The sequence below is a fragment of the Streptomyces sp. NPDC058246 genome (assembly GCF_042881985.1).
In the GTDB taxonomy this organism is placed as follows: Bacteria; Actinomycetota; Actinomycetes; order Streptomycetales; family Streptomycetaceae; genus Streptomyces.
On record NZ_JBHVWZ010000044.1, the window covers coordinates 8,235 to 64,111 of the forward strand.

The following is a 55,877-nucleotide window of genomic DNA, read 5'->3' on the forward strand; positions in this document are numbered from 1 at the left end:
TATATCACCACTTGGTGGTGGGGGGGGGGGGGGGGGCCCCCTTCCGGGCCCACCCGGGGGGGGGGGGGGGGGGGGGGGGGGGGGGGGGGCGCCCCCCCCCCCCCCCCCGCCCGTCGCCGTTTGATCTACTCGTCGGTAGCATCCTGGCCATGGCAGACACCCAGCAGGTTGACGAGACCACCGGCGCCTCCCAGGACGCCAAGGCCGAGCGCAAGGCGGCCAAGCTCGCCCAGCGGATCTCCGCCTTCTCCACGGCGCACGGCGGGGCCGAGGCCCAGGTCGCGTACATCGGGCAGAAGGGCGCCCGCATCGTGCTCGTCGGCGAGGACGGCGGCTGGGGCGACCTCGTGGCGCCCACGTACGCGATCGCCGAGGAGGCCGTCAAGAAGTCCGGCATCACTGTTCACGAGGCGTTCGACGGCGAGTTCGCGGCCAAGGTGAAGACGGGCCCGTACGAGTGGAAGCGCATGGCCGGGATCCAGCTGGGTGGCCCGAGCAACGGCTGAGGGCGTCGGGGCATCGGGGATCGCGCCTCGTCGGGCGCGCTCCGTAAAGGGCGCGGGGTGGGCGCGGGGCCTTTGTCGACATGCGGCTCCGCCGCGTGGGCGCGACCGGCCGAGGACGGCCCCCGCACTCAGAACGACCCGCACCCCCCCCGCACCCCCCGAACCGCAAAAAACAGCGGGGCGTCTTCGCACGGGGTGTGCGCAAGCAACACCTGAGACCCGGTTCACCCGTTAGGACCTGTGAGCAGCGCAGCGTCTACGCGGGGAGTCCGGATGATCGAAACGCCGTCCCTCGTGGACCAGTACTGCCACGGCGTACTGAGGACGGAGCTGGGCCTCGGCACCTTCGAGGCCCACCTCGCCAGAACCGAGGGCCCACCGGCCCCCGGCACCACCTTCTTCGACACGCAGACCGGTTTCGCCGTACGCCGTTGGTGTCCGCCGCTGTTGGGTCTGGAGCCGCACTGTCCGCCCGCCCGCTATCTGGCCCGGCGGCGTGAACTCGGCGTACTGGAATCGGGCCGCAGACTGCTGCGGGGCACCGGGATCACGACGTATCTGGTCGACACCGGACTGCCCGGCGATCTGACCGGGCCCGGCGAGATGGCCTCCACGGGGGGCGCCGACGCGCACGAGATCGTCCGCCTGGAGCTGCTGGCCGAACAGGTCGCCGACACCTCCGGCACCGTCGAGTCCTTTCTCGCCAATCTCGCCGAGTCCGTCCACGGAGCGGCCGCGAACGCCGTGGCCTTCACCTCCGTGGCGGGCGTACGACACGGTCTGGCACTCGCGCCCGAGCCGCCCGGGCCGGGGGAGGTGCGCGGCGCGGCGGGCCGCTGGCTGGCGGGGCGCCGGGTGGGCGGGCCGCTCAGCGACCCCGTCCTCCTGCGGCATCTGCTGTGGATCGCGGTCGCCTCGGGGCTGCCGCTGCAACTCCACGCCGGACTCGGCGAGCCCGGCCTGCGCATCGACCGCACCGACCCGGTCCTGCTCACCGGCTTCGCCCGTGCCACGGCCGGACTCGGCACCGACCTCGTCCTGCTGTACGGCTACCCGTACCACCGGCACGTGGCCCATCTCGCCGGGGTCTTCCCGCACGTCTACGCCGACCTGGGCGCCGCCCTGGTGCGCACCGGGGCACGCGCGGCGGCCGTCCTCTCCGAGGTCCTGGAACTGGCCCCCTTCGGCAAGCTCCTCTTCTCCAGCGGGGCACATGGCCTGCCGGAACTCCATGTGGTCGGCGCACGCCTGTTCCGCGAGGCGCTGGCACGGGTGCTCGGTACCTGGGTGGCCGAGGGTGCCTGGTCGCTGGCCGACGCGCAGCGGGTGGCGGGGCTCATCGCGTCCGGGAACGCGCGCCGGGTCTACGGGGTGGAGTGAGGCCCGCTCGACCCTGTACCCAGGCCCTGGCCCGGGTACGAAGGGCTCACGCGCGCGTGAGCCGCGATTCCGTCGCGGGACCCGGCAGATCCGCCACGGCGTCCGGGCGTTCGCGCAGCGCCAGCAGGACCCGCAGGACCGCGATCCACACCAGGCAGGAGCCGAGCATGTGGAGGCCGACCAGGATCTCGGGGAGATCCGTGAAGTACTGGACGTAGCCGATGACGCCCTGGGAGAGGAGCACCAGGAAGAGGTCGCGGGTGCGGTGCAGGGGGCCCTTGGGGGCGTCGACCGCCTTGAGGACGAACCACAGGGCGAAGGTCAGCGTCACCACGATCCAGGCCAGAACGGCGTGCAGCTTGGCGACCGTCTCCCAGCTGATGGGGATCCGGTTGACCTCGCTGGAGTCGCCCGCGTGCGGGCCCGCGCCGGTGACGACCGTGCCGGCCGCGATCAGCAGGACGGCGGCGACGACCAGGAACCACACGAGCTGCTGCACCGAGGTGCCGACGAGCGGCCGCGGTGGTGCGTCGCCCTCGCGAGTGCGCTGCCACATGAGCGCCGCGACCGTGATGAGCGCCGTGGAGAGCAGGAAGTGCGCGGCGACCGTGTACGGGTTGAGGCCGACCAGGACGACGATGCCACCGAGGATCGCGTTGCTCATGACGATCCAGAACTGGGCCCAGCCCAGCCGGGTGAGGCCGCGTCGCCACGGCTTCTGCGAGCGCGCCGCGATGATCGCCCAGCCGACCGCGGCGCACAGCACGTAGGTCAGCATCCGGTTGGAGAACTCGATGACGCCATGGATGCCCATCGCGCCGGTCGTGGTGAGCGAGTCGTCGGTGCACTTGGGCCAGGTCGGGCAGCCGAGCCCCGAGCCGGTCAGGCGCACGGCTCCGCCGGTGACCACGATGACGACCGCCATGACGAGGGCGGCGAGCGCCGCGCGCCGCACCGTGCGAGGGGTCGGGGTCCAGCGTTCGGCGATGAAGGCGAGCGGGTTGCGCACCGCGCTGAGGGCGTCGGCTCGGGTCACGTTTGGCACGCGCCCCATCGTAGGGGGCCGCTTGTGCACGCCTTCACGAGGGGGAGGTCTCTACTCCCACCGGAAGAATCGGGCGGCGGCCCCGAGGCCGAGCACCGCCCACACGGCCAGGATCCCGAGGTCCGCCCACGGCATCCCGGCGCCGTGCTGGAGTACGTCCCGCAGGCCGTCGGAGAGGGCCGAGACGGGCAGCAGGCCGAGGACGTCCTGCGCGCCGGAGGGGAACTTGTCCAGCGGGACGATCACGCCGCCGCCGACCAGGAGCAGCAGGAAGACGAGATTGGCGGCGGCCAGCGTCGCCTCCGCCTTCAGGGTGCCCGCCATCAGCAGGCCGAGGCCCGAGAACGCCGCGGTCCCCAGGACCAGCAACAGCAGCACCGCCAGCGGGTTGCCGTGCGGTGACCAGCCCAGCGCGAAGGCGATCACGGTCAGCAGGATCACCTGGAGGACCTCGGTGACCAGGACCGACACCGTCTTCGCGGTCATCAGGCCCCAGCGCGGGAGCGGCGAGGCCGCCAGTCGCTTCAGGACCCCGTACCGGCGCTCGAAGCCCGTGGCGATCGCCTGGCCGGTGAACGCCGTCGACAGCACGGCGAGCGCGAGGATGCCGGGGGCCAGGAAGTCGACGGCCTTGCCCTTGCCCGTGTCGACGATGTCGACCGAGCTGAACAGCACCAGCAGCAGGGTCGGGATGACGACCGTCAGCAGGAGCTGCTCGCCGTTGCGCAGCAGCATCTTCGTCTCGAGGACGGCCTGGGCACCGATCATGCGCGGGAGCGGGGCCGCACCCGGCTTCGGGGTGTAAGTGCCGGCGATGGTGGTCACGAACGCAGCTCCTTGCCGGTCAGCTCCAGAAAGACGTCTTCGAGGGTGTGCCGTTCGACCGAGATCTTCTCCGGCATCACACCGTGCTGCGCGCACCAGGAGGTGACCGTCGCCAGCAGCTGCGGGTCGACCTTGCCGCCCACCCGGTAGGCGCCCGGCGTCAGTTCGGCCGCCGTGCAGTCGGCCGGGAGGGCCTTCAGCAGGGACCCCACGTCCAGCCCGGGGCGGCCGGTGAAGCGCAGGGTGTTCTCGGCACCGCCGCGGCACAGCTCCTCGGGCGAGCCCTGGGCGATGACCTTGCCCGCGTCGATGATCGCGACGTCGTCGGCGAGCTGCTCGGCCTCGTCCATGTAGTGCGTGGTGAGGATGACGGAGACACCGTCGGCGCGCAGATCGCGGACCAGGTCCCAGGTGGCGCGACGGGCCTGTGGGTCGAGTCCGGCGGTCGGTTCGTCGAGGAAGACCAGCTCGGGGCGGCCGACCACGGCCATCGCCAGGGCGAGCCGCTGCTGCTGGCCGCCGGACAGGCGCCGGTAGGCCGTACGGCCGCAGCTGTCTAGGCCGAGCCGTTCGATGAGCGCGTCCACGTCCAGGGGGTGGGCGTGGAGCTTCGCGACATGCCGGAGCATCTCGTCGGCGCGGGCGCCGGAGTAGACGCCTCCGGACTGGAGCATCACGCCGATCCGGGCGTGCAGTTCCCCGGACTGTCTGACCGGGTCGAGGCCCAGGACGCGCACCGTGCCGGAGTCCGGACTCCGGTACCCCTCGCAGGTCTCGACGGTGGTCGTCTTGCCCGCGCCATTGGGGCCGAGTACGGCGGTGATGCCCGCCCCGGCCACCAGGTCGAGGCCGTTCACCGCGGTCTTCGTGCCGTACCGCTTCACCAGGGCCTGGACCTGGACCACGGGCTCGCTTCGCATGAGGCGCAAGTCTAAGGACGCCGCCGCGGGCCCGGGGCGCCGGGGGCCGCATCCACGTACAGGTGCCGTGGCCGGTGCAGTGCCAGCCAGCGCTCCGCGTACGCCACCGCGTCGGCCACCGGGAACAGCCGGGCGTCGGCCGCGCCCACCGTGCCCCGTACGACGGGACGGTCCCGTTCGAAATCGGCGCCCAGCTCGTCGAAGCGCTCGGAGGTGATCGACACCTCCGGGACCAGCTCCCAGCCCGTGGGGGACGGCCGCCCGACCTCCACCACGGGTGACGGTATGCGGTATTCGGCCAGGTGGAAGCTGGTGCAGGTGGCGTAACCCGCGCCGAGCAGCAGGACCCGGGCGCCGTCGGCCTCCAGACGGGCCAGCGGGCTGCGCTCGCCGAGCCGGCAGTCGGGCGCGTGGCCCTCGACGATCGCCGCCGCGCGCGGGCCGAGCGCCGCGAACGAGGTCTCCGGGTGCGCGCTGCGCAGGGCGCCGGGCCAGCCGCGTACGGTCTCCGGGATCACGCCGACCCCGCGCGAGGGCGTCAGGCGGGGGTCGTACGGGGGCATCGTCGCCCGAATGGTCGGCCACCACTCCTCGGGCACGGGAGGCCTGCTCCACAGGGCCGGATCGGAGAGGTCGCCGGACTGGGTGGGGACCACCAGGGTGCCCTCGGGACCGAGCGCGTCCAGCAGTCCCTGGACGACGGCGACCGGGCCGCCGTTGACCCATCCGAGGGAGCTGAGCGAGGAGTGCACAAGAAGCGTCTCCCCTGGGCGTACGCCCAGCTCGAGAAGGTGCGCTGAAACGGTGCCCCTGGTGACGAGTGGGCCGGTCGGAGGGGGTGTCGGCATGGTTCGGCAGTCTCCCCGAGAGCCCGCGGGCGCGCCACCGAATTGATCGATCAAAGATCGTTTCCGCAGGTCACCTTAGGTTTGCCTAAGTGATGCACGGCACCGTCCACCCCTCAGGACGCGGCTTGTCAGGTCTTGAGGAATTACGCAACAATGGCGTTGTGAAAAACGTTCGCGAGGCTCGGGAGACCCCCACGGGGGCCCCGCAGGAGGAACTCGCGACCGGGGAGCGCTCGACACGCAACCGGGTCGCGCGGTCCATCCTGGACCACGGCCCGTCGACCGTGGCCGATCTCGCGGGCCGCCTGGGACTGACCCAGGCCGCCGTGCGCCGTCACCTCGACGCGCTCGTCGCCGACGACGTCGTGGAAGCACGCGAGCAGCGGGTCTACGGAGCGCGCACGCGCGGCCGTCCCGCGAAGGTGTTCGCCCTGACCGACTGCGGCCGCGACGCCTTCGACCAGTCCTACGACAAGCTCGCCGCGGACGCCCTGCGCTGGATCGCCGAGCGCGAGGGCGGGGAAGCGGCCGTCGTCGCCTTCGCCCGCGCCAGGATCGCCGCACAGGCCCGTGCGTACCGCGAGGCCATCGAGGCCGCCGCCCCCGAGGACCGCACCGAAGCACTGGCCAAGGCCCTGAGCGTGGACGGGTACGCTGCTACGGCGCGTAGCGCACCGGTCGGCGAGCAGCTCTGCCAGCACCACTGCCCGGTCGCCCATGTCGCCGAGCAGTTCCCGCAGCTGTGCGAGGCGGAGACCGAGATCTTCTCGCAGCTGCTCGGCACCCATGTCCAGCGGCTGGCGACCATCGCCCACGGCGACGGCGTATGCACCACGTTCATCCCCAAGATTTCCAAGACCACCGATAACGCATCTGCAAGCACCGCCGGGAGGAACCCCGCATGACGCTCCCCATCGAGGAGACTGCCCACCCCGAGCTCGAGGGTCTGGGTACGTACGAATACGGCTGGGCCGACTCCGACGTGGCTGGTGCCTCTGCCAAGCGTGGCATCAGCGAGGACGTCGTCCGCGACATCTCGGCCAAGAAGAACGAGCCGGAGTGGATGACCAAGCTCCGTCTCAAGGGCCTGCGCCTGTTCGAGAAGAAGCCCATGCCGAACTGGGGCTCGGACCTGTCGGGCATCGACTTCGACAACATCAAGTACTTCGTGCGCTCCACGGAGAAGCAGGCGGAGTCCTGGGAGGACCTGCCCGAGGACATCAAGAACACGTACGACAAGCTCGGCATCCCGGAGGCGGAGAAGCAGCGCCTCGTCGCCGGTGTCGCGGCCCAGTACGAGTCCGAGGTCGTCTACCACCAGATCCGCGAGGACCTGGAGGAGCAGGGCGTCATCTTCCTGGACACCGACACCGCTCTCAAGGAGCACCCGGAGCTCTTCAAGGAGTACTTCGGCACCGTCATCCCGGTCGGCGACAACAAGTTCGCGTCGCTGAACACGGCCGTGTGGTCCGGCGGCTCCTTCATCTACGTGCCGAAGGGCGTGCACGTCGAGATCCCGCTCCAGGCCTACTTCCGCATCAACACGGAGAACATGGGCCAGTTCGAGCGGACGCTGATCATCGTCGACGAGGACGCCTACGTCCACTACGTCGAGGGCTGTACGGCCCCGATCTACAAGTCGGACTCCCTGCACTCCGCGGTCGTCGAGATCATCGTGAAGAAGGGCGCCCGCTGCCGCTACACGACCATCCAGAACTGGTCGAACAACGTCTACAACCTGGTCACCAAGCGCGCCGTGGCGTACGAGGGCGCGACCATGGAGTGGATCGACGGCAACATCGGCTCCAAGGTCACCATGAAGTACCCGGCCGTCTACCTGATGGGCGAGCACGCCAAGGGCGAGACCCTGTCCATCGCCTTCGCGGGCGAGGGCCAGCACCAGGACGCCGGCTCCAAGATGGTCCACATGGCGCCGAACACCTCGTCGAACATCGTGTCGAAGTCCGTCGCCCGTGGTGGCGGCCGCACCTCCTACCGCGGTCTGGTCGAGATCGGCGAGGGTGCCCACGGCTCGAAGTCGAACGTGCTGTGCGACGCGCTGCTCGTCGACACCATCTCCCGCTCCGACACCTACCCGTACGTCGACGTCCGCGAGGACGACGTGTCCATGGGCCACGAGGCGACCGTCTCCAAGGTCAGCGACGACCAGCTCTTCTACCTGATGAGCCGCGGCATGACCGAGTTCGAGGCGATGGCGATGATCGTGCGCGGCTTCGTCGAGCCGATCGCCAAGGAGCTGCCCATGGAGTACGCCCTTGAGCTCAACCGGCTGATCGAGCTGCAGATGGAAGGCGCGGTCGGCTAAGACCCCGCCGTCCGGAACAGCTAGCACCGGGAATCCGGGGTCACCCCCTGATTCACCGCCTGACGTAGGAAAGAGAGCAGACCGACAGCCATGGCTGAGGCTCAGAACATTCCGGTGGGGTCCACCACCGCCGGCCAGATCGCGGTGGCCGCCGAGTCGACCGTCGCCACGCGCATGAGCGCGCCCCCGTCCTTCGACGTGGCGGACTTCCCCGTCCCCCACGGCCGAGAGGAGGAGTGGCGGTTCACCCCGCTGGAGCGCCTGCGCGGGCTGCACGACGGCACCGCGGTCGCCACCGGCGACGGCGTGAAGGTCGACATCGAGGCGCCCGAGGGCGTCCTCGTGGAGACCGTCGGCCGCGACGACGCCCGGCTCGGCAGGGCCGGCATCCCGGTGGACCGCATCGCCGCCCAGGCGTACTCGGCGTTCGAGAAGGCCGGTGTCGTCACCGTCCCCAAGGAGACGGTGCTCACCGAGCCGATCCGCATCGCCGTGCACGGCGAGGGCGGGGTCGCCTACGGCCACCAGGTCGTCGAGCTCGGAGCCTTCGCCGAGGCCGTCGTCGTCATCGACCACACCGGTGACGCCGTGCTCGCCGCCAACGTCGACTACCTCCTGGGCGACGGCGCGAAGCTCACCGTCGTCTCCGTCCAGGACTGGGACGACAAGGCCGTGCACGTCGGCCAGCACAACGCGCTGATCGGCCGCGACGCCACCTTCAAGTCGTTCGTGGTGACCTTCGGCGGCGACCTCGTGCGCCTGCACCCGCGCGTCGCCTACGCAGGGACCGGCGGCGAGGCCGAGCTCTTCGGTCTGTACTTCACGGACGCCGGTCAGCACCAGGAGCACCGCCTCCTGGTCGACCACAACACCCCGCACTGCAAGTCGAACGTCGCCTACAAGGGCGCGCTCCAGGGCGACGGCGCGCACGCGGTGTGGATCGGCGACGTGCTCATCGAGGCCAAGGCCGAGGGCACGGACACGTACGAGATGAACCGCAACCTGGTGCTGACCGACGGCGCCCGGGTCGACTCCGTGCCGAACCTGGAGATCGAGACCGGCGAGATCGTCGGCGCCGGACACGCCTCCGCGACCGGCCGCTTCGACGACGAACAGCTCTTCTACCTGATGGCCCGGGGCATCCCGGCCGACGAGGCCCGCCGTCTGGTGGTCCGCGGCTTCTTCGCCGAGCTGGTGCAGCAGATCGGTGTCGACGACATCGAAGAGCGCCTTCTCGTGAAGATCGACGAGGAGCTGGAGGCGTCGGTCTGATGGCCAGCACCTTCGACAGTGCTCAATACAAGAGGGCCTGTGGGCTGAGCGAGCTGGAGGAGGACACCCCGAAGCGGGTGGAACTCGACGGCACGCCGGTCTCCATCGTGAAGACCGAGGGGGAGGTGTTCGCGATCAACGACATCTGCTCGCACGCGAACGTCTCGCTCTCCGAGGGCGAGGTGGAGGACTGTCAGATCGAGTGCTGGCTGCACGGCTCCGCGTTCGACCTCCGCACCGGCAAGCCGTCCGGTCTTCCCGCGACGCGCCCCGTCCCCGTATACCCCGTAAAGATCGAAGGGGACGACGTGCTCGTCTCCCTCACCCAGGAGTCCTGAGGAACCCATGGCAACGCTTGAAATCCACGACCTGCACGTCACCGTCGAGGCCGACAACGCCACGAAGGAGATCCTCAAGGGCGTCGACCTCACCGTGAAGCAGGGCGAGACGCACGCCATCATGGGCCCCAACGGCTCCGGCAAGTCGACCCTCGCCTACTCGCTCGCGGGCCACCCCAAGTACACGATCACCGGCGGCACCGTCACCCTGGACGGCGAGGACGTCCTGGAGATGACCGTCGACGAGCGCGCCCGCGCGGGCCTGTTCCTGGCGATGCAGTACCCGGTCGAGGTCCCCGGCGTCTCGGTCTCCAACTTCCTGCGGACGTCCGCCATGGCCATCCGCGGCGAGGCCCCCAAGCTGCGCACCTGGGTGAAGGAGGTCAAGGAGGCCATGGAGCGCCTCAACATGGACCCCGCCTTCGCCGAGCGCAATGTGAACGAGGGCTTCTCCGGCGGCGAGAAGAAGCGCCACGAGATCCTCCAGCTGGAGCTCCTCAAGCCGAAGGTCGCGATCCTCGACGAGACCGACTCCGGCCTGGACGTCGACGCCCTGCGCATCGTCTCCGAGGGTGTCAACCGAGTCCGCGAGACCGGCGAGGTGGGCACCCTGCTCATCACGCACTACACGCGCATCCTGCGCTACATCAAGCCCGACTTCGTCCACGTCTTCTCCGCCGGCCGGATCGTGGAGTCCGGCGGCGCCGAGCTCGCCGACAAGCTCGAGAACGAGGGCTACGAGGCTTATGCGAAGCACGACGAAGTCGACACGAAGGGTGGCGTATCCGCGTGACGCAGTTGCCGGGCCTCCTCGACACCGAGGCGATCCGTAAGGACTTCCCCATCCTGGACCGCCAGGTCCACGACGGTAAGAAGCTCGTGTACCTGGACAACGCGGCGACTTCGCAGAAGCCGCGCCAGGTGCTGGACGCCCTGAACGAGTACTACGAGCGCTACAACGCCAACGTCCACCGCGGTGTGCATGTGCTCGCCGAGGAGGCTACGGCGCTGTACGAGGGCGCGCGCGACAAGGTCGCCGCGTTCATCAACGCGCCCAGCCGCGACGAGGTGATCTTCACCAAGAACGCCTCAGAGTCGCTCAACCTCGTGGCCAACATGCTCGGCTGGGCCGACGAGCCCTACCGGGTGGACCACGAGACCGAGATCGTCATCACGGAGATGGAGCACCACTCCAACATCGTCCCGTGGCAGCTGCTGTCGCAGCGCACGGGCGCGAAGCTGAAGTGGTTCGGCCTGACCGACGACGGCCGCCTCGACCTCTCCAACATCAACGAGATCATCACGGAGAAGACGAAGATCGTCTCCTTCGTGCTGGTGTCGAACATCCTGGGCACCGTCAACCCGGTCGAGGCGATAGTGCGCCGCGCCCAGGAGGTCGGCGCCCTGGTCCTGATCGACGCCTCGCAGGCGGCACCTCACATGCCCCTCGACGTCCAGGCCCTCCAGGCCGACTTCGTGGCCTTCACCGGCCACAAGATGTGCGGCCCGACGGGCATCGGCGTTCTCTGGGGCCGCCAGGAGCTCCTCGAGGACCTGCCGCCGTTCCTCGGTGGTGGCGAGATGATCGAGACAGTGTCGATGCACTCGTCGACGTACGCCCCGGCGCCCCACAAGTTCGAGGCGGGCACCCCGCCGATCGCGCAGGCGGTCGGTCTGGGCGCGGCGATCGACTATCTCTCCTCGATCGGCATGGACAAGATCCTCGCCCACGAGCACGCGCTCACCGAGTACGCGGTGAAGCGGCTCGCGGAGGTCCCCGACCTGCGGATCATCGGCCCGACGACGGCCGAGGACCGCGGCGCGGCGATCTCGTTCACGCTGGGTGACATCCACCCGCACGACGTGGGCCAGGTCCTGGACGAGCAGGGCATCGCGGTCCGGGTCGGACACCACTGCGCCCGCCCGGTCTGCCTGCGGTACGGAATTCCTGCGACCACGCGAGCGTCGTTCTATCTGTACTCCACGCCGGCCGAGATCGACGCGTTGGTCGACGGCTTGGAGCACGTCCGGAACTTCTTCGGCTGAGGGGCTGGCTGAGACGTGAAGCTTGATTCGATGTACCAGGAAGTCATCCTGGACCACTACAAGCACCCGCACGGGCGGGGCTTGCGGGATGGCGACGCCGAGGTGCACCACGTCAACCCGACGTGCGGCGACGAGATCACGCTGCGCGTGAAGTACGACGGCGAGCGGATCGCGGACATCTCGTACGAGGGCCAGGGCTGCTCGATCAGCCAGGCCTCGGCCTCCGTGCTGAACGAGCTCCTGGTCGGCAAGGACGTGTCCGAGGCGCAGAAGGTCCAGGAGACCTTCCTGGAGCTGATGCAGTCCAAGGGCAGGATCGAACCCGACGACGCCATGGAGGAGGTGCTGGAGGACGCGGTCGCGTTCGCCGGTGTCTCCAAGTACCCGGCCCGGGTCAAGTGCGCCCTCCTGAGCTGGATGGCGTGGAAGGACGCGACCGCCCAGGCCCTGGGCGAGAGCGCCGAGAGGAAGACGGCATGAGCGAGAACGAGACCTTGACGACGAAGCCGGCCTCGGAGGAAGAAGTCCGCGAGGCGCTCTACGACGTCGTCGACCCCGAGCTGGGCATCGATGTCGTCAACCTCGGCCTGATCTACGGCATCCACATCGACGACGCGAACATCGCGACGATCGACATGACCCTGACGTCCGCGGCCTGCCCGCTCACCGACGTCATCGAGGACCAGGCCAAGTCCGCCACGGACGGCCTCGTCAACGAACTGCGCATCAACTGGGTCTGGATGCCGCCGTGGGGCCCGGACAAGATCACGGACGACGGGCGCGAGCAGCTTCGGGCGCTCGGGTTCAACGTCTGAGTCCCCTGTGCACGAGTGTGGCCCCCGGCAGCGCGCCGGGGGCCACGGCTTTTCCCGGCCTCGCTCCGGTTGGTTCCTTACTTGCGCGGGGCGGGGTGGCGAGGTCCGCCTGCCGCGCCCCGACAAGTCACTCGTGGACTGAGCCTGACGCCCCCGAGGATTGCGCCGCCCGCAGCAGCACGTCCGCGAGCCCCTCTCTGCGGATGCGCTGGTCGATGTAGAGCAGGGCCGAGATCAGCGGCAGGAACACCATGGTGAACAGCTGGGTGACGAGACTTCCGGCCACCGAGAGCGCCAGATAGGCGCCCGCGTGGGGCAGGCTCTGCGCCAAGACGTCCGCCGCGTCCGGGGCCGTCGGCGACGAGGGGTCGTACGGCCGTGGGGACGGCGTCATGAACGTCAGCGGCAGCCGGATCACGAGCGACAGGACCAGCGTCGTAAGACCGCCGAGCAGGGTGATGCCGAAGGTGCGCCACCACGCGCCCCGCACCAGCCGCACCGAGCGCCGCAGCGCCTCCACGGGCCGCGCCGTCTCCAGCACCGCGGCGGCCGGCGCGAAGCCGAACAGGACCCACAGCCATGCGGCCAGCGGCAGGGCCGTCAGCATGAGCAGGAAGAAGACGCCGTACGCCAGATCGCTGCCCAGGACCATGGCCAGGAAGAGAGAGACGATCGTCGCGACGAACAGCAGCAGCGGGATCATCAGGATCAGACCGAGCAGCAGCGTCACGCAGAGCACCGACGGGGTGCGCGGCCAGGTCCGTCGCCAGATCTGCCGGAGAGTGGCCCGCCGGCCGAGCACCGCGTCGTGCAGGGTCGCCGCGCACGAGGCCTGGACGAAGGCGCTCGCGGCCGTCAGACCCACGGCCGCGAAGAGCCAGACGCCGCCGAACGCGAGCAGGACCGGCCGGAAGTCGGCCCACCGCGGGTCACGGGGCGTGTCCTGGATCGCGTGCAGATGATCGCTCACGGCGACGTACGCGACGGCAGCAGCGGCCGCCACCAGGACGGCCAGCGCGAGGTTGACCAGGAGGGCGAGCCCGAACAGGGGCTTGGCGTACCGGCGCATCGTGACGAAGGCGCCGCCGAAAACCGTGTCCACCCCCAGCGGCGCCAGGGGTATGACACCCGGCTTGGGCGGAGGTGGCGCGGGCGCCCAGCCCCAGCCGCCCGGCGGCCCGCCGTACGGCCCCGAAGATCCCCACCCCGATCTGTCCGACATCCCTCTTGCGCTCCGATGCTCCGGGAGACCGGTGACTTTGGCCTCCAACCGTGATCGCGAACGATATCCGGTGCGCCGAGCGCTGCCTACGGGTTTGCCGACGCGCTCTGTGTACGGGCGTACGCATCGATATGTACTCTCGTACGCATGGGATACGTACTGCTCGCGGGAGCCATCGCCGCGGAGGTGGCCGCCACCACCGCCATGAAGTACAGCGCCGGCTTCAGCAGGCTGTGGCCGTCCCTCGTGACCCTCCTCGGATACGTCATTGCCTTCACGCTGCTCGCCCAGACCCTGAAGACCGTCTCGGTCGGCACGGCCTACGCGATCTGGGCCGGCGTCGGCACCGCCGTCATCGCGGCGATCGGCATGGTGTTCCTCGGTGAGGGGCTCAACGTCGCGAAGGCCGCCGGGATCGCGCTGATCATCGGCGGGGTCGTGCTGCTGAACCTGGGCGGTGCCCACTGATGGCGCCGGACTCTCGCCCCGGGGGTGCGCTCTGATGGCCCGCAGGTACGACCCCGAGCGGCGGCAGCGGATCATCGACGCGGCGATCCGCGTCGTGGGCTCCAAGGGCCTCGCCGGGCTGAGCCATCGCTCCGTCGCCGCCGAGGCCGATGTGCCGCTCGGCTCCACCACGTACCACTTCAAGACACTTGACGAGCTGATGGTCGCCGCGCTGCGGCAGGCCAACGAGGGCTTCGCCAAGGTGATCGCCGCGCGCGGCGGTCTGGAGGATCCGCGGACCGGCCTGGCCGGGGAACTCGCCGGCTGGATGGGCGAGTGGCTCGCCGGCGACCGCACGGGCGTGGAGCTGGAGTACGAGCTCTACCTCGCCGCCCTGCGCCGGCCCGCCCTGCGGCCCGTCGCCGGTGAGTGGGCCGAGAATCTCGCCGAACTGCTGTCCCGCCGCACGGATCCGGTCACCGCGCGGGCGCTCGTCGCGGTCATGGACGGCATCTGTCTGCAGGTGTTGCTCACCGACGCTTCGTACGACGAGGAGTACGCGCGGGAGGTGCTGGCTCGGATGATCCCCTGAGCCCGCGCCCGGCACGTGAGACATCCGCGTACCGGTTCGCCCGGGCGGCCCCCGCCAAGTTAGGTTTTCCCCATGACCGACACGACTGCTACTCGCACCACCGGCGCCGTCGCCGCCGGGCTCGCCACCCTCACGGCCGACGGCACTGTTCTCGACACCTGGTTCCCCGCTCCCGAACTGTCCGCCGAGCCCGGCCCGGCCGGTACCGAGCGGCTGTCCGCCGAGCGGGCCGTGGAGCTGCTCGGTGCGGGCGCGGCGAAGGCCATCGGCCCGGACGCCCGCCGTGGCGTCGAAGTGGTCGCGGTCCGTACGGTCATCGCCTCCCTGGACGACAAGCCGCTCGACGCGCACGACACCTACCTGCGGCTGCACCTGCTCTCGCACCGTCTGGTCAAGCCGCACGGCCAGAGCCTGGACGGGATTTTCGGCCACCTCGCCAACGTCGCCTGGACCTCGCTCGGCCCGGTGGCGGTGGACGACGTGGAGAAGGTGCGCCTGAACGCCCGGGCGGAGGGCCTGCACCTGGCCGTGACGTCCATCGACAAGTTCCCGCGCATGACGGACTACGTCGCGCCGAAGGGCGTCCGTATCGCCGACGCCGACCGGGTCCGCCTCGGCGCGCACCTCGCCGAGGGCACGACCGTCATGCACGAGGGCTTCGTGAACTTCAACGCGGGCACCCTCGGCACCTCGATGGTCGAGGGCCGTATCTCGGCCGGCGTCGTGGTCGGCGACGGTTCCGACATCGGCGGCGGCGCCTCCACCATGGGCACCCTGTCCGGCGGCGGCAACGTCCGCATCACCATCGGCGAGCGCTGCCTCGTCGGCGCCGAGGCGGGTGTCGGTATCGCCCTCGGCGACGAGTGCGTGGTCGAGGCCGGGCTGTACGTCACCGCGGGCACCCGCGTGACCATGCCCGACGGACAGATCGTCAAGGCCCGTGAGCTGTCCGGGGCCTCGAACATCCTCTTCCGCCGTAACTCGGTCACCGGTTCCGTCGAGGCGCGGCCGAACAACGCGGTATGGGGTGGCCTCAACGAGATTCTGCACAGTCACAACTGATCTCCGGCGGCCGTGACCTGCGGCCGCCTGCTCGATCATCGTTCTGAACTGCTGCTGAGCTGTCGGCAGTTGTTGTCGGCGTCGGTCACCATCGAGCGCCCTTCCACGGCGGCCCCTGGACGGCCCGGGAGGGCGCTCGGTCGTGAGGGACGTCTCGACCGCGGCGCGGCCACGCGCTCGCGGGACGGTCCGTCACGACCGTCCCGCACTCGTTCCCTCCCGGTCGGCGACGGAGATCCTTACCCGCCGCCCGCCGGCTGTACCGCTCCTGCCATGGGCTCGCTGCCCCCCATGTCCAGCCGGAACGGCGGGTACTTGTCGGTCATGAGGTACAGGTAGACGAGCACCCGCAGCGTCCAGCGCACCAGGCCCATGAGGAAGTCGAACAGACCCCGTGGGTAGCGCCCCGTGAACATCAGGATCACCACCGCGATCAGAGAGAGCAGACCGATGAGCCCGGAGGAGAACGGACTGTAGTGATCGAGGTAGCGGTATCCGCTCCAGCCGCTCGTGATCAATATCGTGATCACCAGCAACTGCGGGATGACCAGCAGCCACTTCACCAGGACCAGCCCGCGGGACAGCCGCGTGGGATAGGTGACATCGACGCGGATCGGATAGTCGGGCACGTCTTTCAGGGTGAACGGCGGATACTTGTCGGTGCCGAGCACCGAGGAGGCGTAGTAATTGACGCGCGTACTCCAGCGCATGACGCCGACATTGAAATCGAAGAGCGGTCGGGGGTAGCTGCCGGTGATGAGGATGCTGAAGAACGCGACGATGCTCAGCAGCAGGAACGCAATCTGCAAGAAGAAGAGGACGACGTAGTGCGGGATGGCGAGGATCCACTTCACCAGCCACTTCCATCGGGTGAGCCGGGGATCCAGCGTTGCTTCGACGCATAGGGGATGAGCGGAAGTGGGAAACATTGCTGCCACATCCTTTCTTTCTCGTACAGGTAGTGGAAATGTGTCCCGGAAATCGCATCTTCAGAACTGCTCCGGACGATGCGGGCGGGCCACTCGCTCTCTGTGAGCCGTATCTCAATTAGGCCCCGGCAATGGCATCGCGTCATGCCGCTGGATTGCGTGGCAAGAAAGCACGTGACTTGACGGATGGCAGTGAGCCCGATAGGCGGTGCGGAGGGCCGGCGGTCACCAGCGTGTATGCGCGCTCGACCTGGCCAGTCACCGATGTCGAGCTGTCAAGCCACGACAATGCGTCGCATGACGTGATGCTCTCCAGCCGGTTTCCCTGGATCTGAAATTCCGCAGATTCTCGTGAGGCTCAGGACGGTGCCATTCGGTACCGCTGTTCTGGCGCAAGCCGGAAATCTCCGTGGCTGGACCCGCACCCACCCTGAGAATTCTCAGAAGCATGGCCGTCTCCTGCGCAGCAGCAATACCTCCCTGGGAACTGCTGCGCCGACGCCACAACCGCCGAGTCGGAAAGTCCGTGAACCCTGAAATCCGCACCTGACAGGCCTGCGTGAGTTACCGCTGTCGCGGGAGGGCGCTTCGCTATGGGCGCAGCGTCGCGGCGAACTCCGCCAGTGCCGTGAAGTCGGGTTCGCGCAGGCCGAGTCGGGGGCTGACGTGGTGGAGCAGCGCGGGGGCGGGGTGGTGGGTGGTGACGTACGTGTCGTCGGCCGGGCTCTGTTCGTCGTCCACCCAGGCGAAGGGGCGGCCCTGCGCGTATGCGACGATCCGCTCCGTCTTCCAGTGGACCCCGTCCGGGCGACTGGCGAACAGGGCGCCCGCGAAGTCGACGTACGGCAGGTCGGGAAGGCCGATGACCGGGGCGATCCAGCGGTTCGCCTCGTCCATCCAGGTGGTGGCCCAGCACAGGTCGTAGTCGAGGTCGAGGAGGGCGCGGCCGTGATCGGGGTGGAGCCAGACGCGTAGAGGCCTGCCGGGGGTGAAGGCCACCCGGATCGTCGTATAGCCCTCGGGCCGCCGCTCGGGCTGGGCCGCGTACGGGTTGAGGGGGCCGTCGACGTCGAGGAAGAGCAGAGGTCGGCTCACACGGCCACGGTAAGGGAGGCCGGGAGAAGAATTATTGGCCTGGGGACATAGCGGCGGGTGGCCGGGGGCGTCACCAGGAGCACAGGGGCGGGCCACCGGGGTCGCCGGGGAAGAGAAGGTGACGATGGATGCCGAAGCGCAGGAGAGCTTCCGGGAGTTCGTGGCGAACCGGTCGGCCGCGCTGCTGAAGACGGCCGCACTGCTCAGCGGCGGCGACCGGCACGCGGCCGAGGACCTGTTGCAGAACGCCTTGGTCAAGGCCGCGGGGCGGTGGCATCGCATCGACGAGCCCGAGGCGTACGTACGGCAGATCCTGTACCGGCAGCAGGTGAGCCGCTGGAGGCTGAAGTGGCCCAGGCGGGAACTGAGCGTCGCCGAGCCGCCCGAGGCGTCGGCCGGGGGGTCGCCCGGTGCGGACGCCTCCGCCGCCGCCGAGCTGCGCGTCGTGATGCGCGGGGCGCTCGCCCGGCTGACGCCGCGCCAGCGCACCGTGCTGGTACTGCGCTACTTCGAGGATCTGCCCGAGGCCGACGTGGCCCGGCTCCTCGGCTGTTCCGTCGGGACCGTGCGGTCCACGACGCACCGCTCGCTGGCCCGGCTGCGCGTGCTCGCCCCCGAGCTGGCCGCGCTCGGACCGGGCGGCGCCGGACAGCCGCCGTCCCGTGACTTCTCGCCCGTGGAGGTGCCTCAGTGAACGTCGAAGAGCTCGTCCGCGACACATTCCGCGAGCAGGCCGCCGACGGCGCGAGCGCGCCGCCCGGCTTCGCCGACCGTGTGCTCGCCGTCCGCAGGCGCCGCAGGGCCCGTACGATCGCGGGCGCCGCGGTGGCGACGGCGGCCGCCGTCGCGATGGCCGTCGCCGTGCCCTTCCTCGACACCGGCGGGGACGACGTCCGCCCGGCCACGCGGCTGAACCGGAGCGACATCATCGGCCACACCGATCAGTCGCCGCCGCGCGACATGATCGCGGCGGGCGACATCGCGCTCACCGCGTTCAGCCGCGTCCAGCGCGTGAAGCAGCCCGACAAGGACGAGATCATCACGCGGACGTACAGCCTGCTCGACCAGAGGACCGGCAAGTACCGGGAGGTTGCCCGGTGGTCCTTCGTCGACGTCTCGCCCGGCGGCCGGACGGCGGCCGTCCTGGAGCGGCAACTGCCCGCGCAGCGCGTCGGGTTGCTCAACCTGATCACCGGCAAGGTGGACCGTTGGATCCCGGTGCCGCAGGGCGTGGCCGGCCTCGACTTCTCGCCGGACGGCACGAAGCTCGTCGCGACGACGTACGCCAAGGATCCGGACCGGCTCTACTGGAGCCGCAGGATCGAGATCCATGGTGACCACGGCTCGACGTTCGAGCCGCAGCCCACCCCCAGCAGGACCGGGTTCAGCGTCATCGACCTGGCCGCCGGGACCGCGGAGTGGCACAAGGCGCCGTACTGGAAGGACTCGGCGCGACAGTCGCTCAATTCCCGCGCGGACTTCCTGTTCAACCACCGGGGCACGCTCCTCTACGAGCACACCTACGAGAAGCCCTACCGCGTCTACCGCGACCTCCTGGGCGACAAGGTGGCCGCCCCCAAGGCCGAGCGGGAGCTCGTCGGAGCGGACGCCGGTGCCTCGCCCGACGGGAAGCTCCTGGTGGATCCCTCGGGGGTCGTCGAGGTGGCGAGCGGCAAGCGGGTGCCCAAGGTGCCCGACATGGGGCTGCTCGCCTGGGCCGACAACAAGCGGCTGGTCGCCTGGCAGATCGACCAGAACACGAAGGAGCTTCCGCGCCGGCTCGTCCTCATCACCCTCGGCACCGACAGAATCGTGCCGCTCAGCGACTACGGTACACAGGACCCGTACGCCGTCGGGCACTGGAATCCCATGTTCAGCGCGCGCTGACCAACTCCTCGTACGCCGCCAGCAGTCCGTCGACCGTCCCCCGGTCGGCGGGCCGCAGCGGCGGGCGGACCGGCCCCGCGGGCAGGCCGAGCGCGCCGAGGAGAGCCTTCGCGGTGACCGTGCCGGGCAGTCCGGACGACATCATCGACTCGACGAGGAGCACGGCCCGTTGCTGGAGGTGAGCGGCTCCTGCCGTGTCGCCCGCGTCGAACGCGTCCAGGATCGCGCGGAAGTGGCGTGGCGTCACGTTCGAGACGGTGCTGACGTATCCGCTCGCGCCGCTCGCGTACAGCGCGAGGACGTACTCGTCGCAGCCCGCGTAGTACGCCAACTCGGTGCGGGCCAGCACCTTCTGGGTGCCCAGGAGGTCGTACGCGCAGTCCTTGACCGCCACGATCCTCGGGTGCTCGGCGAGCCGGATCATGGTGTCCGGCTCGATACGCGTGCCGGTGCGCCCCGGGATGTCGTACAGCGTGAGCGGCAGCCCGGACGCGTCCGCGATCTCACGGAAGTGCGCCTCGACCGCGTCCTGCGGAGGCCTGCTGTAGTACGGCGTGACCACCAACAGCCCGTCCGCGCCCGCCTTCTCGGCCTCCAGGGCCAGCTCCACGGTGTGCCGGGTATCGGCCGTGCCGACCCCCGCCACGATCGACGCCCGGCCCCCGACCGCCTCCCGCACCGCCCGCACCAGCGCGGACTTCTCCGCGTCCGTCGTGGTCGGGGACTCGCCCGTGGTGCCGGAGAGGACCAGTCCGTCGCAGCCCTGCGAGACCAGCCGCTCGGCGAGTCCCTGGGCGCCGTCGAGGTCGAGCGCGCCCTCCGCCGTGAAGGGCGTGATCATCGCGCAGAGGGAACGGCCGAAGGGGGCGGCGGTACGTGCCGAGGTCGTGGTGGTCATGGGAGCAGTGTCGGGCCGCCGACTGTGAAGCTCCACTTAATTCTTCTACGACATACCGACAACGGATGCTACGAGGTTCTGTCTGCCGGTGAGCGAGGCCCTAGTGCCAGATCGGTCCCTCATGGGTCACCATGGCGGGGACGGAAGCCGGCGGCAGATCACGGGAGGCGTCATGAGGCTCGGCAAGGCACTCGCCACCGGAGTGGCGGAGGAGCAGGTCCGCACGGAGGACGAAGAACTTCCCCAGGCGGTCGAGGAACTGGAGGCGTCCGCGCCCGAAGAGGTTCCGGTCGCCCGATGAGACTGCGGCTCCCCGAGGAAGAACCGACGGAGCCGCCGACCGGATACAAGATCGCCCACCCGGTGCTGTCCCAGGACGGCACCCGGGCCGGGTTCACCGGCGTATCGCTGGGTGGTGCGCTGCCGTACGGAGTGCTGGACGAGGCGCGCTGCGTCTACGGACGGCGGCACCGGGCACCGCACCGCCGCTGCGACTGCGGCTTCCACTGCGTGCACGACTCCGCCGCCGCCGAGGCGATGCTCTGCACCGCCGAGCACCGCGCGGCCGTCCTCCTCGAAATCTCCGTCCTCGGCAGCTACATCCGCTTCGAGCGGGGCTTCCGGTACGCCCGGCAGCGGGTGCGCACCGCGACCGTCGGCCCGTGCGCCTGCGGCGCGGTGGCCGGCGCCCTGGCCGACGCGGGCTGGGGCAGGCCGGGCTGGCGCGCACTGGCGGCGGCGTGCGCGGGTTGCGTGCGAGGTCGTACGTCCCTGTCGCTCGCCTCCTTCGCACGGCTGGCGGGCGAGGGGCTGCGGGTCCGGGCCGGCCGCGGAGCCACGGAGTCGCCCGTGGATCTCGGCGTGTCCGAACTCGTCGCCGAGGCCGCGCTGTTGCAGGCCCGGCTGGACTGGTTCCAGTCCCAGCTGGCACGCCTCGACGAACGCGGTCCGCAAGGGTAGCCCGGGCCGGTGAGGGTACCCGGACCTCCTCGAACGAGAGGAGGTGGGACACCGTGACCGGGACCACGGACCCCAGGCCCGCGCCGGACGAGCGCCCCACGGCCGAAGAACGCCCGATGGAGCGCCGCACGGCGGACCACCCGGCGGAGCGTCACTCGGTGGGCGAGCTCGTCGGGCAGGCCACCGAGCAGCTCTCACTGCTGGTGCGCCAGGAAGTGAACCTCGCCAAGGAGGAGCTGGCCGAGAAGGGCCGACGCGCGGGGCGCGGCGGCGGCCTGCTCGGCGCCGCGGGCGCCGTTGGGTACGTCGGGCTGATGGCCCTGTCCGCCGCGGGCATCGCCGCGCTCTCCCGCACGCTGCCCGTGTGGGCCGCGGCGCTCATCGTCACGGCGGTGCTTCTCGCGATCGCGGGCGTACTCGCCGCCACCGGCCGTGCGCAGCTGCGCCGCGCCGCACCGCCCACGCCCGAGCGCGCGCTCGAGAGCGTCAAGGCCGACATGGACGAGATCAAGGAAAGGGCGCACCGATGACCACGGACGACAACGCAGCCGGCGGCACGGGCAAGGGTGCCGCGAACGCCTCCGGCGCCAAAGGGCCGGACGAACTCCGGCAGCAGATCCAGCAGACGAGGAGCCAACTCGGCGACACCGTCGAGGAGTTGGCCGGAAAGGTGGATGTGAAGTCCAGGGCGCGAGCCCGCGCGGGTGAGCTCAAGGACCGGGCGGGCACGCTGACCGTCCAGCTGAAGGACACGGCCACGCAGGCCGGTCACACCGTGCAGGACAAGGCGGCACGGGCCGGTCACACCGTGCAGGACAAGGCGGCACGGGCCGGTCACACCGTGCAGGACAAGGCGGCTCAGGCAGGTCACACCGTGCAGGACAAGGCGGCGCGGGCCGGTCACACCGTGCAGGACAAGGCGGCTCAGGCTGGGCACACCGTGCAGGGCAGGGCGGCTCAGGCCGGTCACACCGTGCAGGACAACGTGCCGCGGCCTGTGCGGGCCGCGGCCACCACGGTCGTCCAGGCCGGGCTGCGCCACCGCCGACCTGTGCTGTTCGCCGGGGCCGGTGCGGTGCTCGCGGCGGGGCTGCTGTGGCGGCGGCACCACGGGAAAGGGCACCACTGACACGTCAGGGGCGCCGTGGGAGTCGCCCGCGACGTGCGAGGGCCGCCGTGCAGGGGAACGAGGGCCGACGCGCAGGCAGGGGCATGCAGGGGCGCGAAGGGGAAGGGGAACCGGGTAGACCCGGTTCCCCTTCCCCTTCGGCTCGGCGCTCACATCCGTCACGTCGGAGTGGCGCTCACATCCGTCACGGCTTCCGCTGTCCGGAGGCCGTCGGCGGCAGCACCCCTTCCGTCACCCGCTCCCGCGCCGCCCGTAGCGCCCGCAGCCGCGGCGGCCACGTGCGGATGTCGCGCGGCTCCACGTACGGCTCCTCGGTGGCCGGCCGGCCACCGGTGATGGCCCGCTGACGCGCCAGCTCCGCGTCGAACTCCAGGCCGAGCAGGATCGCCAGGTTGGTGAGCCAGAGCCACACCAGGAAGACGACGGCGCCCGCGAGCGTGCCGTACGTCTTGTTGTACGAGCCGAAGTTGGCGGCGTAGACGGCGAACCCGCCGGACGCGGCAAGCCAGATCAGCGTGGCGAGGACGCTGCCCGGGCTCACCCAACGGAACCCGCGGCCGCGGACGTTGGGGGCGGCCCAGTAGAGCAGGGCGATCATCAGGATCACCAGCACCAGCAGGACCGGCCACTTGGCGATCGCCCACACCGTGATCGCCGCGTCGCCGAGCCCGATCGCCGTGCCCGCCCGCTGGGCCAGCGGGCCGGTGAACACCACGATCAGCGCGCTCGCGGCGAGCATCAGCATGAGCGCGACGGTCAGCGCCAGCCGCAGCGGCGTGAGCTTCCAGACCGGGCGGCCCTCCGGCAGGTCGTACACCGCGTTGGACGTACGGATGAAGGCGGCGACGTATCCGGACGCGGACCACAGGGCCATGAGGAGTCCGGCGACCGCGAGTACCCCGCTCGTGCCGCCGCTGTCGCTCAGCTGGAGCACCGCGTCCCGCAGGATGTCGCGGGCCGGTCCCGGCGCCAGGTCGCCGATGCTTTTGAGGAGTCTGTCCGTGACGCCCTGCCCGGCGAGGCCCAGGAGGGACACCAGCACCAGCAGCGCGGGGAACATCGACAGCACGCCGTAGTACGTCAACGCGGCCGCGCGGTCGGAGAGTTCGTCGTCCCGGAACTCCTTCGCCGTACGCCGCACCACAGCCCACCAGGAACGCGCGGGCAACTCGGACGGGCTGTCCTTCGCGTCCAGCCCCCGCTTCTCGGGATCCGGTCTCTTCTCATCCATGACCTGGCGGGTTTCCCGAATCCGGACGGCGAAGCCTCCCCTCGACCTGAATCCGGTCGAGGTCCGCGTCCCCGCTGTTCAGCACCCGGAGGGTGGGCCCGCGAGCGGCAGCGCGCCGCGGTCGACTCGGTCGGCGCCCCCTGGGAGAGCGGGCCGTGGCCGCCGAGGGGCTGCTCGGCCACTACCCTCACCGACAACTCTGACCGTCTGGACAAAAAAAGTTTTCGGTGAGACGGTGGAGTCATGTTGGACGTGACCGTGATCGAGGACGCAGAGGCCGCCGCCGTCTCGCTGGACCCCATACGGGCCCGGCTGCTGGCCGAGCTGGCCGCAGGCCCGGCGTCGGCCGCCATGTTGGCCGGCAAGGTCGGGCTGCCCCGCCAGAAGGTGAACTATCACCTGAAGGCGCTGGAGCGGCACGGCCTGGTCGAGCTGGCGGGCGAACGCCGCAAGGGGAATGTCACCGAGCGGCTGATGCGCGCGACCGCCGCGTCGTACGTGATCTCGCCGCTCGCGCTGGCCGCCGTGCAGCCCGACCCGGATCGCTTCCGGGACCAGCTGTCCGCCCGCTGGCTGCTCGCGCTCGGCGCCCGGCTGGTCCGGGACGTCGGTTCGCTGATCACCGGCGCGGCGAAGGCCCGCAAGCGGCTGGCGACGTACGCGCTCGACGGTGAGGTGACCTTCGCCTCCGCGGCCGACCGTGCCGCGTTCATCGAGGAGTTGACGGCCGGGGTCGGCGGGCTGATCCGCAAGTACCACGACGCGGACGCGGAGGGCGGCCGCCCGCACCGGATCGTCGTCGCCGTCCACCCCACGGTCAAGGCCGTCCCTCCCACGGTCACACCGGAGACCGCCACGGCTCCGGCCCCGATCCCGCCCGCTCAGGGCTGAACCTCAGGAGCCACCACCATGTCCAAGGAATTCGAGATCGCCCGTGAATTCGAGGTCGACGCCACGCCGGAGGAGGTGTGGGACGCGATCACCAGCGGTATCGGCGGCTGGCTGTGGCCGATGGAGTTCGAGCCGCGCCAGGGCGGTGCCGGGCCCTTCGGCTCCACCCTCACCAACTGGGACCCGCCGCACCGGCTGACCAGCCTGGTCGAGGACGTCGAGGGCATCTCCCAGCAGACCCTCAACCAGATCGACGAGACCATCGAGCCGCGCGACGACGGCCGCCGCTCCTGGGTGCGGTACGTGCACAGCGGCATCTTCGTCGAGGACTGGGACAACCAGTACGACGGCGCGAGCAAGCACACGGACTTCTATCTGCACACCCTGCGTGAGTACCTGACCCACTTCGCGGGCCGTCCGGTCGCCTTCGCCACCTTCGACGGACCCGGCGCGTCCACGGCGTCCGACGCCTTCGTCACCGTCGGCCGGGCCCTCGGACTCGCGGACGACACCGCCGAGGGCGCGCGGGTCAGGGCCCAGGGACCCGGCGGCCAGGTCCTCGACGCCGTGGTGGACTACCGGAACCCGTACTTCATCGGACTGCGCACCGACCACGCCCTCATCCGCTTCTTCGGGCGCAACCACTGGGGTGCGCCGGTCGGCATCAGCGTCCACGACTTCGCGGCCGACGCCGACGCGAAGGACAACGAGTCCGCTTGGCAGGGCTGGCTGAACGGGGTGTTCAGCGCCTGAGACCCTGGTGCCCTCGGACACGGAAGAGCCCGGCCCCCCGGACGACGGGGCCGGGCTCTTCCCTGTGCGGCCTACTGCGTGAACCGTGCCACCGCTACAGGACTACGGCCGGAACCGCAGCACCTGCGGGTCGTGGTCGCTGATCTGGTCGGAGAACTCCGAGTTGATGTGCACGCTGTCGTAGTCGAAGTCGCAGTCCTTGCGAATCGACGGGCTGACCAGGATCTGGTCGAGGACCTGCTGGTTGCCCTGGTAGTCGTAGGTGTAACGCTCGCTCTTGGGCAGCGACTTGATCGCCGACCAGAGCTCGCCGTCGCCCTCGAGGATCTTGGTGGTGTCCGAGAACTCGAAGTCGTTCATGTCGCCGAGGGCGAGGACATCGGCGTTCTTCTGCGCCTTGAGGATCTCGTCGACGAAGGAGTTCACCGCCGTCGCCTGAAGGTGACGCTGGGTCTCCGAGCTGCGTGCCGGGGGCTGGTACTGCGCCGTCAGCCCCTGGTCGCCGCCCTTCGAGTTCAGGTGGTTGGCGATCACGAAGACGGTCTTGCCGCGGAAGACGAACTCGCCGGCCAACGGCTTGCGGCTGGACTTCCAGGCCGTGTTGGCCGGGTCGATCCGGCCGGGGGAGGCGGTCAGCTGCGCCTTGCCGTGCACCTTGGTGACACCGACGGCGGTCGTCGAGTCGCCGCCCGCGCGGTCGGTGAAGGAGACCCGCTCCGGGTTGAAGAGGAACACCTGGCGGATGTTGCCGCCCGGCTCGCCGCCGTCCTGGTCGTTGACGGGGTCGATGGAGCGCCATTCGTACGCCGGTCCGCCCGCGGCCACGATCGCGTCGGTCAGCTTCCGCACCGTCTGGTCGGCGGCGACCGTGCCGTCGTCCGTCGCCCCGTTGTTGTCCTGGATCTCCTCCAGGGACACGATGTCGGGCGACTGGAGGTTGTTCACGATCGCGGACGCGTGGGCAGCGAACGTGGCGTCGCCCGGGTCCAGGTTCTCGACGTTGTACGTCGCCACGGCCAGCTCGCCGCGCGACTGCTTCTTCGTCGTCTCGCGCTCCAGGCCGCCCTTCTCCAAGGTGCCCAGCTGGTTCGCGACCAGTGTGTAACCGCCGAACTGGTTGTAGTCCAGCGGGCCCGCGGTGGTGCCCGTGAGCTCGTCGCCGACGTTCGCGGCCGGGAAGGCCGCGGTCGGGCCGAGGGACTGGATCTGGAGCCGGCCGGTGTTCTGCGAGGTGTACGCGCCGTACACCGTGCCGCCGCGGGGGCCGGCGTGCTCGCGCGGCTTCACCGTGACCCACAGCTCGCTGTAGGGGTCGGTGGCGGTCACCACACGGGCGTCGGCGACCTGGACGTTCATGCCCTCGAGGGACTCGTAGTAGTCCAGGGCGTACTTCGTCGGCTCCAGGGCCAGGCCGTTGATCGAGCCGCTCGCGGCGGTGTCGCCCGCGGGGGCGTAGTCGTCCGGTACGGACTTCGCGTCCACGACCGTCGCGGCCGGGACGGCGTTGCCGCTGGAGACCACGGTCACCGTCGGCTTGGTGAGCTCCGTCACCGACTGGTTGCCGCTGGAGGCGCCGCCCGGAACGTACTCCGAGACCGTGCCCGACACCGTGACCGAGTCGCCGACGGCGACCTTCGGGGTGGAGCTGGTGAAGACGAAGACGCCCTCACTGGTGGCCGGGTTGCCGTCCGGGTCGGGGTCCTGGATCCAGAAACCCTTGGACGAACCGTAGGTGCGCACGCCGGTGACGATGCCGGCCACGTCCGTGACCTTCGTCCCCGCGAGCGGGGAGATCCGGGTGGTGCCCTGGATGTCGTGGATGTGGACGGTGTCCGCGTGGGCGGGTGTGGTGAGCACCACGGCGGAAAGGGTGGAACAGACCGCGGCGACGGTCAGCGCGCCTATGCGCGCGGTTCTCTTGCTCGGCAAGGGAATCCCTCCGGGGACGTACTGCGTGAGCGCCGGGACGAGGGTGGAGCAGTGGGGGGAGCGCGATCTGCGTGCGGGACGGTGACGCGCGTAGAGGCCGGTCGGCCGGGTGGCCGTTCGACTTCTACGCGCGTCAATCTCGTGTGTGGCTGGGGGAGTTGTCAAGGTTTCAGGGGTGTACGGCTCCTGTCAGGGACATGAACCGGGCGGCATGGGTGGAAATCCGTCTAGGCTGAGCCGTTGGCGCGGCATGGGACCACCGCTCGCGGTCGTGTGACCCCCCTTGCCGCCGCCTGCACCTGCTTGTCACTGTTTTTTACGATTGCCCTGCTTGTCCTGGTTGTTCGGAGGAGAACCCAGCCGATGTCAGACAGCTCTCCCCTGCCGCCGGTGCGGCTGCACTCCGAAGCGGAGCTCGCGCGGGACGCGCTCGCAGCGCCGCTGCTCTCCCGCGCCGCGCGGCTGGCCCGCTGGGCGGGTCCGGACACACGGGTCGGTGCGGGGGGCGAACTCGTCGACGAGCAGCTTCCACAGGCGGCTCTCGAACTCGGGCTGTCGGGGGACGACGCGGCCGCCTACGCCAGTGAGGCGTGGCGGGTGGCCGTCGACACCGGGCTCGTCGAGATCCTGGACGAGGAGGAAGGCACCGTGGGGGCGGGCGAGGAGCTCTCGCTGCTCACCTCCGGCGGGCCGCAGGACGTGCTGGGAATCTGGCTCGGCGCCCTTGACGCGGCGCTGGCCGACGCGAGCGTGCCCGACCTCGACGATCTCGTGGGCGCGATGGACGAGGGCGGCGAGATCGATCTCTCCTCCCTGGACTGGGATCCGGAGGCGGAGGCAGAGTTCCTCGACGGGGTGCTCGGCAATCTCTATCTGCTGACCGTGAGCGAGGACGGGCCCGGTGAAGGGCCGGTGCCGCTGCCCGCGCTCGCCGCGTCGATGATCGTGCCCGACGACATGGGCGAGCCCACCAACGACGTCCTGGAGCAGGTGTCGGACGCGATGATGCGGCTCGACGACCAGTTCCGGCTGCTGGAGCCCATCGGGCTCGTCGACTTCCAGCCCGTCGACGAGGCGTTGATGGCGGACGCCGACGAGGAGCCGGCGGCGGCCGTCGACGACACGGACGTCTCGCGGTACGGGATGGTGCGGCTGACTCCGCTCGGGCTGTACGGGATCCGGGCGCGGCTGCTGGAAGCGGGCCTGTCCGCTCCCGCGGTGGGCGACCTGGCGGACAAGGGGGCGGACGCGCTGCTCGACGGCACGTCCGGCTTCCCTCCGGCCGCGGCCCAGGCCGAGACCGAGCAGTGGCTCGCCGGGCGTGAACCCCTGCCCGCCGCACGGGAGTTGCTCGCGGCGGCCCGCGGTGGCGACGCCGGGGCCCCGCTGCGCCGCCTCCGTTGCCAGCAGGCGCTCTCCCTCGCCGGCATGGAGGCCGAGCCCGCGCTGCGCGAGGTCCTCGACGACCCGGAGCTGGGCGGGCTCGCCCGCGTCTGGCTCTCCGAGCACGGCGCGCCCGACGTGCCCGCGCCGTCCGAGACGATGATCTTCTGGCTCACCATCGACACCGTCGCGGCGCAGCTGGCGGCCGAGGGCAACTCCGCGGAGCTCCAGTCCCTCGTGGAGGGTCTGGCCCAGCAGCACGGCGGCTTCTTCGACACCGCCTGGCGCGTCGACCACCCGGACACACCGGACGTCCTCGAAGCAATGGGCCGCCTCCACCCCGACAAGAAGGTCGCCAAGGAGGCCCGCAAGGCGGCGTTCAAGGCGCGGTCGCAGCAAGGGGGTTGAGCCTGCGCGGGCCGGGCCGGGGCGGGGCCGGTGGCTGGTGTCCCCCCGAGGGGGAGTGATCTCCCAGGGGGCGCCACAGATGCCGGAGGTGATCTGGCCGCCGGTCACCACATGCGGGTAGGTGTGGGGGTTGCACTTCACCTCGATGGCGAACGTGATCGCCCCGTTGTGCAGTTCCAGCTTCGCGGACGTGGGGACCGCCTCGACGGAGACGTCCTGTGATGAGGCGAACGCCTCGTCCCGCGTCGTGACTTCCGCGCCCTGGGGGTTGTGGAAGCGGAGTTCGGAGCCGGCGTGGCTCTTCTGCCGCTTGGCCTGCGTGGTCCTCTTCCGTCCATGGGCTCGAGTGCGGACCGTCGCGCGGACGCGCGGGATCCGCCCGGGATCCGGGATCTGTCGGGGATCCGCCCGGGATCTGTCCGGGACCCGTCGGGCGGATTCACGGAACCGGGACCTCTGAAGTCGGGGTGTGTTCAACTCCTGTTCAGGCGTGGGCGGGACGGTGTGGCCGCAACCGAGGTCCGCCACCCCGCCCCCCACGACAGTCCCACTCGACCGTCACAGGAGACACCATGTCGCTCACCCGCAGGGACTTCGCCAGACGATCCGCGCTCACCGGCGCCGGCGTCGCCCTGGCCGGCAGCGTAGGCGCCCTCGCCACCGCTCCGAACGCCCTCGCGTCCACGGACACCGAGAGCGCCGGCGCCGGCGAGGAGTCGGCGGACGCACACGGCGGTGTCGGCTACGGGCCGCTGGTCCCCGACCCGAAGGGCCTGCTCGCGCTGCCCGCCGGATTCTCCTACCGCGTCATCACCCACAGCGGCACGACCAAGCTGGAGTCCGGCGAGTTCACGCCCTCCAACCACGACGGCACGTCCACCTTCCGCGGCCCGCACGGCGCCACCCTCCTGGTCAACAACCACGAGCTCAAGGGCCCGCGCGCCGGCTGGCCCTACCCGGTGCCGCTCACCGAGGGCCTGGTCTACGACCCGGCCGCGTCCGGCGGCTGCACGGTCGTCGAGGTGCGCGGCGACAAGGTCGCCGAGTGGGTCGGCATCGCGGGCACCTCCACCAACTGCGCCGGCGGCAACACTCCTTGGGGCACCTGGCTCACCTGCGAGGAGACCGAGGACAAGGCCGGCCAGAACGGCATGACCAAGGACCACGGCTACGTCTTCGAGGTCGATCCCGAGGACCGCCGCCGCAACAAGAACCCCAAGCCCGTCAAGGCCCTGGGCCGTTACGCCCACGAGGCTGTCGTCGTCGACCCGAAGCGCGGCCGTCTCTACCTCACCGAGGACGCCTCGGGCCCCAACGGTCTCCTCTACCGCTGGACCCCGCCGCAGGGCTTCGAGCACGGCCACGGACAGCTCGCCACACTCGCCGATGACGCGGGCGCCCTCCAGGCCTTCAAGTGCTTCGACTCCGGCGGCAAGTTCGTCGACGACCTCTCCCGCGCCACCAAGATCGGCACGGTCTACGGCGTGGACTGGGTGGACGTCCCGGACCGCGACGCGAAGACGGTCTCCGTCCGCAAGCAGTTCACCGACGGCCAGGTCACCCGCGCCCGCAAGCTCGAAGGCATGTGGTGGGGCGACGGCGGCGTGTACATCGTCTCCTCGTACGCCCGCACCGAGAGCCCCGTCCAGCACGACGGCGCCGTCTGGTTCTACGACCCCAAGCGGCGCACCCTCACGCTGAAGGTCCTGCTCGGAGTGAACCCCGACCCCTCGGTCGACGGCGCCTTCGACGGCCCGGACAACATCACCGTCTCCCCGTACGGCGGACTCGTCATCGCCGAGGACGGCGAGGGCGTCCAGCATCTCTTCGGCGCCACCGACAGCGGTCGTACGTACCCGATCGCCCGCAACGAACTGAACATCGGCACCGAAGCGCAGCCGGAATACAGCGAGTTCACCGGCGTCACCTTCTCGCCCGACGGCAAGACCCTCTTCGCCAACATCCAGGTCCCGGGCATCATGCTCGCCATCACCGGCCCCTGGAAGCGCCAGAAGCGCGGCTGATTAATTCGCTCGCTCGACTCGCGGCCGTCCTCCTAAAGTGGTGCACGTCCAGGTGCGAAGGCAGGACCTACTTCCACTGATAATGGGGCGGCCGCGGGTTCGAGTCCCGCCACCGGTACAACGCGCCGGTGTAGCTCAGGGGTTAGAGCACCTACGTCGGTTCCGCCGACCTGAACTCTGGACACCACAACTTCATGCACCTCCCGGTGCGCGGGCTGCGGCTACTTCTCTCGTAAAGAATCCACGCCGCCGCCGATCTGATCTCGGGAGGCGCAGCACATGGTGTGTGCCCGGTGCGCAGGCAACGGTTACTTCATGGGACCGGACGGTTGCGGGTTCAAATCCCGTCATCGACTTCGGGTCGGTGTAGCTCAATTCGGCAGAGCATCTGGCAAAGTCCGTCGCCGACTCCTGATCTCGGGCACGCTCCATTTGCTGCGCCTCCCTCCGAAACACGAATGCACTGTCGTGAAACACGACTGCACTGTCGTAGAAGAATTCGGGGGAATTCATCATGGCGCGATTCAACACCAAGACGGCCAAGGCGCAGCCCGCTTCGCGAGTCACCTCGACCGGCCGTGTGCTCCGTACGTACGAGGGCGGCCGCGGCGAGGAGCGTGACGCACGCTCCGAGCTCTTCCTGCTGTCGATCGCGAACTTCGTCGCGCAGCAGACCTTCTACGAGTCCGGCGCGGCCCGCGACGACCGATTCGCCGAGCTCGTGCGCGAACTCGCCGTGGCCGACCCGTCGTGGACGGCCGCCCTGCTCGGCTGGCTGCGCGGCGAGGGCAACCTGCGGACGGCCTCGATCGTGGGCGCCGCCGAGTATGTGAAGGCGCGGCTCGACGCGGGCGCCACCGACGGGCCCGCCAACCGCCAGGTCATCGCCTCGGTGCTGCGACGCCCGGACGAGCCCGGCGAGCTGCTCGCCTACTGGACCGCCCAGTACGGCCGCAACGTGCCCAAGCCCGTCAAGCGCGGCATCGCCGACGCCGTACGACGTCTCTACAACGGCAAGGCGCTGCTGAAGTACGACACCGCGTCCAAGGGCTACCGCTTCGGCGACATCCTGAACCTGGTGCACGCGGCGCCGGACCCGGACAAGCCGTGGCAGGGCGACCTGTTCCAGTACGCGCTGGACCGGCGCCACAACCCGGACACGGCGGTGGTGCCCAAGTCGCTGCCCGTGCTCGTGGCGCACCGTGACCTGATGTCGCTGCGGCCCGCCAAGCGGCGCAGGGTGGTGACCGGAGCACACGGCGCGGAGCGCCTGGCGGAGGCGGGCATGACCTGGGAGGCGCTGGCCGGCTGGCTGCAGGGCCCGATGGACAAGGCGGCCTGGGAGGCCGTCATCCCGTCCATGGGTGCGATGGCGCTGGTGCGGAACCTGCGGAACTTCGACGAGGCGGGTGTCAGCGACGAGGTGGCGGCTCAGGTCGCCGCCAGGATCAGCGACCCGGCCGAGGTCGCGCGCTCGCGCCAGTTCCCGTTCCGCTACCTCGCCGCGTACCGGCACGCGCCCTCGCTGCGCTGGTCGTACCCGCTGGAGCAGGCGCTCGGCCACTCGCTGGCCAACGTGCCGGCCCTGCGCGGGCGGACCCTCGTGCTCGTCGACCGTTCCGGTTCGATGTTCTACTCGCGGCTGTCCGACCGCTCCGAGCTCAACCGGGCCGACGCGGCGGCGATCTTCGGCGCGGCGCTCGCGCTGCGCGCGGCGGACGCGGATCTCGTCGAGTTCGGCACCAGCAGCAACCGCGTGAGGTTCCGCAAGGGCGAGTCGGTGCTCAAGGTGCTGGAGCGCTTCGGGGACCTCGGAGGCACCAACACCAGCGAGGCGGTCCGCAAGCACTACAAGAAGCACGACCGGGTGCTGATAGTCACCGACGAGCAGGCCACGTACAGCCACTACGGCGACCCGACCGAGCAGGTCCCGGCGCATGTACCGGTCTACACGTGGAACCTCGCCGGGTACCGCCCGGGCCACGGCCCGTCCGGGAAGGGCAACCGGCACACGTTCGGCGGGCTCTCGGACGCGGCTTTCCGGATGGTGCCCCTGCTGGAGCGGGCAGGGGACGCCGACTGGCCCTGGGCCTGAGCGACCGGAGCGCGGCCCGCACTTCGGTGCGGGCCGCACCCTTGTGCGGATCCGGCACTGATATCTAACATTTCAGTTGTGATACGACCCGTGCGCCGGACCCTGCTCCGGGACCGCGCGTACGAAGCGATACGGGACGCCATCGTGGCCGGCGACATCGCGCCGGGCGCGGTGGTACGCGACGCCGAGCTGGCCGAGCTGCTCGGACTGTCGCGGGCGCCGGTGCGTGAGGCCTTCTCCCGGCTGGTCGACGAGGGTCTCCTCGAGTCCAAGCCGCAGAGCTACACGCGGGTGACGCCGGTGGTGGCCGCCGATGTGCGGGACGCCGCGGCCGTTGTCGGGGCCGTGCACGAGCTGGTGACGCGGGCGGCGGTGCCCCGGCTTCTCGTGGACCACATCGGTGCCATGCGGGACGCCAACGCACGGTTCGCCGTGGCCGTACGCGACGGAGACGTGGACGCGGCCCTGCACGCCGACGACGAGCTGCACGACGTACTGGTGCGGGTGAGCGGCAATCGTGCCGCCGCCGCGACCGTCGCCCGCTACACCCCGCTGATCCGCCGTCTGGAGCGGCGCCGCTTCGGCGAGGGCGGCAACTGCCGTTCGGCGGGGCTGCACGACGCGTTGATCGACGCTTGCGCCGCGGGGGAGGTGGACACCGCCGTCCGGGTCACGGCGGAGATCTGGCGTGGCCTCGAAGGCCTCGCCGACTCCGATCGGCCCCTGGGCTCCGACCGGCTCGCCGACTTCGACTGATCCGTCATCCGTCATCCGTCATCCGGGAGGACCCATGTCCCTTTCCTCGTACGAGCGTTACCCCCTGCTCTTCGGGCCCTCACCGGTGCACCCGCTGGAGCGGCTGACCGAGCACCTCGGTGGTGCCTCGCTCTGGGCCAAGCGGGAGGACTGCAACTCCGGTGTCGCGTACGGCGGGAACAAGACCCGCAAGCTGGAGTACCTCGTCGCCGACGCGCTCGCCCAGGGCTGCGACACGCTCGTCTCGATCGGCGGGGTGCAGTCCAACCACACCCGCCAGGTCGCGGCCTGCGCCGCCCGCGCCGGGCTCAAGTGTGTTCTGGTGCAGGAGAGTTGGGTGGACTGGCCCGACTCCGTGTACGACAAGGTCGGCAACATCCTCATCAGCCGGCTCGCCGGCGCCGATGTACGGCTCGTGCGGGCCGGGTTCGGGATCGGCTTCAAGGAAAGCTGGGAGCTGGCGCTGCGGGAGGTCGAGGAGGCGGGCGGCAAGCCGTACGCCATCCCCGCGGGGGCTTCCGACCATCCGCTGGGTGGGCTGGGGTTCGCCGGCTGGGCATACGAAGTAGCCGATCAGGAGCGGGAGCTGGGGGTCTTCTTCGACACCGTCGTGGTGTGCTCCGTGACCGGGTCGACCCAGGCGGGCATGGTCGCCGGGTTCGCCGCCCTGCGGGAGGCGGGCGGGCGACCGCGGCGCGTCCTCGGGATCGACGCGTCGGCGGCGCCCGCCCGTACCCGTGAGCAGATCGCCCGGATCGCCCACGGAACGGGACAACTCATCGGCGTACAGAAGGAGTTGACGGAGGCGGACGTCGAGCTGGACGAGCGCTACCACGCGGGCACGTACGGGATTCCGGACGAGGCCACGCTGGAGGCGATGCGGCTCGCGGCACGCACCGAGGGGATGGTCACCGACCCCGTCTACGAGGGGAAGTCGATGGCTGGCATGGTGGATCTGGTGGCGCGGGGGGAGATCGGGCGGGATTCGACCGTGCTGTACGCCCATCTCGGTGGGCAGCCCGCGCTGAACGCGTACAGCGCGCTGTTCTAGGCGCTCCCTTTCGGCTTGGTGCCGGTGATCACGAACGCCGACACCAGCAGGGCGGTCAGCGCGATCAGCGAGCCGACGCCGAACGCGCGGGCCGAGCCATGTACGAGGATCTCGGAAGGGGAGCCGTGCCTGTGCCGGGTCGCCGTGCCGAAGACCGTGACCAGGATGGAGAGTCCGAGCGTGCCGCCGAGCCACTGCAAGGTCTGGAGCAGCCCGGAGGCGGCCCCCGCCTCGCGCGGCTCGATGCCCGCGAGGATCGTCGCGTTGAGCGGCATGAAACTCAGGCCCACGCCCAGCCCCATCAGCAGCAGCGGGCCGAAGAGCCCGGTCAGATAGCCGTCACCGGGCTGGAGCCGCCACAGCCACGCGGCCGCCGCGACGAGCAGGGCCATGCCGGTGAGCAGCACCGGCTTGGCGCCCAGGCGCTGGAGGAGGCGCGGCACGAAGCGCACGACCGTGAACATCGCCAGGGTCATCGGCAGGAAGGCGAATCCGGCGCGCAACGGGCTGTAATCCAGGACCTGTTGGCTGATCAGGGTGAGGAAGTAGAACGCGCCGAACATGCCCGCGGGCAGCAGCAGGACACCCGCGTAGCCGCCCGCGCGGTTGCGGTCGGCGAAGAGACGCAGCGGCATGATCGGCCGGAGCGCGCGGGACTCGATCAGTGTGAAGCCCGCCAGCAGGGCCGCCGCGCCGCTGAAGCCGAGCTGCGCCCGGGGGTCGCCCCAGCCGTCCTGCGAGACCCGGATGAACGCGTACACCAGCGAGGTCATTCCGGCCGTTCCGGTGAGTGCGCCCGCCGCGTCGAACCGGCCCGCGTGGCGCGGGGTCTCGGTGACGAAGCGGGGGAGGGCGACGGCCACCGCGACGCCGATCGGCACGTTGATCAGCAGGGACCAGCGCCAGGACGCCCAGGACGTGAGCATGCCGCCGAGGACCAGGCCTATGGAGGCGCCGATGCCCGCCATCGACGAGTAGATGCCGAGCGCGTGGTGGCGGCGCGGGCCCTCCGGGAAGGTGGTGGTGATCAGGGCGAGGGTGCTGGGCGCGATGAGGGCGGCGCCCACGCCCTGCAGCGTGCGGGCCGCGAGCAGCCAGGCGTTGTCGGTGGCGAGTCCGCCGAGCAGGGAGGAGGCGGCGAAGAGCAGGACGCCGACGGTGAGCGTTCGGCGGCGGCCCACGATGTCGCCGACCCGGCCGCCGAGGAGGAGCAGGCCGCCGAAGGCGAGCGTGTAGGCGTTGAGGACCCAGGACAGGCCGGTGGGGCTGAAGCCGAGGTCCTGTTGGATGTCGGGCAGCGCGACATTGACGACGGTGGAGTCGACGCCGACCATCAGGTAGGCGGTGACGACGACGAAGAGGACGGCGCCGAGCCTGGCGGGTGGGGGTGGTGCGGAGAGCGCGTCGGTGGTGGTGGACGGTGCGGACGGGGTGGACATGGAGTTCTCCCGGTCTGGCGTCCCCGGACGAAAGTGCACGCGGGCAGCACGGACTGCCCGCGAGATAAGCGGGGACTGTCTCCGTTTAACCCTCGCTAAGATACGGAGGGGATCCCCGGTTCGCAAGGAGTATCGGAATGACGCAGGTCAAGCCCATGCGTGCGGACGCTCGGCGCAACTATGAGCGGTTGCTGAAGGTGGCCGCCGAGGCGTTCGCCGAGCATGGCGAAGGGGCGTCGCTCGACGACATCGCCAAGCGCGCGGGGGTCGGATCGGGCACGCTGTACCGGCATTTCCCGACGCGTCAGGCGCTGCTGGAGGCGGCGTACGTCGACCGGATCGAGGCGCTCGCGGCCCGCGCCGACGAGATCGCGCGGGAGCTGCCGCCGGGCGAGGCGCTGGTGGAGTGGCTGAACGAGCTCTGCGTCGGCACGATTCAGGTGCGCGGCATGAAGGCGCTGCTGGGCTCAGCGGTCACGGACGGCAGCTCGGTCGCGGTGGCCGCCTGCGGTACCGCGGTGAAGGGGGCGGCCACCCGGCTGGTCGAGGCGGCGCAGCGGGAGGGGGCGCTGCGGGCGGACGTGGAGCCGATCGACGTGCTGCGACTGGCGCACGGGGTGGCGGGGGCGTCGGAGCTGGCGAACGGTCAGGGGACGCACATTCGACGGTACCTGTCGCTGCTGACGGAGGGGTTGCGTCCCTAGCGCGTGCGGCTTCCGCCGCTGGGCGGTTCGGGCCCGTGCCGGTACGTCGGGCCCGCCGCCGGGTCAGACGGCGGTGCGGCTTCCGCCGCTGGGCGGTTCGGGCCCGTGCCGGTACATCGAGCCCGCCGCCGGGTCAGACGGCGGCCCATGGAGAGCCCCGCTCGATCCGAACGTACGCGACGGGCTACGACGTACCGGCACGGCCGCTTCCCGCGCCGGCGGGTGCGGGGGTTGGAGGCTCCCCCCCCGCGGGGCGGGGGCGGACGCATGGGTGCCAGGCCGCCTCCGCGGGGCGAGTGCGGACGCAGGGGTGCCGTGCCCCCCCGCGGGGCGGGCGCGGACGCGGGGGTGCCGTGCCCCCTCCGCGGGGCGGGCGCGGTTGGTCAGAGGGCCTGGGCCGCGGGCTTGACCATGCCGCGGACCGTGCGGGACTTGACGAAGTCGCCCAGGGCGGTCATTTCCCATTCGCCGGAGAACTGCTTGATCAGCTTGGCCATGATGACGCCGGTCTGGGCCTCGGCGTTGGTGAGGTCGAAGCGGACGAGTTCTTCGCCGGTGGCGGCGTCGAGGAGGCGGCAGTAGGCCTTGGCGACTTCGGTGAACTTCTGGCCGGAGAAGGAGTTGACCGTGAAGACCAGGCCCGTGACGTCCTGGGGGAGGCGGCCGAGGTCCACGACGATCACCTCGTCGTCGCCTCCGCCCTCGCCCGTGAGGTTGTCGCCGGAGTGCTTGATCGCGCCGTTGACGATCGAGAGCTTGCCGAAGTAGCAGCTGTCGATGTGGTTGCGCTGCGGGCCGTAGGCGATGACCGAGGCGTCCAGGTCGATGTCCTTGCCGCGGTACGCGGGCTCCCAGCCGAGGCCCATCTTGACCTGGGAGAGGAGCGGGCGGCCGCCCTTGACCAGGGAGACGGTCTGGTTCTTCTGGAGGCTCACCCGGCCCTTGTCGAGATTGATCTTGCCCGAGGCCGCGGGGGCGGCTGCGGCGGGGGGCGCGGGCGGGACCGGCGGGGCGGTGAGACGGGGGTCCGCGGGCGGGGCCGACGGGGTGACGGGGGTCTGGACCGGGGGCGCGGCGGGTGCCGGCGTCGGCTCCTCCACCGAGACGCCGAAGTCCGTGGCGATGCCCGCCAGGCCGTTCGCGTAGCCCTGGCCGACCGCTCGGGCCTTCCACGCGCCGTTGCGGAGGTAGATCTCGACGATCACCAGGGCCGTCTCCGAGCCCAGCTGGGGTGGCGTGAAGGTCGCGAGTACCGAGTTGTCGTCCGCGTTGCGGATGGTGGCTGTGGGCTCGATGCCCTGGAAGGTCTGGGCCGCCGCGTCCGGGCTCGCGGTGACGACGATCTTCTCGATGCCCGGGGGGACCGCGCTCGTGTCGACCGTGATCGCGTCCGGGGCCGTGCCGCCGCCCGAGCGGTACGCCACGCCCGGGCCGGCGGGCTGGTTGTAGAAGATGAAGTCGTCGTCGGAGCGCACCTTGCCGTCGGCGGTGAGCAGCAGGCCCGATACGTCGAGCCGCACCGGGGCGGCGACGTCCACCGTCACTCGGGTGACGGGGAGAGGGATGTTCGAGCCGGGGGTCATAGCTGTCATGCCAGGGGTAACGAGCGGGGGCGCTTTACCGTTCCCTTACTCAAGGATCAGTCCGTCCGGCGCCCCCGCTGTCGCCTACGGCACCACGACGATCTTGCGGCCCACCCCGGACGCGAACTGCTCCAGCGCCTGCGGGTAGCGCTCCAGCGGGATGCGGTCGCTGATGAAGATCTCGGGGTCCAGGACCCCGTTCGCGAACAGTTCCGCCGCCCGTTCGAAGCTGTGCAGGACCGCCATCGAGCCGGTGATGGTGATCTCCTGGTTGTAGATCCGGTACGGGTCGATCGTGACGCGGGTCGCGTAGTCGGCGACGCCGAACTGGAGGAAGGTGCCCGCCTTGGCGACACGGCCCAGGCCGTCCTGGATCGCCGCCGCGTTGCCCGTCGCGTCGACGACCAGGTCCCAGCCCTGCGGCCGGTCCAGTTCGTCGGCGTTGGCGGCGGAGGCGGAGACGCCGAGCTGCTGGGCCGTGGTCAGCCGCTGCGGGTTGAGGTCCACGATGTCGACGCTCGCCGCACCGGTGCGCTTCGCCAGCTCCAGCATCATCAGGCCCATCGTTCCGGAGCCGTAGATCAGGACGTGCGCGCCGAGGCGGGCCTGGAGCACGTCGTAGCCCCGCACCGCGCAGGACAGCGGTTCGACCAGCGCCGCGTCCTGGGTGCGGACGTGCTCGGGCAGCTTCACGCAGTTGGCCACGGGGGCGACCGCGTACTGGGCCGCGCCTCCCGCGGTGGTGACGCCGATCGCCGCCCACCGCTCACAGAGGTTGTTGTGGCCCGTACGGCAGTACCGGCACTCGTAGCAGTAGAGGGACGGGTCCACGGCGACGCGGTCGCCGATCGAGACTTCGGTGACCTGGGTGCCGACCCCGACCACCTCGCCCGCGAACTCGTGCCCCGGCACGATCGGCAGCTTGGGCGCGAACTCGCCCTGGAGGATGTGCAGATCGGTGCCGCACAGGCCGCAGGCGGCGACCTCGACGACGACCTCGCGGGGGCCTGGCGTCGGGTCCGGGACCTCGGTGACGACGGCGCGGCCCACGGACTCGATGACGGCGGCCTTCATTTGACGGCTCCCAAGGAGAGGCCCTGGACCAGTTTGTCCTGGGCGGCGAACCCCGCGGCGAGCACCGGCAGGGAGATGACGAGCGACGCGGCGCACACCTTCGCCAGGAACAGACCCTGGCTGGTGATGAAGCCGGTCAGGAAGACGGGGGCCGTTTCGGCGACGACACCCGTCAGTACGCGGGCGAACAGCAGCTCGTTCCAGCTGAAGATGAAGCAGATCAGGGCCGTGGCCGCGATGCCCGGCAGGGCGATGGGAGCGACCACGCGGGCGAGGATCGTGGGGAGCCTGGCGCCGTCGATCTGCGCCGCCTCGATCACCGCCACGGGGACCTCGGCGAGGAAGGACTGCATCATCCACACCGCGATCGGCAGGTTCATTGAGGTGTAGAGGATGACCAGGAGCCAGATGTTGTCCAGCATTCCGGTGTTCTTCGCGAAGAGGTAGATCGGCAGGAGCCCCGCCACCACCGGCAGCATCTTCGTCGACAGGAAGAAGAACAGGACGTCCGTCCACTTCTTCACCGGGCGGATGGAGAGCGCGTACGCCGCAGGGAAGGCCAGCAGCAGGACGCAGAGGGTGGAGACGACCGACGCCACCGTGGAGTTGATCAGCGCGGGCCAGGGGCTCGCGCCGCCTCCCGTGCCGAAGAAGTCGCGGTAGCCGTCGAGGGTGAGGGCGGCGCCGAAGGACGGCGGGTTGGTCGCCGCGTCCGACTCCGAGTGGAACGACGTCAGGGCCATCCAGGCGATGGGCAGGAAGAAGACGATTCCGGCCAGCCAGGCGGCCAGGCCCAGGCCCGCTCCCCGGGTGCGGCGGGGACGGGGACGCATCGTGGTGGCGCTCATCAGCGGGACACCTCCTCACGGAACAGGGACGACACCACGCGCAGTGCGAAGGTCGCGATGATGATCGAGCCGATGACGACCAGGACGCCCGCGGCCGAGGCGAGGCCGTTCTCGTGGGCCTGGTAGAAGCTCTGGTAGACGGTGTAGGGGAGGTTGGCGGTGCCCAGGCCGCCGGAGGTGAGGGTGAAGACGGCGTCGAAGTTCTGGACGATGTAGATCGAGCCCAGCAGGGCGCCGAGTTCCAGATAGCGGCGCAGGTGCGGGAGGGTGAGGTGGCGGAAGACCTGCCAGTCGCTCGCGCCGTCCACCCGGGCCGCCTCGATCTGCTCGTGGGAGCGGCTCTGCAGGCCGGCCAGCAGGATCAGCATCATGAAGGGCGTCCACTGCCAGACGAGGGAGGCCTCGACCGCGAGCAGCGGGGTGTGGGAGATCCAGTCGGGTTGTGGTCCGCCCACATAGTGCAACAACCCATTGAGCAGGCCGTATTCAGGGTTGTAGAGCACATGCTTCCAGAGGAGTGCCGCCGCCACCGGGACCACCAGGAAGGGGGCGATGAGGAGGGTGCGGACGATGCCGCGGCCGCGGAACTTGCGGTCCAGGAGCAGGGCGAGACCCAGGCCCAGGACGAGGCTGACCAGGACCACGGTCACGGTCAGCAGGATCGTCGTCCAGACCGAGTGGCGCAGGTCCGGGTCGGTCAGCACGTTCGAGTAGTTGCCGAACCCCGTGAAGTGGCGGGCCTTCGGATACAGGGCGTTCCAGTCGAAGAACGAGATCACCAGCGTGGCCACGAACGGGAGCTGGGTCACGACGATCATGAAGACCAGGGCGGGCAGGAGCGGGGCGCGGGTGGCCCAGGCGCGCAGCCGGCCGGAGGGGCGGTGCGCGGCGCGTACGGAAGTGGTCGCCATGGGGGCTGTTGTAGTGGCGGTCATCGTCCCTCGTACTCCTTGGAGATCTTCTCGGCGAGTTTCTGGGACTTCTGGAGGGCCGAGTCGACGGACTGGCGTCCGGCGATGGCCGCGCTGATCTCCTGCGAGACCTTGGTGCCGAGATCGGTGAACTCGGGGATGCCGACGAACTGGATGCCGGGCGCGGGGCGCGGCTGCACTCCCGGGTCGCGGGGCTGGGCGCCCTCGATGGCCGCGCGGGTCATGTCCTGGAAGGACGCGGCCTCCTTGCGGTAGGCGGCGTTGGTGTACGTCGACGCGCGTTTGCCGGCCGGGACGTTGGACCAGCCGCTGGTGTCCCCGACCAGCTGCTCGTACTGCTTGCTGGAGGCCCAGGAGATGAACTTCCAGGCCTTGTCCGAGTTGTGGGAGGCCTTCTGCAGGCCCCAGGCCCAGGTGTAGAGCCAGCCTGAGGACTTGGTCTTCTCGACGGGCGCCGGTACGTAGCCGAGCTTGCCCTTGACCGGGGAGTCGGCCGCCTCCAGGAGGCCCGCGGCGGACGTCGCGTCGTACCACATGGCCGTCTTGCCCTGGGTCATGTTGTTGAGGCACTCGGCGAAGCCGGACTGGGCCGCGCCGGACTCGCCGTGCTTGCGGACGAGGTCCACGTAGAACTTCGTCGCCTTCTCGAACTCGGGGGAGTCCAGGCGTGCCTTCCAGTCCTTGTCGAACCAGGTGCCCCCGAAGGTGTTCACGACGGTGGTGAGCGGCGCCATGAGCTCGCCCCAGCCCGGCAGGCCGCGCAGACAGATGCCCTTCATCCCGGACTGGGCGCCGTCGACCTCGGCGGCGAGCTTGCCCACCTGCTCCCAGGTGGGATGCGCGGGCATCGTCAGGCCCTTCTGGGCGAACACGTCCTTGCGGTACATCAGGAACGACGACTCGCCGTAGAACGGCTGCCCGTAGAGCTTGCCGTCGTCGGCCGTCAGGGACTGCCGCATGGGGGCGAGGATGTCCTGCTCGTCGTATCCGCTGTCCTGGCGTACGTACGAGTCCATCTCGTGCAGCCAGCCGTTCTTGGCGTAGATCGGGATCTCGTAGTTGGACAGCGTGGCGACGTCGTACTGGCCGGCCTGGTTGGCGAAGTCCTGGCTGATCTTGTCGCGGACGTCGTTCTCCGGCAGGACGGTGAAGTTCACCTTGATGCCGGTCTCTTTGGTGAAGTGGGCCGTGGTGAGCTTCTGCAACTCCACCATCTGCGGGTTGTTGACCATCAGGACGTTGATGGAGTTGCCTCCGGAGCCCGCGCCGCCCGCTCCGGCCCAGCAGCCGGAGAGCAGCGGGGTGAGCAGCGTCCCAGCGGCGACCGCGGCGAGCAGTGCGCGCGGCCTCCGTCGGCTCGGGATTCGCATGGATCACTCCTGGACGTATGGGGAGATAAGGGGCGTTGCGGGGTGTGAGTGTGCCCTTGGGGAGAGGCAGTTGGATTTTCGAACGGCGTGAGGGGGGTGGGTTGGACTTTCGAACGCGGTGCGGGGCGGGTGCGGAGGGGTGGGTGTGGGTGAGTTGGCTTTTCAGACTCGGATGACCTGGGGACCTTGCAGTGAGTAGCGATGCGCCTCGGACGCCGGCAGCAGCGTGCTCGTGACGATCGCCTCCAAAGAGCTGATGTCGGCGAACCGGCAGAAGCTGACCATGCCGAACTTGGTGTGCACGCCGGCGAATACCGTGCGCCGGGAGGCCCGGATCGCCTGGGCCTTGACCTCACTGACCGCCGGGTCCGGTGTGGTGAGGCCGTGTTCGCGGGAGATGCCGTTGGCGCCGATGAAGGCCAGGTCGATGACGAATCCGGCGAGCATCTTCGTCGTCCAGTGGTCCACCGTCGCCAGCGTGCCGGGGCGGACCCGGCCGCCGAGCAGCAGGACGCTGGTGTTGTCGGCCTCGGCGAGCGCGCCCGCCGTGGCCAGGGAGGCGGTGACCACGGTCAGCGGCCGGTCCCGCGGCAGTGCCTCGGCGATGAGCTGCGGAGTGAATCCCTCGTCGACGAAGACCGTCTCGGCGTCGCCGAGCAGCTCGGCGGCCGCGGCCGCGATCCGGCGCTTCTCGGGCACATGACTCGTGGTGCGGAAGGCGAGCGTCGTCTCGAAGCCGGCGCTCTCCACGGGGTAGGCGCCGCCGTGCGTGCGGCGCACCAGACCGTGGTCCTCCAGGGTGCGCAGATCCCGTCGTACGGTCTCCTTGGCCACGCCCAGCTCCGCGGCGAGCGCGGCGACGTCGACCGAGCCCGTGCGGCGCGCGGCGTGGACGATCTCGCGCTGCCGTTCCTCCGCCGTCATGCTCGCCACGGCCGTCACCCGCTCCCTTGTGCTCCGTCGCACAGTGCCCGTTCGGGCCCGGTGCGCCCTTGAGGGAAGTTCTACAGCGGGTTTCGGCCACTGACCAGGCCTGTTGCGTGCCCGATGATGACCGTCTGTGCCCGTTTCGCGCTCCCGGTGCCCGCGGCGGACCTGGGAGGGAACGGGTGGGGAGGTGGGATCGGGCAGCGTTCGTGCCCGAACATGGCGGTGGACGGGCCCGTTCGGTGCCCGCCCTTGGGTTTTCGCCCCGCCGTGGCGTCAGTGTTGCCCGGCCGTGGCGTCAGTACGGCCAGATCGGCGGGTGCGTGGTGAAGTGGCCGCCGAGGTGGGCGTGGTCCGGGTTGTCCGGGTCCAGGTCGCCCTGCTCGGCGATGAGCTTCTCGGCGTACGGCTCGGAGTCGTCCCGCGGCTCGTAACCGAGGGCCCGCGCGGTCGCGAGGTCCCACCACAGGCGGGTGTTCGCGGACGAGCCGTAGACGACCGTGTGCCGGACGTCCTCGGCGGTGAGGGCGGCGTGGAAGAGACGGGCGCCGTCCTCGGGGCTCATCCAGACGGAGAGCATGCGCACGCTCGTGGGCTCGGCGAAGCAGGAGCCGATGCGGACCGAGACGGTCTCCAGGCCGTGCTTGTCCCAGTAGAACTGCGCCAGATCCTCGCCGAAGGACTTGGACAGGCCGTAGAAGGTGTCCGGGCGGCGCGGGGTGTCGATGGGGATCAAGGCGTTGTCGTCGAAGGGGGCGTCGCCGTGCGGGCGTGGGGTGAAGCCCACGGCGTGGTTGGAGGAGGCGAAGACGATCCGGCGTACGCCCTCCTCGCGTGCCGCCTCGTACAGGTTGTACGTCCCTTCGATGTTGGCCTTGAGGATCTTGTCGAAGGAGGATTCCAGGGAGATTCCGGCGAGGTGGATGATCGCGTCGACGCCCCGCACCGCCTCGCGCAGGGCCGCCTTGTCGGCGAGGTCCGCGGTGATCGCGTCCGGCTCGCCCTCGACGGGCAGCACGTCGAGGAGGCGCAGCTCGTAGCCGTACCGCGGCAGCAGCCCGCGCATCAGGGTGCCGAGTCCGCCGGCGGCGCCGGTGAGCAGAACGGTGCGGGGAGCGGGCATGCGGGTGTCTCCTCGGGGCGGGCGGTGTGCCGCGTCGTGCCGGCCGGATGCGGCCGGGTGCGGTCCGAAGCCGGCCGGGTGCCGGTTGGGGCTCAGGGTCGCGTTCTGGTCGAGCGGCCGTGTCGCGTTCTGGTCAAGCGGCCGTATGCGTGTACGAGATTCACATCCATGGACGGTCTATGGACACGCTAGGGAGCGGCGGCCCGCCGCGTCAAGTGTCGCGCGGAGGTGGCGAATCCGCTACGCATCGGCTGCGATCCGCCGTCGTGTCGCCTGCGTGCGCGCTTGACCGCCGCCGAGGTCGCGTCTTAGCGTGGGCGCGTTCAGAAATATAGACGTGGATCAGAAACGTGCACCGGTGAGCACCTGTTTAGGGAGAGCCCGTGACCTCAGCCCCTCTCGCCGCTCGACTGAGTATTCCCAGCGGGCCGTTGTTCTTCCCCGTCACCGCGTACGGCCCCGACGGTGCGCTCGACCTCGATGTCTACCGGGAGCACGTGCGGCGCGGCGTCGCGGCGGGTGCCGCGGCCGTCTTCGCGTGCTGCGGCACCGGTGAGTTCCACGCGCTCACGCCCGAGGAGTTCGAGGCGTGCGTGCGGGTTGCCGTGGAGGCGACGGCAGGGCGCGTGCCGGTGGTGGCGGGAGCGGGATACGGGACGGCGCTCGCCGTGCGGTACGCGCGGCTCGCCGAGGCCGCGGGTGCGGACGGGCTGCTCGCCATGCCGCCGTATCTCGTCGTGGCCGGGCAGGAGGGCCTGCTGCTGCACTACCGCGAGGTCGCCGCGGCCACCTCGCTGGACGTCATCGTCTATCAGCGCGACAACGCCGTCTTCACGCCCGAGAGCGTTGTCGAGCTGGCGCGCACCGACGGGATCATCGGGTTCAAGGACGGGGTCGGCGATCTCGATCTGATGCAGCGGATCGTGAGCGCGGTGCGCAGCGAAGTCCCGGGTGATTTCCTGTACTTCAACGGATTGCCGACGGCCGAGCTGACCGGGCTCGCCTACCGGGGCATCGGGATCACGCTGTACTCGTCCGCGGTGTTCTGCTTCGCGCCGGAGGTCGCGCTGGCCTTTCACACGGCGCTGAACACCGGGGACGACGAGACGGCGAACCGGCTGCTCGACGGTTTCTACCGGCCGTTCGTCGATCTGCGCGCGCTGGGACGCGGGTACGCGGTCTCGCTCGTCAAGGCGGGCGTGCGGCTGCGGGGGCTGGACGTGGGGGAGGTGCGGCCGCCGTTGCACGAGCCGGCCGAGGACCATGTCAAGCAGCTCGCCCAGTTGATCGAGCGTGGCTACGCGCTGATCGAGGAGGACATGTGACGGCGCATGTGACGGTGCGGGCGCGGCTTGTGGCGGGGTTTCTGACGGGGCTTCTCGAGGAGAGCATGTGAAGACGTCCGCGTTCCTGTACCCGTGGGACGTCAACGGGGATCCGGAGGCCGCCGCGCGGATCGCCGGGCTCGGGGTGCGACAGGTGACGCTCGCGTCCGCGTACCACTCCACGCGCGCGTTGACGCCCCGCCACCCCCGGCATCGGATCGTCACGGCCTCGCACGCCGCCGTGCTGTATCCGGTGGAGGAGGCCCGCTGGGAGGGGCGTTCGCTGCGCCCGTACGCGGCCGGGGAGTGGGCGCCGGGGGACGCGTACGGATCCGCTGCCGCGGAGCTTGCCGATGCCGGGCTGGAGGTCCACACCTGGGTGGTCCTCGCGCACAACTCCCGTATGGGGGAGGAACACCCGTCGACGTCCGTGGTCAACGCGTACGGGGACCGGTACCCCTGGGCGCCGTGCATAGCGCAGCCCGCGACGCGCGACTATCTGGTCGACCTCGCGGCGGAGGCCGCGGTGCGGCCGGGGGCCAGGGGGACGGAGCTGGAGTCGCTCGGCTGGTACGGCCTGGCCCATCTGCACGCGCACGACAAGATCGGCGGGGTGGGGCTCGGAGATGCCGGGCAGTACCTGATGGCGCTGTGTTTCTGTCCGGTGTGCCTCGACGGTTACGCGGAACAGGGCGTGGACGCAGGGGAGTTGGCGCGCGCGGTACGGGAGGCGCTGGAGCCGGTGTGGCGCGGTGCCGCGACGTCGGAAGGGGGCTGGGCAGGGGTCGAGAAGCTGCTCGGGGAGGAGCTCGCGGGGGCTTCGCGCGGGTGGCGTGACGGGGTGGCCCGTGCGCTCCAGGAGGCGGCGGTCGCCGCGGTGCGGGCGGCTGCGCCGGGCGGGTTCCAGGTGCTGCTGCACGCGGATCCCGTGTCGTACCACTGCGGTGCGAACGCCGGGGTCGACCCCGGGCACATTCTGTCCGTGGCGGACGGGGTGGTGGTGCCGTGTACGGGTGGTGTGGGGCTGTTGAGGCCGTTCGCGGAGGTGGGGCGGGAGGCCGGGCAGGCCCGTGTACTCGCCGCCAACTTCACCGTGGTGGCGGGGATGGGAGGGCGGCCGGGCGGGCTGGCCGCGGATGCCGAGCGTGCGGCTTCGTCGGGGGCGACGGAGTTGCGGCTTTATCACGCCGGGTTGGCCTCTGACCGGGATCTGGAGGCTGTGCGAGCGGCGGTGGCGGGGCTGGACTGAGCCGTCCGGATGCTGCCGGTGACGTGTCCGCCCGGCGGGTGGGCCGGGCTGGCGGGTGGGCGGGTCGGGCCCCCCTCACGCGCGCCGACGCCCGCGGGCGCGTGCGCGCGCATCCAGCCCGTCCGGGTTGGAGATCCTTTGGCCCGTCCGGCGTGCGAGGACGAGGCGGGCCAGGCCGTCCAGGCCGATGGGGGTCCGGGGGCGCAGGCCTCAGGCCGGGGCGGGTAGGGGCGAGGGGGTGGCGAAGGGCTGGGGCGAGGACCACGGGCCGGAGGGGACGGCCCGGAGGGGTGGCCCCGAGGGATGGCCGGGAGGGGATGGCCCGGAGGGCGGCCGTGACGGCCTCACCGGAGACCACCACCGTGGCCAGGGGCGACCCCGCGTTGCGATCACTCACCACACCCGCCACCGTCCATGTCATGGCAGGTGTCGCCACCGTCCATGTCATGGATGGTGATCGTGGTGCTGAGGAGGGGGTCGTGGATCGGGCAGGTGCCCTGGAGAGCCGGCTGCTTCCGCTTTTCGGCCGAGAGCGATGAGTTTCGGGCCCCGCCACGGTCTACCCCTCAAGTGGAGACGAGCGCTGAGGAGAAGCGGATGACCAGCCCGACTTTCGACCTGGGGCCGCAGGCCCTGATCGTGGCGCGTCTCGCGCACGGCGTGACGGAGGAGCAGCTCGACGGTGTGACCCCTTGCCCGGAGTACGCGGTGCACAACATGCTGGGCCACCTGGCCGGGCTGGCCGTCGCCTTCCGCGACGCCGGGCACAAGGACCTGGGGCCCACGACGGCAACCAGCCCGGGCGCCGTCGTGCCCGACATCGAGCCCGGCTGGCGGGTGGCCCTGCCGAAGGCGCTCGACGAGCTCGCCGAGGCCTGGCGCGACCCGGCCGCCTGGACCGGCGTGACCCGGGCGGGCGGCGTGGAGCTGCCGGGTGCGGTGGCGGCTGCCGTCGCCGCTGACGAGCTGGTGATGCATGGCTGGGACCTCGCCCGGGCCACCGGCCAGGAGTACGAGCCCGACCCCGCCGCTCTCCAGGTGTCGTACGAGTTCCTCGCCGCCGCGGCCGCGGATCCGAGCCGGGGCGGGGGCATCTTCGGGCCGGTGGTGCCGGTGCCCGACGACGCACCACTGCTCGACAGGGCGATCGGGCTCAGCGGTCGCGACCCCGGCTGGAAGCCGTAGGGAGCGGCGAGAGCGGGGCAGGGTCCGCTGTCCCCCGAGTACGCAAACCCTTGATCCGGCTGCCCGAAGTATCCGGCGAGACACCCCCCACTGCTCAACGCGTGGGGGGTGTCCCATCGCGGAAGCGAACGCCAGGCCCACCGGTCACCCCGACTTCTTTTGTCGCAAGCGTTGACGAAACACGGTCGCGCTCCTACCTTCAACGCGTCGTACTTCGTACGTCATATATGAGACGCGATATACGAGCTCGGAAGTACCTGAAGTACCCGAAGTACCCGAAGTACCCGAAGTACCCGAAGCATTCGATGCACCCGATGCGTCGGTCCACGCGATCCGATCCGACCCGTGAGATCCGAGAGGCGCGCATGACCTCTGTGCCCACCCCGATCCCCTCCCGCACGCAGTTCGTGCTGGACGGGATCAAACACCGCATCCTCACCGGGCAGTTGACGCCGGGTCAGGCTCTGGTCGAGACCGAGCTCGCCGCGCAGTTCGGGGTGTCGAAGACGCCCGTGCGCGAGGCGCTCAAGACCCTGGCCGGTACCGGGCTCGTCGTGATGAACCAGTACAAGGGCGTCGCGGTGCGCATGGTGGACGCGGACATGGCGCGCGAGGTGTACGACGTGCGGCTGCTGCTCGAACCTGAGGCGCTGCGCAGGGCCGTACGGCGCGAGGCCTCGCTCGATGCCGCGCGCGAGGCGCTGACCCGCGCCGACGCCGCCACCGACACCGCCGAACGCTCGCTCGCCAACCGGGAGTTCCACCGTGCCCTGTACCTGCCCTGCGGCAATCCGCTGCTGGGCCGGATGCTCGACGAAGTGCGCGACCAGGCCGCCCTGGTGTCGGCGGTCGCCTGGGCCGCCGACCCGTCCTGGGAGCGCGAGGCGGGCGAACACCGGGAGATCCTGCGGCTCGCGCTGGCCGGTGACGCCGACGGCGCGGCCGACGCGCTGCACGCGCACATCGCGTCGTTCGTGCGACGGGCCTTCCCCCGGGGCCAGGAAGAGGATGGACAGGAATGACAGCGACGTACGAGATCCAGCGGGCGGCGCTCGCCGAGGTCGTGGCGATCCCCGTGACCCCGTTCGCGGAGGACGGCTCGATCGATCGCGACACTCACCGGGCCCTGTCGCGTCGGCTGCTCGACGGCGGGGTGAAAACCCTTACGCCCAACGGCAACACGGGCGAGTTCTACGCCCTCACTCCCGAAGAGCGGCGGCTCGTCGTCGAGTTGACCGTCGAGGAGTTGGGGGACCGGGCGGTCGTCCTCGTCGGGGTCGGACACGACGTGCCGACGGCCGTCGCCTCGGCGCGGCACGCCCGTGAGCTGGGTGCGCAGATGGTGATGGTCCATCAGCCGGTGCATCCGTATGTGTCGGAGGGCGGTTGGGTCGACTACCACCGGGTCATCGCCGAGGCCGTGCCCGAGCTGGGCGTCGTTCCGTACATCCGTAACCCGCTGCTCGCCGGGGAGCGGCTCGCCGAGCTCGCCGACGTGTGCCCGAACGTCATCGGGGTGAAGTACGCCGTTCCGGACGCCGCGCGCTTCGCCGCCTTCGCGCGGGACGCCGGGCTCGACCGGTTCGTATGGGTGGCCGGGCTCGCCGAGTCGTATGCGCCCTCGTACTTCTCGGCGGGCGCCACCGGGTTCACCTCGGGGCTCGTGAACGTCGTCCCGGCGGTATCGCGGAACATGATCGAAGCGCTGCGGTCCGGGGACTATCCGGCGGCGATGAAGGTGTGGGAGCAGGTCCGCCGGTTCGAGGAGCTGCGTGCCGCGCAGAGGTCCGCCAACAACGTCACCGTCGTCAAGGAGGCCCTGGCCTCGCTCGGACTGTGCCGCCGCGAGGTGCGTCCCCCGAGCGAGCAGCTTCCCGAGTCCGAGCGGGCGGAAGTCGCCGCGATAGCCGCCGGATGGTCCCTGTGAAGCGTCCGGAGGACCTCAGAAGCCACCAGTGGTACGGCACCGACGGGTTGCGCTCCTTCAGTCACCGGGCGCGTACACGGCAGCTCGGCTATCTGCCCGAGGAGCACCTGGGCAAGCCGGTCATCGCGATCCTCAACACCTGGTCCGACATCAACCCTTGCCATGTGCATCTGCGGGACCGCGCGCAGGCCGTGAAGCGGGGAGTGTGGCAGGCCGGGGGCTTCCCGCTCGAATTCCCGGTCTCCACGCTGAGCGAGACCTTCCAGAAGCCGACCCCGATGCTCTACCGCAACCTCCTCGCCATGGAGACCGAGGAGTTGCTGCGCTCGTATCCGGTCGACGGGGCCGTACTGATGGGCGGCTGCGACAAGTCGACGCCCGCGCTGCTGATGGGGGCCGCCTCTGTCGACCTGCCGGCCGTCTTCGTGCCCGCCGGGCCCATGCTGCCGGGCCACTGGCGGGGCGAGATCCTCGGCTCCGGCACCGACATGTGGAAGTACTGGGACGACAAGCGCGCGGGTCTCATCGGGGACTGCGAGCTGACCGAGCTGGAGAGCGGGCTCGCCCGGTCTCCGGGGCACTGCATGACCATGGGGACGGCGTCCACCCTCACGGCGGCCGCCGAGGCGCTCGGCGTCACCGTGCCCGGCGCGTCGAGCATTCCCGCCGTCGACTCCGGTCACGACCGGATGGCCGCGGCCGCGGGGCTCAGGATCGTCGAACTCGTCCGCAAGGACCGGAAGTTGTCCGACATCCTGACGGAAGAGGCGTTCCGGGACGCGGTGACGACCGTCCTGGGGCTCGGTGGATCCACCAACGCCGTGATCCATCTGATCGCCATGGCCGGGCGGGCCGGCGTCACCCTCACGCTCGACGACTTCGACCGGATCGCGCGGACCGTGCCGGTGCTCGCCGACGTCCGGCCCGGCGGCCGGACCTACCTCATGGAGGACTTCCACTTCGCCGGGGGGCTGCCCGGGTTCCTGTCGCGGATCACCGATCTGCTGCATCTGGATCGGCCGACGGTGTCGCACGACAGCATGCGGGAGCAACTCGACGGCGCGCTCGTCCACAACGACGACGTCATCCGCACCCGGGAGAACCCGGTCGCGGCCGAGGGCGGAGTCGCCGTGCTGCGCGGCAACCTCTGCCCGGACGGCGCGGTCATCAAGCACATCGCCGCCGAGCCACGGCTGCTGAAGCACACCGGTCCCGCCGTCGTCTTCGACGACTACAGGACCATGCAACGGACCATCGACGACCCGTCCCTCGGGATCACCGCGGACAGCGTGCTGGTGCTGCGGGGTGCCGGGCCCAAGGGCGGGCCCGGCATGCCCGAGTACGGGATGCTGCCCATCCCCGACCACCTGCTGAAGCAGGGCGTACGAGACATGGTGCGGATCTCCGACGCCCGGATGAGCGGCACGAGTTACGGCACGTGTGTGCTGCACGTGGCACCCGAGTCGTACGTCGGCGGCCCGCTCGCGCTGGTGCGTACCGGGGACACGATCACCCTCGACGTCGAGGCGCGGTCACTCCGACTCCATGTGACCGACGAGGAGTTGGACCGCAGGAGGGCGGCGTGGACGCCGCCGCCCGAGCGGTACGAGCGTGGCTACGGAGCGCTCTACAACGAGCAGATCACGCAGGCCGACACCGGCTGCGACTTCGCGTTCCTGGCCAGGCCGGGCAAGGTGCCGGACCCCTACGCCGGGTGAGTGCCGGACCCCTACGCCGGGTGAGAGGGGCCCACGAGGACCGCGGCCGCTTCTCTTTTCCTGTGGGTGAGGTATCGATCGGATAAAGGCCCTCGCGCGGCACGCGTGATGCGCGTAGACAGTCCGTGACCTGGTGCGGAATCCAACACACCCAGATCCGGAGAATCCATGCGGAAGTCCCTCAGAGCGGCAGCCATCGGTGCCGCTTGTGCCGTCGCCGGCGCTGCCCTGTACGGCACCGGCGCAGCCACCGCCGAGCAGTCGACGGCGAACTCGACCCACGAGCCCTACAACATCGGGGTTCTGGTCAAGGACATCGACACCTATTACGGCACCACGCTCGACAGCGGCGGCGTGTACCAGGCGTCCGCGGACAGCCAGTACGCCAAGGACCTGGCGCGCCTGGAGTCGGACGCCAAGCGCTACATCGACAAGGCGGCGCGCAAGGCCGAGCGGCACGGCGAGAACCCCGCTGTCGTCTTCGACATCGACGACACGCTGCTGCTCTCCCTCGACTACGAGAAGAAGACCAACTACACGTACAACTCCGCCTCTTGGGCGGCGTACGTGGCCCAGGCCGACCGCCCGGCCGTCTTCGGCACCCCCGAACTCGTCGAGTACGCCGAGTCCAAGGGCGTCGAGGTCTTCTACAACTCGGGCCTCAAGGAGTCGCAGCGCGCCTCCGCGGTCGCGAACCTGAAGAAGGTCGGCGCCGACATCAACCTCGACGCCGACCACATGTTCCTCAAGGACGCGGCGAACCCGCCGTCCTACTTGAGCGACTGCGCCACCGCCGCCGCCTGGAACTGCACGACCGTGCAGTACAAGTCCGGCACCCGCAAGCACATCGAGTCCCTCGGGTACGACGTCATCGCCAACTTCGGCGACCAGTACTCCGACCTCGACGGGGGCTACGCCGACAAGACGTACAAGCTCCCGAACCCGACGTACTTCGTCAGCTGAGCCTTTTCAGGAGCGGCCGGTCCGTACGGGGCGGATCGGCTCGAGGGTCGGCGCCGGCAATGAAGTGAGCGTCACCCCTTCGCGGCGTACGAAACGCCCCCGCCGGTCGTCACCGGCGGGGGCGTTCCTCTGCTGACCGAGGGGGGCTCAGATCAGCAGGCATCTTTAGGGACGCGGAAAGCGAACAGGTGGTTCATTCCCGGGGACGCCCAAGAGGATTCCGTCACTCGTGGCCGATGTCGGAAGCGGAGAACCTGCGGGACGTCCCGTCCGGGCCGGTGCCACGCGTATGCGGGTGCGGGTGCGGGTGCGGCGGCTTACGGCACCGGGCGGGTGTGCGCGTCTGCGGGTGCGTATACGCCCCCGTGTGTCACCCGTGAAGAAGGGGTGTGCCGGTGGGGCGGGATGCGAGAGCGTATCAGCGTCCCGTACGGAACCTCGAACGACGTATGACAGGCCGAACCCGATTCCGTAACACGGAGAAAACCTGAAAGCGGTTCGACGCGGGAACAATCCAGCCAGCATCCGCACACCCAGCACGCAGGTGACGAGGAGTATCGCCATGTCCGAAACGCAGAAGGTGACCGACCGGCCAAGTGCCGTGCCACCAGCGGAGAACGGCGTCGACCGGTTCTTCAAGATCTCCGTCCGGGGCTCCACCTTCGGCCGGGAGATACGCGGCGGCTTCGCCACGTTCTTCACCATGGCCTACATCCTCGTCCTGAATCCGATCATCCTGGGCAGCGCCAAGGACAAGTTCGGGCACCAGCTCGACGCCGTCCAACTCACCACCGCCACCGCCCTGGTGGCCGCGGTCATGACGATCATCATGGGCGTCGGCGGAAACCTCCCGCTCGCGCTCGCCGCGGGTCTCGGCCTCAACGCGGTCGTCGCCTTCCAGATCGCCCCGCTGATGAGCTGGGACGACGCGATGGGCCTGATCGTCCTGGAAGGCCTGCTCATCTGCGTGTTGGTGGTCACGGGCCTGCGGGAAGCCGTCATGCACGCGATACCGCAGCCGCTGAAGCAGGCCATCAGCGTCGGCATCGGCCTGTTCATCGCCTTCATCGGCTTCGTCGACGCCGGGTTCGTCACCCGGATCCCGGACGTCGCGCAGACGACCGTACCGGTTCAGCTGGGCGGCACGGGCTCGCTGAGCGGGTGGCCGGTTCTGGTCTTCTGTCTCGGCGTGCTGCTGACCGTCGGGCTGCTCGCACGCAAGGTCAAGGGCGCCATCCTGATCAGCATCGTCACCATGACGATCGTCGCGATCATCATCAACTCCACCGCTGACATCAAGAGCTGGGGACTGACCACGCCGAAGGTGCCCGACGACGTGGTGGCCTCACCCGACTTCGGACTGCTCGGTCACTTCAGCCTGTTCGGCGCCTTCGGCGAGACCAGCGCGATCACCGTCGTCCTGCTCGTCTTCACCCTGATCCTGTCCGACTTCTTCGACACCATGGGCACGGTCGTCGGCATCAGCGCGGAGGCGGGCCTGCTCGACGAGGAGGGGCAGGTGCCCAACCTCGGACGGGTGCTGCTCATCGACGGTGCCGCGGCGGTCGCGGGCGGCGCGGCGTCGGCGTCGTCCTCGACGTCGTACATCGAGTCGGCGGCGGGCGTCGGTGAGGGCGCGCGCACGGGCTTCGCCAACCTGATCACCGGTGGCCTCTTCGCCCTCGCGCTGTTCCTGACCCCGCTGCTCACGATCGTTCCGCTGCAGGCCGCGGCGCCTGCCCTCGTCGCGGTCGGGTTCCTGATGATGACCCAGGTCAAGCACATCGACTGGGACAGGTACGAGATCGCCATCCCGGCGTTTTTGACCATCGCGGTGATGCCGTTCACGTACTCCATCACCAATGGCATCGGGGCGGGATTCCTGGCGTACGTCCTGATCAAGTCCGTGCTGGGGAAGGCGAAGGAGGTCCACTGGCTGCTGTGGGGGGCGTCGGTGCTGTTCCTGGTGTACTTCGCGATCGACCCGATCGAGCAGTTGTTCAACGTGAAGTAGGCGGCCACCACGGGTCGTTGGCCGGAAGCGGCCCCGTCGTGGCTGGTCGCGCGGGTCCCCGCGCCCCTTCGGGCGCGGGGACAGCGCACCTCAGTTCTTCAGCGCCGCCTGCATCATCGCCTTGGCCACCGGCGCCGCCAGACCGTTACCGCTGACCTCGGACCTCGCCGCATCCGACTGCTCGACCATGACCGCGACGGCGACCTCCTTGCCGTTGGAGTCGGACGTCGCGTACGACGTGAACCAGGCGTACGGCGTCTTGCTGTTGTTCTCGCCGTGCTGGGCCGTACCGGTCTTGCCGCCCACGGTCGCGCCGGGGACCTGCGCGTTCGTGCCGGTGCCGTCCTTGATGACCGTCTGCATCGCCGACTGGAGCTGCTGGGCCGTGGACGAGCTGACGATCTCCTTGGTCTGCGTGCTGTCGTCGTAGTTC

At 70.2% G+C, this 55,877-nt stretch carries 54 protein-coding genes (1 of these 54 only partly in view); 35 read left to right on the forward strand and 19 right to left on the reverse strand.

The genetic code is table 11. From position 1 onward, the window contains the following. The first annotated feature begins 149 nt into the window (after positions 1-149). Both ACFVXA_RS37600 and ACFVXA_RS37605 read left to right on the forward strand, forming a co-directional pair. Positions 150-506, forward strand: coding sequence for a hypothetical protein (locus ACFVXA_RS37600; RefSeq protein WP_384024422.1), 357 nt, complete (start codon positions 150-152; stop codon positions 504-506). A gap of 273 nt (positions 507-779) precedes the next feature. After that, positions 780-1,886 (forward strand): amidohydrolase family protein, encoded by a 1,107-nt coding sequence (locus ACFVXA_RS37605; RefSeq protein WP_390028499.1) that lies wholly within the window; start codon positions 780-782, stop codon positions 1,884-1,886. A 46-nt stretch (positions 1,887-1,932) separates the two neighbouring features. Here ACFVXA_RS37605 and ACFVXA_RS37610 read toward each other — a convergent pair whose 3' ends face one another. The 4 genes from ACFVXA_RS37610 to ACFVXA_RS37625 are packed head-to-tail and all read right to left on the reverse strand — an operon-like array spanning position 1,933 to position 5,524. Next, positions 1,933-2,940, reverse strand: coding sequence for a COX15/CtaA family protein (locus tag ACFVXA_RS37610; protein ID WP_362030655.1), 1,008 nt, complete (start codon positions 2,938-2,940; stop codon positions 1,933-1,935). Between the two features lie 42 nt (positions 2,941-2,982). Further along, on the reverse strand, positions 2,983-3,699 hold the full coding sequence (locus tag ACFVXA_RS37615; RefSeq protein ID WP_390028523.1) for an ABC transporter permease: 717 nt from the start codon (positions 3,697-3,699) through the stop codon (positions 2,983-2,985). Between the two features lie 53 nt (positions 3,700-3,752). Further along, positions 3,753-4,676, reverse strand: a complete 924-nt coding sequence (locus ACFVXA_RS37620) for an ABC transporter ATP-binding protein (protein ID WP_362030653.1) — start codon at positions 4,674-4,676, stop codon at positions 3,753-3,755. Positions 4,677-4,687: 11 nt separating this feature from the next. Continuing rightward, positions 4,688-5,524 carry an aminoglycoside N(3)-acetyltransferase gene (locus ACFVXA_RS37625; protein ID WP_390028500.1) on the reverse strand — a complete coding sequence of 279 codons (837 nt, stop codon included), beginning with the start codon at positions 5,522-5,524 and terminating at the stop codon, positions 4,688-4,690. Positions 5,525-5,685: 161 nt separating this feature from the next. Between ACFVXA_RS37625 and ACFVXA_RS37630 the strand changes: the two genes are divergently transcribed. From ACFVXA_RS37630 to ACFVXA_RS37665, 8 genes are all read left to right on the forward strand, one after another. Next, complete coding sequence (locus ACFVXA_RS37630) at positions 5,686-6,429, forward strand: ArsR family transcriptional regulator (protein WP_362030649.1); 744 nt, start codon at positions 5,686-5,688, stop codon at positions 6,427-6,429. After that, complete coding sequence (gene sufB / locus ACFVXA_RS37635; protein ID WP_362030647.1) at positions 6,426-7,850, forward strand: Fe-S cluster assembly protein SufB; 1,425 nt, start codon at positions 6,426-6,428, stop codon at positions 7,848-7,850. The genes ACFVXA_RS37630 and sufB overlap by 4 nt, the downstream gene beginning before the upstream one ends. Before the next feature lie 90 nt (positions 7,851-7,940). Continuing rightward, entirely contained in the window at positions 7,941-9,122 is a 1,182-nt protein-coding gene (gene sufD, locus ACFVXA_RS37640; RefSeq protein ID WP_362030645.1) for a Fe-S cluster assembly protein SufD, read from the forward strand. Beyond that, positions 9,122-9,460 (forward strand): non-heme iron oxygenase ferredoxin subunit, encoded by a 339-nt coding sequence (locus tag ACFVXA_RS37645; protein ID WP_362030643.1) that lies wholly within the window; start codon positions 9,122-9,124, stop codon positions 9,458-9,460. The genes sufD and ACFVXA_RS37645 overlap by 1 nt, the downstream gene beginning before the upstream one ends. A 7-nt stretch (positions 9,461-9,467) precedes the next feature. Beyond that, positions 9,468-10,253: a Fe-S cluster assembly ATPase SufC gene (gene sufC / locus ACFVXA_RS37650; protein WP_390028502.1), complete on the forward strand. Its 786-nt coding sequence runs from the start codon at positions 9,468-9,470 to the stop codon at positions 10,251-10,253. Then, positions 10,250-11,506, forward strand: a complete 1,257-nt coding sequence (locus ACFVXA_RS37655; protein WP_362030639.1) for a cysteine desulfurase — start codon at positions 10,250-10,252, stop codon at positions 11,504-11,506. The genes sufC and ACFVXA_RS37655 overlap by 4 nt, the downstream gene beginning before the upstream one ends. Positions 11,507-11,521: 15 nt before the next feature. Further along, positions 11,522-11,986, forward strand: a complete 465-nt coding sequence (gene sufU, locus ACFVXA_RS37660; protein ID WP_362030637.1) for a Fe-S cluster assembly sulfur transfer protein SufU — start codon at positions 11,522-11,524, stop codon at positions 11,984-11,986. Then, positions 11,983-12,321, forward strand: a complete 339-nt coding sequence (locus ACFVXA_RS37665) for a metal-sulfur cluster assembly factor (RefSeq protein WP_362030635.1) — start codon at positions 11,983-11,985, stop codon at positions 12,319-12,321. Before sufU ends, ACFVXA_RS37665 begins: the two co-directional genes overlap by 4 nt. Before the next feature lie 127 nt (positions 12,322-12,448). Here the strand turns inward: ACFVXA_RS37665 and ACFVXA_RS37670 are convergent, their stop codons facing one another. Next, entirely contained in the window at positions 12,449-13,543 is a 1,095-nt protein-coding gene (locus tag ACFVXA_RS37670; RefSeq protein WP_389470890.1) for an oxidoreductase, read from the reverse strand. Positions 13,544-13,690: 147 nt separating this feature from the next. Between ACFVXA_RS37670 and ACFVXA_RS37675 the strand changes: the two genes are divergently transcribed. The 3 genes from ACFVXA_RS37675 (at position 13,691) to dapD (ending at position 15,644) form a co-directional block, all read left to right on the forward strand. Next, on the forward strand, positions 13,691-14,011 hold the full coding sequence (locus ACFVXA_RS37675) for a multidrug efflux SMR transporter (protein WP_362030631.1): 321 nt from the start codon (positions 13,691-13,693) through the stop codon (positions 14,009-14,011). Positions 14,012-14,045: 34 nt separating this feature from the next. Further along, positions 14,046-14,582: a TetR/AcrR family transcriptional regulator gene (locus ACFVXA_RS37680; protein ID WP_390028503.1), complete on the forward strand. Its 537-nt coding sequence runs from the start codon at positions 14,046-14,048 to the stop codon at positions 14,580-14,582. 72 nt (positions 14,583-14,654) lie between these two features. Continuing rightward, positions 14,655-15,644, forward strand: coding sequence for a 2,3,4,5-tetrahydropyridine-2,6-dicarboxylate N-succinyltransferase (gene dapD / locus ACFVXA_RS37685; protein ID WP_362030627.1), 990 nt, complete (start codon positions 14,655-14,657; stop codon positions 15,642-15,644). 239 nt (positions 15,645-15,883) lie between these two features. Here dapD and ACFVXA_RS37690 read toward each other — a convergent pair whose 3' ends face one another. Further along, positions 15,884-16,573: a DUF4389 domain-containing protein gene (locus ACFVXA_RS37690; RefSeq protein WP_362030625.1), complete on the reverse strand. Its 690-nt coding sequence runs from the start codon at positions 16,571-16,573 to the stop codon at positions 15,884-15,886. A 591-nt stretch (positions 16,574-17,164) separates the two neighbouring features. Continuing rightward, positions 17,165-17,668 carry a hypothetical protein gene (locus ACFVXA_RS37695; protein ID WP_390028505.1) on the reverse strand — a complete coding sequence of 168 codons (504 nt, stop codon included), beginning with the start codon at positions 17,666-17,668 and terminating at the stop codon, positions 17,165-17,167. A gap of 124 nt (positions 17,669-17,792) precedes the next feature. On the opposite strand from ACFVXA_RS37695, the gene ACFVXA_RS37700 reads away from it, so the two are divergent. Then, on the forward strand, positions 17,793-18,362 hold the full coding sequence (locus ACFVXA_RS37700) for a SigE family RNA polymerase sigma factor (RefSeq protein ID WP_390028507.1): 570 nt from the start codon (positions 17,793-17,795) through the stop codon (positions 18,360-18,362). Beyond that, positions 18,359-19,555: a WD40 repeat domain-containing protein gene (locus ACFVXA_RS37705; protein WP_390028509.1), complete on the forward strand. Its 1,197-nt coding sequence runs from the start codon at positions 18,359-18,361 to the stop codon at positions 19,553-19,555. Before ACFVXA_RS37700 ends, ACFVXA_RS37705 begins: the two co-directional genes overlap by 4 nt. Here ACFVXA_RS37705 and dapA read toward each other — a convergent pair. Beyond that, a complete protein-coding gene (dapA, locus tag ACFVXA_RS37710; protein WP_362030617.1) occupies positions 19,542-20,453 on the reverse strand; it encodes a 4-hydroxy-tetrahydrodipicolinate synthase in 912 nt (303 codons plus the stop codon). The two genes, ACFVXA_RS37705 and dapA, sit on opposite strands and share 14 nt — an antisense overlap. A gap of 172 nt (positions 20,454-20,625) precedes the next feature. Here dapA and ACFVXA_RS37715 point away from each other — a divergent pair, with 172 nt between their 5' ends. From ACFVXA_RS37715 to ACFVXA_RS37730, 4 genes are read left to right on the forward strand one after another with little or no spacing between them, the layout of a single operon-like run. Further along, complete coding sequence (locus ACFVXA_RS37715) at positions 20,626-20,754, forward strand: hypothetical protein (protein WP_362030615.1); 129 nt, start codon at positions 20,626-20,628, stop codon at positions 20,752-20,754. Continuing rightward, positions 20,751-21,413 (forward strand): hypothetical protein, encoded by a 663-nt coding sequence (locus ACFVXA_RS37720; RefSeq protein ID WP_389470898.1) that lies wholly within the window; start codon positions 20,751-20,753, stop codon positions 21,411-21,413. Before ACFVXA_RS37715 ends, ACFVXA_RS37720 begins: the two co-directional genes overlap by 4 nt. Before the next feature lie 53 nt (positions 21,414-21,466). Further along, positions 21,467-21,943, forward strand: coding sequence for a phage holin family protein (locus tag ACFVXA_RS37725; RefSeq protein WP_389749044.1), 477 nt, complete (start codon positions 21,467-21,469; stop codon positions 21,941-21,943). Continuing rightward, positions 21,940-22,542, forward strand: coding sequence for a DUF3618 domain-containing protein (locus ACFVXA_RS37730; RefSeq protein WP_390028511.1), 603 nt, complete (start codon positions 21,940-21,942; stop codon positions 22,540-22,542). Before ACFVXA_RS37725 ends, ACFVXA_RS37730 begins: the two co-directional genes overlap by 4 nt. A gap of 184 nt (positions 22,543-22,726) precedes the next feature. Here the strand turns inward: ACFVXA_RS37730 and ACFVXA_RS37735 are convergent, their stop codons facing one another. Then, on the reverse strand, positions 22,727-23,773 hold the full coding sequence (locus ACFVXA_RS37735; protein ID WP_383910021.1) for a YihY/virulence factor BrkB family protein: 1,047 nt from the start codon (positions 23,771-23,773) through the stop codon (positions 22,727-22,729). Positions 23,774-24,016: 243 nt separating this feature from the next. Here ACFVXA_RS37735 and ACFVXA_RS37740 point away from each other — a divergent pair, with 243 nt between their 5' ends. Beyond that, positions 24,017-24,664 (forward strand): helix-turn-helix domain-containing protein, encoded by a 648-nt coding sequence (locus ACFVXA_RS37740; RefSeq protein ID WP_362030607.1) that lies wholly within the window; start codon positions 24,017-24,019, stop codon positions 24,662-24,664. A gap of 18 nt (positions 24,665-24,682) precedes the next feature. Continuing rightward, positions 24,683-25,417, forward strand: coding sequence for an SRPBCC domain-containing protein (locus ACFVXA_RS37745; RefSeq protein WP_383910018.1), 735 nt, complete (start codon positions 24,683-24,685; stop codon positions 25,415-25,417). Positions 25,418-25,519: 102 nt separating this feature from the next. On the opposite strand, the gene ACFVXA_RS37750 is transcribed toward ACFVXA_RS37745, so the two are convergent. Beyond that, positions 25,520-27,346 (reverse strand): endonuclease/exonuclease/phosphatase family protein, encoded by a 1,827-nt coding sequence (locus ACFVXA_RS37750; RefSeq protein WP_362030603.1) that lies wholly within the window; start codon positions 27,344-27,346, stop codon positions 25,520-25,522. Positions 27,347-27,709: 363 nt separating this feature from the next. On the opposite strand from ACFVXA_RS37750, the gene ACFVXA_RS37755 reads away from it, so the two are divergent. The 5 genes from ACFVXA_RS37755 (at position 27,710) to ACFVXA_RS37775 (ending at position 35,063) form a co-directional block, all read left to right on the forward strand. Then, on the forward strand, positions 27,710-29,137 hold the full coding sequence (locus ACFVXA_RS37755; RefSeq protein WP_362030601.1) for a hypothetical protein: 1,428 nt from the start codon (positions 27,710-27,712) through the stop codon (positions 29,135-29,137). A gap of 572 nt (positions 29,138-29,709) precedes the next feature. Continuing rightward, on the forward strand, positions 29,710-31,161 hold the full coding sequence (locus ACFVXA_RS37760) for an alkaline phosphatase PhoX (RefSeq protein WP_362030599.1): 1,452 nt from the start codon (positions 29,710-29,712) through the stop codon (positions 31,159-31,161). Positions 31,162-31,675: 514 nt separating this feature from the next. After that, complete coding sequence (locus tag ACFVXA_RS37765; RefSeq protein ID WP_390028513.1) at positions 31,676-33,256, forward strand: TROVE domain-containing protein; 1,581 nt, start codon at positions 31,676-31,678, stop codon at positions 33,254-33,256. A 78-nt stretch (positions 33,257-33,334) separates the two neighbouring features. Further along, positions 33,335-34,012, forward strand: coding sequence for a GntR family transcriptional regulator (locus ACFVXA_RS37770; protein WP_390028514.1), 678 nt, complete (start codon positions 33,335-33,337; stop codon positions 34,010-34,012). A 34-nt stretch (positions 34,013-34,046) separates the two neighbouring features. Beyond that, positions 34,047-35,063 (forward strand): 1-aminocyclopropane-1-carboxylate deaminase, encoded by a 1,017-nt coding sequence (locus ACFVXA_RS37775; RefSeq protein WP_390028516.1) that lies wholly within the window; start codon positions 34,047-34,049, stop codon positions 35,061-35,063. Here the strand turns inward: ACFVXA_RS37775 and ACFVXA_RS37780 are convergent. Next, positions 35,060-36,502: an MFS transporter gene (locus ACFVXA_RS37780; RefSeq protein ID WP_389470925.1), complete on the reverse strand. Its 1,443-nt coding sequence runs from the start codon at positions 36,500-36,502 to the stop codon at positions 35,060-35,062. The genes ACFVXA_RS37775 and ACFVXA_RS37780 overlap by 4 nt on opposite strands. Before the next feature lie 137 nt (positions 36,503-36,639). Between ACFVXA_RS37780 and ACFVXA_RS37785 the strand changes: the two genes are divergently transcribed. Then, positions 36,640-37,206: a TetR/AcrR family transcriptional regulator gene (locus ACFVXA_RS37785; RefSeq protein WP_383746830.1), complete on the forward strand. Its 567-nt coding sequence runs from the start codon at positions 36,640-36,642 to the stop codon at positions 37,204-37,206. A 383-nt stretch (positions 37,207-37,589) separates the two neighbouring features. Here the strand turns inward: ACFVXA_RS37785 and ACFVXA_RS37790 are convergent, their stop codons facing one another. The 7 genes from ACFVXA_RS37790 to ACFVXA_RS37820 form a co-directional block, all read right to left on the reverse strand. Next, positions 37,590-38,789: a TerD family protein gene (locus ACFVXA_RS37790; RefSeq protein ID WP_390028524.1), complete on the reverse strand. Its 1,200-nt coding sequence runs from the start codon at positions 38,787-38,789 to the stop codon at positions 37,590-37,592. 84 nt (positions 38,790-38,873) lie between these two features. Next, positions 38,874-39,863: a zinc-dependent alcohol dehydrogenase family protein gene (locus tag ACFVXA_RS37795; protein ID WP_383747917.1), complete on the reverse strand. Its 990-nt coding sequence runs from the start codon at positions 39,861-39,863 to the stop codon at positions 38,874-38,876. Beyond that, a complete protein-coding gene (locus ACFVXA_RS37800; protein ID WP_362030585.1) occupies positions 39,860-40,711 on the reverse strand; it encodes a carbohydrate ABC transporter permease in 852 nt (283 codons plus the stop codon). Before ACFVXA_RS37800 ends, ACFVXA_RS37795 begins: the two co-directional genes overlap by 4 nt. Beyond that, on the reverse strand, positions 40,711-41,646 hold the full coding sequence (locus ACFVXA_RS37805) for a sugar ABC transporter permease (protein ID WP_362030583.1): 936 nt from the start codon (positions 41,644-41,646) through the stop codon (positions 40,711-40,713). The genes ACFVXA_RS37800 and ACFVXA_RS37805 overlap by 1 nt, the downstream gene beginning before the upstream one ends. Further along, positions 41,643-43,013, reverse strand: a complete 1,371-nt coding sequence (locus ACFVXA_RS37810) for a sugar ABC transporter substrate-binding protein (protein WP_362030581.1) — start codon at positions 43,011-43,013, stop codon at positions 41,643-41,645. Before ACFVXA_RS37810 ends, ACFVXA_RS37805 begins: the two co-directional genes overlap by 4 nt. Before the next feature lie 162 nt (positions 43,014-43,175). Further along, positions 43,176-43,937 carry a DeoR/GlpR family DNA-binding transcription regulator gene (locus ACFVXA_RS37815; RefSeq protein WP_383747948.1) on the reverse strand — a complete coding sequence of 254 codons (762 nt, stop codon included), beginning with the start codon at positions 43,935-43,937 and terminating at the stop codon, positions 43,176-43,178. Between the two features lie 301 nt (positions 43,938-44,238). Then, entirely contained in the window at positions 44,239-45,063 is an 825-nt protein-coding gene (locus ACFVXA_RS37820) for an NAD(P)-dependent oxidoreductase (RefSeq protein WP_362030577.1), read from the reverse strand. 383 nt (positions 45,064-45,446) lie between these two features. Between ACFVXA_RS37820 and ACFVXA_RS37825 the strand changes: the two genes are divergently transcribed. The 8 genes from ACFVXA_RS37825 to ACFVXA_RS37860 all read left to right on the forward strand — a co-directional run bounded on the left by ACFVXA_RS37825 (position 45,447) and on the right by ACFVXA_RS37860 (position 55,444). Continuing rightward, on the forward strand, positions 45,447-46,388 hold the full coding sequence (locus tag ACFVXA_RS37825) for a 5-dehydro-4-deoxyglucarate dehydratase (protein ID WP_383747923.1): 942 nt from the start codon (positions 45,447-45,449) through the stop codon (positions 46,386-46,388). Positions 46,389-46,455: 67 nt separating this feature from the next. After that, the gene (locus tag ACFVXA_RS37830; protein ID WP_383747925.1) at positions 46,456-47,637 is read left to right on the forward strand and encodes a hypothetical protein; all 1,182 of its coding nucleotides are present in this window, start codon (positions 46,456-46,458) and stop codon (positions 47,635-47,637) included. Between the two features lie 597 nt (positions 47,638-48,234). Beyond that, positions 48,235-48,822, forward strand: a complete 588-nt coding sequence (locus tag ACFVXA_RS37835) for a TIGR03086 family metal-binding protein (RefSeq protein WP_389937588.1) — start codon at positions 48,235-48,237, stop codon at positions 48,820-48,822. A gap of 365 nt (positions 48,823-49,187) precedes the next feature. Then, positions 49,188-49,844, forward strand: a complete 657-nt coding sequence (locus ACFVXA_RS37840) for a GntR family transcriptional regulator (RefSeq protein WP_389470940.1) — start codon at positions 49,188-49,190, stop codon at positions 49,842-49,844. Continuing rightward, positions 49,841-50,749 carry a dihydrodipicolinate synthase family protein gene (locus ACFVXA_RS37845; RefSeq protein ID WP_390028518.1) on the forward strand — a complete coding sequence of 303 codons (909 nt, stop codon included), beginning with the start codon at positions 49,841-49,843 and terminating at the stop codon, positions 50,747-50,749. Before ACFVXA_RS37840 ends, ACFVXA_RS37845 begins: the two co-directional genes overlap by 4 nt. Continuing rightward, entirely contained in the window at positions 50,737-52,467 is a 1,731-nt protein-coding gene (gene araD, locus ACFVXA_RS37850) for an L-arabinonate dehydratase (protein WP_384402843.1), read from the forward strand. The genes ACFVXA_RS37845 and araD overlap by 13 nt, the downstream gene beginning before the upstream one ends. A 168-nt stretch (positions 52,468-52,635) precedes the next feature. Further along, entirely contained in the window at positions 52,636-53,430 is a 795-nt protein-coding gene (locus ACFVXA_RS37855; protein ID WP_362030561.1) for an HAD family acid phosphatase, read from the forward strand. A 562-nt stretch (positions 53,431-53,992) separates the two neighbouring features. After that, positions 53,993-55,444 (forward strand): NCS2 family permease, encoded by a 1,452-nt coding sequence (locus ACFVXA_RS37860; RefSeq protein ID WP_390028519.1) that lies wholly within the window; start codon positions 53,993-53,995, stop codon positions 55,442-55,444. 90 nt (positions 55,445-55,534) lie between these two features. Here ACFVXA_RS37860 and ACFVXA_RS37865 read toward each other — a convergent pair whose 3' ends face one another. Beyond that, on the reverse strand, positions 55,535-55,877 hold the 3' end of the coding sequence (locus ACFVXA_RS37865; protein WP_362030557.1) for a penicillin-binding transpeptidase domain-containing protein. 1,109 nt of this gene lie beyond the right edge of the window; 343 of the gene's 1,452 nt are visible here — the last part of the coding sequence; the start codon falls outside the window, past its right edge — the gene reads right to left on this strand; it ends in the stop codon at positions 55,535-55,537.

Coding starts and splice junctions, on each gene's coding strand:
- ACFVXA_RS37815 (WP_383747948.1), bottom strand. CDS start 43,937: ATGACGGCGGAGGAACGGCAGCGCGAGATCGTCCACGCCGCGCGCCGC.
- ACFVXA_RS37740 (WP_362030607.1), top strand. CDS start 24,017: ATGTTGGACGTGACCGTGATCGAGGACGCAGAGGCCGCCGCCGTCTCG.
- ACFVXA_RS37615 (WP_390028523.1), bottom strand. CDS start 3,699: ATGATCGGTGCCCAGGCCGTCCTCGAGACGAAGATGCTGCTGCGCAAC.
- ACFVXA_RS37775 (WP_390028516.1), top strand. CDS start 34,047: ATGTCCCTTTCCTCGTACGAGCGTTACCCCCTGCTCTTCGGGCCCTCA.
- ACFVXA_RS37605 (WP_390028499.1), top strand. CDS start 780: ATGATCGAAACGCCGTCCCTCGTGGACCAGTACTGCCACGGCGTACTG.
- ACFVXA_RS37600 (WP_384024422.1), top strand. CDS start 150: ATGGCAGACACCCAGCAGGTTGACGAGACCACCGGCGCCTCCCAGGAC.
- ACFVXA_RS37840 (WP_389470940.1), top strand. CDS start 49,188: ATGACCTCTGTGCCCACCCCGATCCCCTCCCGCACGCAGTTCGTGCTG.
- ACFVXA_RS37730 (WP_390028511.1), top strand. CDS start 21,940: ATGACCACGGACGACAACGCAGCCGGCGGCACGGGCAAGGGTGCCGCG.
- ACFVXA_RS37785 (WP_383746830.1), top strand. CDS start 36,640: ATGACGCAGGTCAAGCCCATGCGTGCGGACGCTCGGCGCAACTATGAG.
- ACFVXA_RS37745 (WP_383910018.1), top strand. CDS start 24,683: ATGTCCAAGGAATTCGAGATCGCCCGTGAATTCGAGGTCGACGCCACG.
- sufB (WP_362030647.1), top strand. CDS start 6,426: ATGACGCTCCCCATCGAGGAGACTGCCCACCCCGAGCTCGAGGGTCTG.
- ACFVXA_RS37665 (WP_362030635.1), top strand. CDS start 11,983: ATGAGCGAGAACGAGACCTTGACGACGAAGCCGGCCTCGGAGGAAGAA.
- ACFVXA_RS37675 (WP_362030631.1), top strand. CDS start 13,691: ATGGGATACGTACTGCTCGCGGGAGCCATCGCCGCGGAGGTGGCCGCC.
- ACFVXA_RS37820 (WP_362030577.1), bottom strand. CDS start 45,063: ATGCCCGCTCCCCGCACCGTTCTGCTCACCGGCGCCGCCGGCGGACTC.
- ACFVXA_RS37755 (WP_362030601.1), top strand. CDS start 27,710: ATGTCAGACAGCTCTCCCCTGCCGCCGGTGCGGCTGCACTCCGAAGCG.
- ACFVXA_RS37780 (WP_389470925.1), bottom strand. CDS start 36,502: ATGTCCACCCCGTCCGCACCGTCCACCACCACCGACGCGCTCTCCGCA.
- ACFVXA_RS37855 (WP_362030561.1), top strand. CDS start 52,636: ATGCGGAAGTCCCTCAGAGCGGCAGCCATCGGTGCCGCTTGTGCCGTC.
- ACFVXA_RS37610 (WP_362030655.1), bottom strand. CDS start 2,940: ATGGGGCGCGTGCCAAACGTGACCCGAGCCGACGCCCTCAGCGCGGTG.
- sufD (WP_362030645.1), top strand. CDS start 7,941: ATGGCTGAGGCTCAGAACATTCCGGTGGGGTCCACCACCGCCGGCCAG.
- ACFVXA_RS37670 (WP_389470890.1), bottom strand. CDS start 13,543: ATGTCGGACAGATCGGGGTGGGGATCTTCGGGGCCGTACGGCGGGCCG.
- ACFVXA_RS37765 (WP_390028513.1), top strand. CDS start 31,676: ATGGCGCGATTCAACACCAAGACGGCCAAGGCGCAGCCCGCTTCGCGA.
- ACFVXA_RS37690 (WP_362030625.1), bottom strand. CDS start 16,573: ATGTTTCCCACTTCCGCTCATCCCCTATGCGTCGAAGCAACGCTGGAT.
- ACFVXA_RS37800 (WP_362030585.1), bottom strand. CDS start 40,711: ATGAGCGCCACCACGATGCGTCCCCGTCCCCGCCGCACCCGGGGAGCG.
- ACFVXA_RS37835 (WP_389937588.1), top strand. CDS start 48,235: ATGACCAGCCCGACTTTCGACCTGGGGCCGCAGGCCCTGATCGTGGCG.
- dapD (WP_362030627.1), top strand. CDS start 14,655: ATGACCGACACGACTGCTACTCGCACCACCGGCGCCGTCGCCGCCGGG.
- dapA (WP_362030617.1), bottom strand. CDS start 20,453: ATGACCACCACGACCTCGGCACGTACCGCCGCCCCCTTCGGCCGTTCC.
- ACFVXA_RS37845 (WP_390028518.1), top strand. CDS start 49,841: ATGACAGCGACGTACGAGATCCAGCGGGCGGCGCTCGCCGAGGTCGTG.
- ACFVXA_RS37790 (WP_390028524.1), bottom strand. CDS start 38,789: ATGACCCCCGGCTCGAACATCCCTCTCCCCGTCACCCGAGTGACGGTG.
- ACFVXA_RS37720 (WP_389470898.1), top strand. CDS start 20,751: ATGAGACTGCGGCTCCCCGAGGAAGAACCGACGGAGCCGCCGACCGGA.
- ACFVXA_RS37680 (WP_390028503.1), top strand. CDS start 14,046: ATGGCCCGCAGGTACGACCCCGAGCGGCGGCAGCGGATCATCGACGCG.
- araD (WP_384402843.1), top strand. CDS start 50,737: ATGGTCCCTGTGAAGCGTCCGGAGGACCTCAGAAGCCACCAGTGGTAC.
- ACFVXA_RS37625 (WP_390028500.1), bottom strand. CDS start 5,524: ATGCCGACACCCCCTCCGACCGGCCCACTCGTCACCAGGGGCACCGTT.
- ACFVXA_RS37805 (WP_362030583.1), bottom strand. CDS start 41,646: ATGACCGCCACTACAACAGCCCCCATGGCGACCACTTCCGTACGCGCC.
- ACFVXA_RS37760 (WP_362030599.1), top strand. CDS start 29,710: ATGTCGCTCACCCGCAGGGACTTCGCCAGACGATCCGCGCTCACCGGC.
- ACFVXA_RS37795 (WP_383747917.1), bottom strand. CDS start 39,863: ATGAAGGCCGCCGTCATCGAGTCCGTGGGCCGCGCCGTCGTCACCGAG.
- ACFVXA_RS37860 (WP_390028519.1), top strand. CDS start 53,993: ATGTCCGAAACGCAGAAGGTGACCGACCGGCCAAGTGCCGTGCCACCA.
- sufC (WP_390028502.1), top strand. CDS start 9,468: ATGGCAACGCTTGAAATCCACGACCTGCACGTCACCGTCGAGGCCGAC.
- ACFVXA_RS37645 (WP_362030643.1), top strand. CDS start 9,122: ATGGCCAGCACCTTCGACAGTGCTCAATACAAGAGGGCCTGTGGGCTG.
- ACFVXA_RS37715 (WP_362030615.1), top strand. CDS start 20,626: ATGAGGCTCGGCAAGGCACTCGCCACCGGAGTGGCGGAGGAGCAGGTC.
- ACFVXA_RS37810 (WP_362030581.1), bottom strand. CDS start 43,013: ATGCGAATCCCGAGCCGACGGAGGCCGCGCGCACTGCTCGCCGCGGTC.
- ACFVXA_RS37620 (WP_362030653.1), bottom strand. CDS start 4,676: ATGCGAAGCGAGCCCGTGGTCCAGGTCCAGGCCCTGGTGAAGCGGTAC.
- ACFVXA_RS37700 (WP_390028507.1), top strand. CDS start 17,793: ATGGATGCCGAAGCGCAGGAGAGCTTCCGGGAGTTCGTGGCGAACCGG.
- ACFVXA_RS37735 (WP_383910021.1), bottom strand. CDS start 23,773: ATGGATGAGAAGAGACCGGATCCCGAGAAGCGGGGGCTGGACGCGAAG.